The following is a 55543-nucleotide window of genomic DNA, read 5'->3' on the forward strand; positions in this document are numbered from 1 at the left end:
TCTGGCGCGACGCCCTCACCAGCCTGGGCATCACACACAAACGCACCCGCCCCTACCGGCCCCAGACCAACGGCAAAGTCGAACGCTTCCACCGCGCCCTGGCCGACGAATGGGCCTACAACCGGCCCTACACCTCCGAGACCGAACGCCGCCAAGCGTTCGACCCCTGGCTCCACGCCTACAATCACCACCGAGCACACACCGCACTCGGCGGCCACCCACCCGCCAGCCGCGTACCTAACCTCTCAGGTCAGTACATCTAGGGCTTGTCCTGGAACGGCGGCAGGCGGGCAGGCTTCCACCGCAACCACCCACCACCGCAGGCCGCGATCTTGGCCTGCCCGGAGCTGGAGCGCCCCCGCCGGAGGCATGCCCTGAGGCCGGCCCCGTACCCGGCTCCGGTTGCGCTGATGAGCTGAACTCCGTGAGCAGAGCAGTGCGCCCCAATAGCGGCCCTGACTTCATCCGCGCCAGCCGACCGGCGTTTGGCGGGTCGGGCACGAGCCCGAGCGGGAATGCCCGGCCCGTGCCGCGTCGGCGGCGCGTGCGGCCTGTCAGGGCCGCTTTAAGTATGTGAAGAAAGTTCTGACAGGTCGCATTGGCTAGCGGCTGCTTGGCATACCAACAGAGGTGGCCAACTCTGCGAATTCGGGAAGTTCGACTATCTCGATGCCTTGCTGTTGGAGGAGCTCGACACCTTGACAGTCAGCGACGAATATGTCGGGTTCTCGCCACGCGATTACAACCCGCGATATGCCGGATGCCACGATGAGTTCTGTGCAGGTTCTTGGGCGTGATTGCCGGAACGAGCAGGGTTCCAAGGTGCTGTAGATGGTTGCTCCGCGGAGGCAGGTCTGTCCGACTCTCGTTAGAGCAGACTCCTCCGCGTGCATATGTGGGTCAATGTCTCGCGAGTATCCGCTGGCGATCTCGGTGCAGTGCCGGCCCACGATGATTGCGCCAACGGAATAGGCCGTTGATGACGGCGGGCACTTCTTGGCGAGTTCGATCGCTTTCATGAGCCATTGACGGTCGACGTCGGTTGCCTCTGACGGGTTCATGAGATGGCGTCTTCGAAGGACTGTTTAGGCAGGTAACGAATCAAGATGACGTCACCTATGTTCTGAACCTCGGCGATCTTCATTCGATGGGCCGTTCCGCCAGGGAATATTCCATTCCCGACGAATCGGGGTGCTTTCGAATCGCCAACGAAGATCGGTGCGATTGCCAAGTGGATCTCATCAGCTAGGCCTTCGGTGAGGAACTGGGTATGGATGGTGCTGCCACCCTCGACCATGAGGCGGCGTACACCTCGTGATCCCAGATCGTCGAGCATCGTGGGCAGGTCGAGATCGGGGCCGGTTCCTGTTACCTCGGCGAGATCCTCCAAGGCCTTTTCGACCTTCGACACAGTAGAGTCGGGGCAGTAGACGACCTTGTCGCCGCCGTGGTGCCAGAACTTGAGGTTTGGGCTCAAGTCCCCAGTCCCAGTGACTGTGACCTTTAGCGGGTAAGCCGGAAGCCCTCGAGCCACTCGCCGAGCACGGCGCTCTTCGGAGTTGACCAAGAGGCGCGGGTTGTCTTTACGCATCGTGGTCGCACCGATGAGGATCGCGTCGCTCTCTGCCCGGGCCTCGTCGACGCGGTCGAAGTCAGCAGCGTTGGACAACAGCAGTCGCTCGGGTGTCGTGTCGTCGATGTAGCCATCGACGGACATGGCACAGCTCAGGAGCACGTACGGGCGTTGTGACATAGCCTAAAATCCTTTGTTTGATGGGTAAATTCATGCTTGATGGGCGATGAATCCGTCGAAGCCTTCGCGGAACTCAGCGACGGCGGGCACCGACTGCCATCGCTCCAATTGTCCATCGAGTTTGGTCAGGTCCGTGATGATCCGGGCTGATCCGGTGGCCTGGGCGATGCCGAGAGCCTGCAAGCCAATTGAAGCCGCTTGCTCTGGGTCGCGGGCGCCCGCGTATGCAAGCGATTCGCGTGCGAGGTGGACGCCCCGGTCACGGTGATACATGGCCGGAAGGTTCTCGATCGCCCTGCGGAATCCCTCTGCCGCTTCGGTGTACTTGCCGAGCGTGAAGAGGCCTCGTGCGCGATGGACGCTGATGTAGGCGTCATCCATCCACGAGCCCCAGGAGAATGCCGGGTCCATGTCCCGATTGGAGATGAGGTCGTGTGCGAGATCGAGCATCTGGTCAGCGTTCCGGCTGTCGCCAGTCAGGGCGTAGCCGTAGGCGCCGTTGGTTGCTGCGATGGCCCCGAGGCGGGTGTCGGGACGAGCTTGCCTTGCAGCCGCGGTCGCCAAGTCGATCGCGGTCAGCCCATCACGCATGTCGCCCGCGAGCTGGCTCTTGCGCGCGAGGATGAAGGTCGTGAGGTCAGAGACCCCTGCGACATACGACCATTCCAGCGCTCTGTCCGTCCAGAACTGCGCGGAACGGAAGTCTCCGGCGTCCTGGTAGAGCCACCCGCACAGTTCGGCGTACTGCGTCTGGATGTAGAGCAGTTCGCTGGCATCGGAGCCCTTGTAACTGAGGCGAAGCTGGTGAATAACGTTGATCTGGCTCTCGACGGTGGGGATGGTCCGGATGGTCCGGAGAGGCCCGAACAGGTTGTCGTTGGTGATGAGAGCGCGGCGTAGCTGGCGGAAATGCTCGGCTGGCTTGAGGTCTACAGCCGCGAAGGCCTGCGGCGAGCTGAGAACCCCAGCCTGTGCAGGGTGTGATGGGCTGGCTACTGATGCCATAGTGCCCAGGCCCAGGCCGCTGAGGAACGTACGGCGAGGCAGAGTCACGAAGATGATTCCTCCGTCCTGTTTGCGGCAGGGGATCGTAACCCCCGCCTCGTCTGACTCTGCGGGGTACTGAGGTGTTGGGGCCACAACCTGACGCGTGTTGGCCACATGGTCAGGCTGATTGGCCACATGGTGTGAGTCACGAACTCCATTCGGATTGGAATCGATGCGTTCCCAAAGGCGGAGAAGAGCTCCGCTGGTGTTGAGCTCGCGATCTACTGCCTCGGCGAGTTCATGCGACGGCTTTCGCTCTCCGCGTTCAATTCGGGCCACATAACTGGGGTTATAGCGGATTGATTCACCCACCGTGGCGAGCGAGAGACCTCGACGATCACGACAGGCACGCAGCTCAGAGCCCCACAGTTGTAATGGAGAACGATCAGGCGTTAGCTCTCTCCTCGGCTGCCCCATACCGCCTCCATGAGGTCAATGTGGTTATCCGCCTGGGCCACTCAGAAAGTATCGCCGAATTCGGATGGACACGCCAACCTCGAGACATGGGAGTTCGCACCGCAGGGGTGCGGCCCTCGATTGGAGATGAGCTCTATGAAGCTCTTCGTCGACGTCACCGGCAAGTCATTCATGGTGACGAAGGTCATCTGAAGTCGAAGGATTCGGTGCAGAAGATCGAAGTTCGTCCACAACGAGATCACCGATCAGTCCGGAGAGTTGCTGCCACGCTCTCCCGTTGATCATCCCACCTGTCGGGGCCGGCGCCCACGCATCATCCAGCCTGGTCCCGGCACCGGGGCCAGCAGTCGATCGGAGAGACTGCATGAACACCAACACCACGACTCGGTACATGTACATCCTGACCGTGGCCGATGAGTGCGTAGGTAAGGCCACCGCAACCGGCACTGTCGATGCAGGGCCAGGTGCCAGTCGCGCAGACATTTTCACGCACCTGATTAACAACAGCATCAAGGGCGAACTCTGCTACACCAACTTTGCCGTGCTGTATTTCAGTCTGGAACGCGACGCCCTTTAGGCGTCTGCTCTCTCACGAGCCACATCTTGACCTCGCTCACACGAACGGGACCGTATCGGCTGCCACGCGTCACGGTCCCGCCTTCAACCCCCGCCCTCGGCACGAGGAGGAGAGTCATGTCCAAGCGTACCTTCGGCACGCGCAACAACAAGCACGGCTTCGGCCATCGCGGTAGCTCCGTCACGGTGATCCAGAACAACGTGCAGTACAGCTACCTGCGCACCGCGAAGATCACCTTCTATGTCGTGCTGGCCGTTGTCGGCCTGTTCGCCGCAGTGATCTCCACCTACTACCTGCCGCCGCTCGCCGCGGTCCCGGTCGGCCTGGTGGCCGACACCCTCGTCGGTGGCCCGGTCGCCTGCGTCATCGCCGCCTGGCCCGTCCTACGCGCCATCTGGTGGTGGCTGCCGGAAATCACCCTCGTCCTGCTACTGCTTGGCGGCTGGGTGTACCTGCAAGACCGGACCGACCCGATTATCACGGGTGTGGCCTACGGGAGCGTCATCGCCGCTGTTGGGCTCTCCCCCGTGCTCCGCCGCCTGGCGGTGGCCCTGATCTGGTGCCTGATCGTCCGGCACCGCCTGCGTACCTGCTTCAACTCGTTCCTGCCCACCGACCGACACGGCCACTTGCCGTTCATCGGGTGGGCCAAGCCCATCCCGGTCGGCGAACGCGTGTGGGTCTGGCTCCGTCCCGGCCGGTCCCTGGAGCAGATCGAAATCCAGCTCGGCAGAATCGCCGTTGCCTGCCGGGCCGCCTCGGTCACAGTGACCAAGGCCCGCACATCCAACTCCGCCGCCATCTACCTGGACATCAAACGCCGTGATGTCCTCGGCGGCCTGGTCGGCTCGCCCCTCACCGACGACCTGCCGACCGACGTCCCGGCACTACCTCGGCCGGTCAGCGCTGTCCCGGCTCAACTTGATCTGGCTGACGTGCCGGAAACCGACGACACCGAACCCACCGAGCGTCCGGCCAAGAACAACGGCCGACCCCCGGCCGTCAACGGCCCCTTCGCCAAGACGGCTACCGCCAACCCTGACCTCGACCGGATCTGACGCGTCGTCAGCTACCGGGAGGACATCTGACTCTGGTCCTCCCGGCGGCACCTCTCACTTCGTCCTGAACACGTAAGAGGTGACGCTGCCATGCATGCGGCTCTTCCCGCTCTCCCGTACACGATCCCGGTGGCGCCGTCGATGTCCATGTTCGACCCGGTGTTCATCGGGATCAACGAATTCGGCAACCCGGTCTATCTCGACCTGGTGTATCACAACCTGCTCGACGCCGGTGAGCCCGGCGGCGGCAAGTCCGTCCTGATCCAAAACCTCGTCGGACACGCCTTCCTGTGCCACGACTTCACCCCGGTCCTCCTGGACCCCAAGTGGGTCGAACTGGGGATGTGGATGGAAGCCGCCGAAGCCAAAAGCGGCGTCTTCATCGGCCCTGACATCGACAAGGGCCTACGTGTCCTGCGACGCCTGCAGAAGGTGATGGACCGGCGCTACGCCTGGCTGGTGGCACATGGCCGCCGCAAGTTTCTGCCGAGCGACCTGATCAAAGTCATCGGCATCTTCATCGACGAACTCGCCTACTACACCGCCACCACCGGCACCCCCGAACAGCAAAAGGAGTTCGTCGCCCTGGTCCGCGACCTGGTCGCGCGCGGCCGTGCCTGCGCCATGCCAGTCATCGCCGCCACACAACGCCCCAGCGTGGACATCATCCCCACGTCATTGCGCGACCTGTTCGGCTACCGGGCAGCCTTCCGCTGCACCACCCCGAACAGCTCGGACATCATCCTGGGCCACGGCTGGGCCTCCGCCGGATTCAACGCCCAAACCATCAGCCCCCAAGCCCCCGGCGTCTTCTACCTCATCGCCGAAGGCGGCATCCCCCACTTGGTCAAAGCCGCCTACCTCACCGACGAGCAGATCCACCAGCTCGTCGACTACGTCACCTGGACTCACCGCAACGGCCAGCGGGACTCAGTCCCCCTCGCCGCCTGAACGGAGACCCACCATGACCCACGATCACCACGCGGTCCCGGCACTGGTCGACGTGCCGTGGCCCGACTTTCCCTCCGCCGACGTGCACGGCGAGGCCGTCGCCCTGTGTTGCCCCGACTGCGGCAACAACGAGCTCGTCGCCGTCTACATCCCTACCGACCAGGGATCGAAACGCGCCCTGGAATGCAGCAACTGCCGGGAGGTGTACCCCGATGTCCGCTGACCTCAACCCCGACGTTGCCTGGCTGGAAAGCCCGCACATCATCGAGCACACCCGCTGGTACGACGAACTCAGCCGCCCCTACACCTGGTCCCTGCCCATGTTCTGGCTCAAAGGCGACACCAGCGAGGCAATGGCGATGACCGTCCCGGCCTCCGCCTACGATGACCCCGAGTGGAGGCCCCTGTGATCCACAAGGCCTACCACCCCAACGGCAGCCCCGACCTCCGCAACTGGACGGTCCAATGCGACAACGGCTGCCCCAACACCATCCCCGTCCTCAACGCAACACCTTCCGGCTGGTTCATCGGCAGACGCGAAAACTCCCACTGCTACTGCCCCGCCTGCGCCGACATGCTCGCCATGTGCCTGATCTCCTGGGCGCTGGTCTGCCCGGTCTGCGGCTCTCCGCAGCTCACCCTCGGCACCGACATCTACGGCACCGTTGAGTTCGTCCTGTGCGACGGAGAGTGCCGTTCCACCTACTTGGCCGCCGACGGCTGGCTCTGCGCCTGCTGCGGCGACCCCATCGCCCTGCCCGACGGCACTGACTGAACACGCACGCGAGGGCCGGACCTCTCGCCAAAGATCTCCGGCCCCCGCCTCACCAAATTCCACTCCGCCTAGTGAAGAGGAGCAGAACCCACCATGCACACTAGCGGCACGTCGGCTACCCGGATACCGCAGCTCGACCAGCTCAACGCCCCCCCGGTACTCGTGTCGTCTTCTACGACCCCACCGGCAGTCAGTACGGACTGCCCACCTACCCCTGGAAGTGGGCCCCCAAGAACTTGAAGACCCGACGCCAGCTCGCCGCCCTCGGCCTGCGCCCCGGCGGCCAAGCCCCCGTCGCCCAGATCCTGTGGCGCAAAGGCGGCCGCGTCGCTTACCTCTACGACATCGCTCTCGCGCTGCCCAAGCGCAAGCCCACCGCCAAGCAGCTTGATGCCCTAGCCAAAGCCCTGCGCGCGCGTCGCACCAAGCGGAGCGCATCATGAGCCGCTCGATCGAAAACACCGACTACGGCGCTTTCCTCAAGCGGATCATCCGCGCTTACAGCAAGCGCATCGCCGATGGCGACATCGAAGCCCTCGCCGACCTGTCTGGCGTCGTTGCCGAACTCGACCATGCCATCGCTCAAGCCGTCACCAAGCTCCGTGCAGAGTACGGCTACTCCTGGGCCGACATCGCCCGCCCCCTCGGCATCACCCGCCAGGCCGCGCAACAGCGCTGGGGCGGTGACACCTGATGATCGGCCCCCGTATCCCCCAACTCGACCACGTCATCCGCACCAAGCGCGTCTACCTGGAGCACTACGACCCTGACGGTATCCGCCACGGAGGACTCCCCACCTACCCCTACCGGTGGGCTCCCCCAGGTCTGCTCACCGTACGGCAGCTGCGCGCCAAGCAGCTGCGCCCCGGCGGCCAGGACATCGCCGCACAGATCATCTGGCGGAAAGGCCGGCGCGTGGCCTACCTCTACCGCGAAGACCTCGCCAAGCCCAAGCGCACCGCCACCCCGGCACAGCTGGCCGCCATCGCCAAAGCCTTACGCGCCCGGCGCATCTGCTCCACCTGCCACACAGAAAAGCCCTACTACATCGCCCGCTCCCTGGGCGAATGCAACGACTGCGCCCGAAGGTGGGTCTACACATGCAGCTGAATCCGCCACGCCCATCGCGCAGTGAACAGACCGAGTCACGCGTCCAGCTCGTCATCCTGCTCCTGGTCGGCCTGATGGCCGGAGCCGCCTCCTTCACCCACGTTCATGACTGGACCATGGCCAACAGCCCGCAAGGAACCGGCGAATGGTTCGGCTGGGCCAACGCCGTCATCTCCGAACTCACTCCTACCGCCTCGGCCCTGGAGGTTCGACGCCGCAAGCGCACCGGCCAATCTACCGTCTACCCGATGCTCGTCCTGATCGCCTCCGCCGTTCCGTCCATCGCGGCACAGATTGCGGTCGCCAATCCCCACCCGACTGGCTGGCTGATCGCGGCCATCCCCGCACTGGCCTTCCTCGCCCTCACCAAGCTGGTGCTCTCACGTATCGCCACCACCGAACCGGCGACACCCCAAGAGGTCATCGCACCCGAACCTGACCCGGAAACCACGCCTCAACCTGCGGTAACGACCCCCGGTCACGAGGACCAGGAGCACACGCACACCGACCACCGCACCATCCAGGAGCGGCCCCCGGCCCTACCGGTCCTGCAGCTGCCCACTCTCGCCCTGGAAGGACACCACTAGCCCATGCCCACCCAGCTCGACATCACTTCGGCGCTGGCTCTCACCCCCGGGACTGCTTCTCCGGCCCCGGGCGTGGGGGCGAACACCGAAACCCACCTGTCCAGCCCGTTCGCGTACGAACCCCGCCAGCACATCCGCACCGCCATGGAACGCGCCGCACGCCCCCACTATGCCGCCTGGCTCCACCACGTCGAATCTGCCGCCGCCTGCACGAACCCGATCCGCCTGCACGGCAACCTCGCCACCGTCGACACCCGCACCGGCGAGATCCTCGCCAACCGGCACACCTCCGCCCTACCGGACGGCGTCATCTACAAAGCCTGCGGCAACCGCCGCCACACCGTCTGCCCCGCCTGCGCCACCACCTACCAACACGACGCCTACCACCTCGTGCGCGCCGGACTCGTCGGCGGCAAGACCATCCCCGACACTGTCCGTACCCACCCGGCCGTCTTCGCCACCCTCACCGCCCCCTCCTTCGGCCCCGTCCACTCCCGCGACGTGCGCCACTGCACCTGCCGCGACAAGGCCCGCTGCACCTGCCGCCCGGTCCCCTGCCACGCCCGCCGCGACGCCACCACCTGTCCGCACGGAACCCCGCTGGTCTGCTGGCAACGTCACACCGCCGGTGACGAGCAGCTCGGCCGGCCCCTGTGCGCCGACTGCTACGACCACGCCCACAACGTGGTCTGGAACCATCACGCCGGAGAGCTCTGGCGCCGCACCAAACAACACGCCGAACGCCACCTCAACCAGCTCGCTCGACACCGCGGCCTACCCAAAGTCCGCCTCTCTCACGGCAAGGCCGCCGAATACCAAGCACGCGGCGCCGTCCACTTCCACATCCTGCTCCGCCTCGACGGCATCGACCCTGACAACCCCGACGCCATCACCGCACCCCCCGACGGCATCACCGCCGACGACGTCATCGCCGCTGTCACCCTGGCTGCCACCGCCATCGCCTACACCACCGACCCCCACCCCGCTCACCTCGACGGCTGGACCATCGCCTGGGGCGAGCAACACGAGATCCGGCCCATCACCCTGTCGGCCTCCGGCGATGCCCTCGACGACCAGGCCGTCGCGGCCTACCTGGCCAAGTACTCCACCAAGGGCACCGAAGCCACCGGCCACACCTCCCGGCGGCTCACCCCCGACACCATTGACTTGTACGCCAACCATCAAGGCACCCACCCCGAACGCCTCATCGCCGCCGCCTGGACCCTTGGCCACGCACCCGGATGGACCGGTTTGCGCAGGTGGGCCCACATGCTCGGCTTTGGCGGACACTTCCTCACCAAAGCCCGCCGCTACTCGATCACGTTCGGCTCCATTCGCGAAGAACGAGCCGCCTACAAGCGCGCACGAGCCCTCAACGGCCACGATCCAATGGCAGAGGGACGCCCCGAAACAACGCCATTTCAGCGTCAATCAGACCTTGACACCAAAATCGAGGAAACCACCCTCGTCATCGGATTCCTCACCTACGCAGGTACCGGCTGGCACACCACCGGTGACCAGCTCCTCGCCAACACGGCAGCGGCCCAAGCCCGCGAACGCACCCGAGCAGGACGCGAAGAGCTCGCCCACCACGCCTGGGAACAGAGCTCGTCCACACCGCTCGCAGCCTGACCCATCCTCAGTACGCGAACGGAGTCCAAGCATGACAAGCCCCCGCACAATATCCAGCCAGCCAGCGGCCGTACCGCTGCTGTACAAACCCGAGGAGGCCGCAGTTCAGCTCCGGATCAGTCGCACCAAGGTGTATGCCTTGCTCCGCTCTGGACAGATCCGATCTGTGAAGATCGACGGGTCTCGCCGCATCCCGGTGGCCGCACTCGTCGAGTACATCGAGGGTCTTGAGAGGGCGGCGGCATGAGCGACTTCTCCGTCTACTTCGACGCGAGCAAGAACGCGTGGATCGCTGCGGTCTCGCTTGGTTTCGACGGCGCCGGCCGCCGCGTCCGCCGCAAGGTGTCGGTAGTGCTGCCCCGCAAGTGGCAGGATCGCCCGGTCGACGAACAGCGCCAGCAGGCGGCCAAACTGCTCGGTCCGAAGGTCAAAAGGCTCCGAGAGGAGGCCGACAAGGGCATCAAGACCCAGGCCAACTACCGTGTGAGTGACGCCGTCGAAGACTTCCTCATTCACGGTCTCAAAGGCCGCAGCATCGGCACCATCACCCACGCTCGATCGATGGCCGAGAACCAGATCAAACCGAAGATCGGCAACTATCGGCTCAAGGATCTCCGCGCCGAACACGTCGACCTCTGGCTTGACGAACTCGCCGAAAGTCTTGCCACCAAGACGATCGTCCAGATCCACGGACTGCTGACCCGCGCGATCCGCATGGCCGAGAAGCGTGAACTCGTCGGCCGCAACGTCTCGGCCCTGTGCGAGACCCCGTCAGGGCAAGAGGGACGGCCAAGCAGGTCCCTCACGCTGGACCAGGCCGTCGCGGTCCTCAGAGCTTGCGAGGGCGAGAAGTTCGGCGCGTACGTCATCACGTCGCTCCTGACCGGTATCCGGCCTGAGGAGGCCCGCAAGCTCCTCTGGAGCGCCGTCGACCTCAGTGGCCGGCCGAACGCAGACCCGGCAGTTCCACCGTCGGTCTCGGTCCTCCGCGCCGATCGCGTCGGCGGCGACACCAAGACCAAGAAGTCGCGACGAGCACTCGCCCTTCCCGCTCTCGTGGTCGACGAACTCAAACGACACCGGACGCGCCAGGGCGCGCAACGGCTGGCCGCCGGTGAGGCATGGCAGGACCAGGGTCTTGTCTTCACTCGCGACGACGGAACCCGGCTCAACCCCATGCGCGTGCTGCGCGGCCTACGAGTGATCACGAAGAAGGCGGGCATCGGGAACCGCTGGAAGGTGCGGGAGCTCCGGCACTCCTTCGTCTCGATCCTGAGCGACGGGGACGTGTCCGTGGAACGCATCGCCGATCTCGTCGGCCACTCGACGCCCACCACCACGCAAACCGTCTACCGGCACCAGATCAGACCGGTCATCGTCCACGGAGCCGAAACCATGGACGCAGTCTTCGGGACTGGCGAGTCAACCGGATAGTGGCTCCCCTACTGGCTCCCGGAACCACTCAGGCCCCCTAACCTGTCACCAGGTAGAGGGCCTGAATCGTATGTTCCTTGGCTGAGCCAAGCTCCCGCGATAGGACTCGAACCTATAACCTGCCGGTTAACAGCCGGCTGCTCTGCCGATTGAGCTACACGGGATCGGACTTTCGCGCTTCCCGGCCGGGGCTTGGGGCCCTTCCGTTCGGCGCAGGAATAGATTAGCGCACATCTGGAGTGCGTGTCGCATCGTGAGCGGGGTAGGCCCGGAGACAGCGGAGGTGGAAAATGCGATATCGGATGATGTTCGCTGTCGGATTGGCCGTTGGCTACGTGCTCGGCACCAGAGCGGGGCGGGAACGCTACGAGCAGATCAAGCGCGCGGCCCGGCGTGTCGCCGACAGTCCGAGGGTTCAGGAGGCGGCCGGGCTGATGGGGGCCCAGGTCTCCAAGGTGGCCGGCGTGGCGCGGGCGAAGGTCGGCGACAAGGTGCCGTTCCTGGGGAAGGGCCGCGAGGCCGACCATCTGGACACCGGGACGGGCTGGCCCGAGTCCGAGAAGCCGGAGTCCAAGACGCAGGCCGACGACAGCGGCGTGCCGTACTAGACGCACGAGGGGGCCCGGGGGGGACAGCCGGGCTCCCTTCAGACGCCCATGCTGCGCCTGATGCCCTCCAGCGCCTGCTCGGCGTGGGCACGCAGCCCGGGGTCGTCCGGGTCGAGACCCTCGTCGAAGTGCAGCTTCCAGGTGAAGTCGTTCGAGCCGGGCGCCCTGCGGGCCACCAGGCGCACCCCTCCCCTGCTGGGCAGCGGCACGTACTTGTTGACGACGATCGTGGAGTTGACCCGTTCGCGTACGGCCTCGGGCAGCCGGTTCGGTTCGGTGACGGGCGCCGACAGGCGGCGGCCGTCGGACGTGGTCAGGTTGAGCCCTTCGTCGTCCCATGCCGCCCGCTCGACCTGCTCCCACGGCACCCGTTCGCCGTCGGGCAGGAACAGCGCCAGGTCGGTGGCGACCACGTAGCCCTCGCCGGACCGGGCGAAGGTCAGCACGCGCTCCCCGCTCGTGGTGGCCAGGTTCTTGCGCACGTCGGACGGCAGGCGGCGGAAGATGCTCATGAGGCCAAGGTATCGGCGAGCAGATCCAGGGTGAGCGCCGCACTCCAGGAGAAGTCCCTGCACCCCCTGCCGCTGCCGTCGAAGGGGTCGAAGCACTCGCGGAAGCCCGCCTGCCGTACCAGCCGGAGGGTGCCGGTGGTGAGCAGTTGGGCCAGGTGGGGCAGGTCGTGGAGGATGGCGGCGCGGCGCAGCAACCAGTTGGTGTTGACCCAGGACGGGCCGCGCCAGTAGCGGGTCCGGTCGAACTGGTGCGCGCGGATCTCGCAGCTCGGCACGGGGTAGCCGGCGGCGCCCATGAAGCGGGCCGACTCCAGGATCTCGACCAGCGCGGTGACGGTGTCGCGGGGCAGTTCGGGGTCGAGGAGGGGGCCGAAGGCGCCGATGGTGGTGACCGGGATGAGGCGGTTCGCGCGCAGGTCACGGGCGTAGAAGCAGCCGTTCCAGAGGCGCTCGGCGAGGGCCGTCCTGATCCTGGCGGCCTGGTCGGCGTGGGGCGCGGGGTCGCGGCCCGCGACGGTGGCCAACTCGGCCAGGGCGTGGCAGGAGGCCAGCCAGACGCCGTTGAACATCGGGTCCTCGACGGCGAACGGGTGGTCGTCGCGCAGGTACTCGTGGCGGTAGCCCGCGTCGCGGTAGCGGAGGGCGAGCCAGACGTAGCGGTCGTGGTCGCTGTCGGGGTGGCGCTCGTCCAGGCTGGGGGTGCGGTAGCCGTACCTGATCTCGGGGAGGGCGGCCAGCGGCTCGTCCCAGGTGGGGCTGTCGTCCATGCCGGACTCCCACGGGTGGACGATCGCGGCCAGCCCGCCGCCGCCGAGGTCGCGGGCGGTGGCCAGGTAGGCGTGCTGGGCGGCGAGCGCGGGGAAGACGCGCCTGACGTAGGCCGTGTCGGCGGTGTGCCGCCACACCCACCAGACGGCCAGCGCGTGCAGCGGCGGGGTGGTCAGGCCCGAGGTGAGGATGCCGGAGGGGGCGTCGGGGTGCTCGGAGGAGCGCCAGACGGAAGGCCCGGGAAAGTACGCCTCGGGGGTGTGGAAGACGATGTGCGGGATCATTCCCGTCGCCCACTGGCCCTTCAGCAGGCCGTCCAGCTCGGCCGTCGCGCGCTCGGGCCGGTGCCTGGCCAGCCCGATCGCGACGAAGGCGGAGTCCCAGCTCCACTGGTGCGGGTAAAGGCCAGGGGCAGGCACGGTGGCCGACCCCATCCAGTTCGCCTCGAGCACGTGCAACGCCTCGCGCCCGAGCGCGGCGTCATCGACCGCCGGCCGCGCCTCCATCTGCCCACTATGCGCCGGTCTGTCCTAGCTGAACAGGGTCTCCCCCCAGAACCCGCCCGGCCGGACGCCCGGCGGGCACACCCACAGGCCCGAGCCGACGTGCTGGATGTACTCGTTGAGCTGGTCCGTCCTGGCCAGCGACCGCTGGATCGGGATGAACCCGCGCTCGGGGTCACGCTGGTAGGCGATGAAGAACAGGCCGGCGTCGAGGCGGCCGAGCCCGTCGCTGCCGTCGGTGAAGGAGTAGCCGCGGCGCAGGATCCTGACACCGCCGAGCGAGGCGGGGTTGGCCAGTCTCACGTGCGAGTCGGCGGGCAGCAGGGACAGGTCGACGGGGTCGTGCTCCCGGGTACGGCCGTAGGCGGCGCCCTCGCCCTTCGTGCGGCCGAAGATGTCCTCCTGCTCCTTGAGCGAGGTGCGGTCCCAGGTCTCGATGTGCATCCTGATCCGCCGCGCCACCAGGTAGGAGCCGCCCACCAGCGCCTGCGGCCCCTCCGAGCCGATCCAGACGTGCTGGTCGAGCAGCTTGGCGTCGGAGCCGGGGATGTTGTTGGTGCCGTCCTTGAAGCCCATCAGGTTGCGCGGGGTCTGCTCCTCGGGCGTGGTCGAGGAGGTCTTGCCGAAGCCGAGCTGCGACCAGCGCACGCCGGCCGTGCCGAACCCGAGCCGCACCAGGTTCCGTACGGCGTGCACCGCCACCTGCGGGTCGTCGGCGCACGCCTGGACGCACAGGTCGCCGTCGCTGCGGGCCGGGTCGAGCTTGTCGCCGGGGAAGCGCGGCAGCGGCTTCAGCGCGGCGGGCCGTTCCAGGCCGAGCTTGTCGAAGAACGACGCGCCGAAGCCGATGGTGAGCGTGAGCCTGGAGGCGGGCAGGCCGAGCGCCTCGCCGGTGTCGTCGGGCGGGGCGAGCGGCACGCCGAGCGCCCCCTTGCCGACCTCGCGCCCGGCCGTCATCTGCTCGGCCGCCGCGGTCCACTGCCTGAGCATGGCCACGACCTTGTCGCGTTCGGTGGTGGTGAGGTCGAACGCGGCGAAGTGCAGGCGGTCCTGGACAGGGGTGGCGATGCCCGCCTGGTGGGCGCCGTGGAAGGGGATGGGGGCGTGACCCGCGGCGGCGGCGGGGGCGGGCGTGGCCTGCTGGGCCAGGCCGTAGACGGCGCCTCCCGTCACGCCCGCGCCGGCCACGAGCCCGGCGCCGGTCAGCAGCCTGCGTCGCGTCACCATGGCTCAGCCCGCCACGGCGGCCGCGAGGCCGGACAGGGGCTCGGCGAGGGCGTTGACCGCGTCGGCCAGCTCCTTGACCTGCTCCTTCGACAGCTCGGTGTAGGAGACGAAGCCGTCGCCCTTCCGGTAGGCGGCCAGAAGCTTGTCGAGGTCGGCGAACCGGGTGTCGAGCGTGGTGACCAGGGCGGGGTTGCGTTCCATCAGGATGGGCGTGAGCAGCTCGTAGACCTTCTTGGCGCCGTCGACGTTGGCGTCGAAGTCCCACAGGTCGGTGTGGGAGAAGGCCTCCTCCTCGCCGGTGACCTTGCCGGTGGCGACCTCGTCGAGCAGTTCCTTGGCGCCGCTGGCCATGGAGGCGGGGGTGATCTCCGCCTCGGGCAGCCGCTTCTTGAGGTCGTCGAGGTCGGCCAGCAGCTGGTCGGCGTACTTCTTCTCCTTGTCGAGGCTGTCGGGCTGCTTCCACAGCGCCTTCTCCAGGCGGTGCCAGCCCGTCCACTTTTGACCCTGTTCGAGGTCGGCCTCGCGCAGGTCGACCTTGGGGTCGATGTCGCCGAACGCCTCGGCCACCGGCTCGATGCTCTCCCAGCCGACCCGGCTGGGCGCGTAGAGCGCCTTGGCCCGCTTGACGTCGCCCTTCCTGACCGCCGCGGCGAGCTCCTCGGTCTTGGCGATCGTGTCGTCGACCTGGGCGGTGATGTAGGCGCGGTAGTCGGTGACCGCCCTGGTCGCGCGCGGGTCGGCGGCGGCCTTCAGCTCGCCGGTGACGGTGAAGGGCGCCTTGATGCCGTCGCCCTTGTGGCCGGGCTTGCAGGCGAGCTCGTAGCTGCCGCCGCCGATCTCCACGACGAGGTCGGCGGTGGTGCCGGGCTGGATGTTGTTGCGCTCGCTCACCACGGTCCTGTCGGCGCGGTAGACGTAGACCGCGGTGAACTGGCCGCCGTCGTTCTTGATCGCGAACTTGACAACGCCGGCCTTGAGGACGGTCTTGCCGACGACGCAGGTGGTGTCGGTGGCGGTGACGGGCACGTTCTCCTGGACCGCCCCGGTCGGGGCGGGCCGCGGAGCCGAGGCGGCGCTGCCGCTGCCGCTGGCGCTGCCGCCGTCGGCGCCGTCGTCGGCGGCGGTGCCGCAGGCGGCGAGCGTGACGGCGAGTACTCCACACAGGGCTAGGGAACGCATGGTCGACTCCTTGAGCGCGTTAGGTCGTCCTAACTTAGCTTTCCCTAACCTAAACCGCCTACGTGGGGTCCGTCACCTACCGCGTCTTGGCCCAACGGGAGACGAACATCACGGCCACCGCGATGCCGCCGATGATCAGCGCCCACTTCAGGAGCGTGAGAGCGAAGCCCAGGATCGGGCCGACGAGCATGAGGCCGACGATGACCAGGGCGATGATGAGCAGGATGCGTGCCATGGGAGCAACGCTAGGCCGCCGGAGCCCGACATGGACCGGTTCGGCAGTCGAATCAGGGACAAGTCAGGGAGACCCCTCAGGGTCAGGAACCCCCCTGGACACGACCGTCGTTGACCCGGTAAATGGGTGCGGGGTCCTCACTTCGACGGGGGAACGTTGATGCAACCGACCGGGCCGCCGATGAGCCGGGAAGGCGCCGACCACGCGCTGCGACAGCGCGGCGAAGAACGTGACCGCATCTCGGGCGATCTGCTCGACCTGGAGTCCCACACCACCTTCCAGCTGCTCAAGAGCACCGCCTTACGCGGCCGGACGCTGACCGTGTGGACCGCGGCCCAGCAGGCCGTGACCACGCTCTGGGCGTTATATGACGCCTATCGCGGGGTGCTGCGGCAGGCCGAGGAGGTCAGGGCCCGCCGCGCCCGCCCCGGGCCCGCCGAACTGGAGGAGCTGACCGCCCTGCTCGCCGGTCCCTCCGTACGGCCGGCGCCGGAGAACCTGCCGGTCGAGCGGAGGTCGTTACGCCCTCCCCCGACCCAGGGCCTCACCCTCGACGAGACCGTCGCCCGGATGGACGAGGCGTTCCGCGCGACCGCCGACGCGCTGCGCGAGATCGACGCGGCGTGGACCGCGTTCCTGCCGCCGCTGGAGTCGGCGGCCACCCGCCTCGGCGAGATCACCCGCCTGACCGCCGAACTCGGCGAGCCGCCCCTCGCGCCAGGGCACGAAGAAGAACTCGCCCGCCTGCGCTCCACCGCCGCCGCCGACCCGCTCGGCCTCTCCCCCGCCGACCTCGACCGGCTCGGCGCCACGCTCGACTCCCGCCTCGCCGAACTCTCCCGCGCCGACGCCCTCCGGCAGTCGTACGGCCCGCGGCATGCCACCCTGATCCAGCTGGTCGAGCAGGTCAGGACCGCGGAGGCGGAGGCGCGCAGGACCCACGCCGCGGTGTCGGTCAAGATCCTCCTTCCTCCCTCGACCAGGCCCAGGACCGTCGCCGACCGCCTCGCCGCCGACGCCGCCGCCCTTCCCGGGGCGGACGCGCCCGCCGGCGGCTGGGTGGAGCGCGCCAGGCGCCTGTCCGGCGTGGAGCGCGCGGCCCGCGAGGCGCTGACACGGGCGCGGACGACCACGGCGGCGCTGCTGGGGCTGATGGCCCGCAGGGACGAGTTACGCGGGCGCCTGCTGGCCGTCCAGTCCAAGGCCGTCCGCGTCGGGCTGGCCGAGGACCCCGAGACCGCCCGCCGTTTCACGCGGGCCCGCGAGCTGCTGTGGACCGCCCCGTGCGATCTCAACCAGGCGGCGGAGGCCGTGGAGAACTACCAGGACGCGATCCAGGGAGGGCGCCGATGACCAGGTGCGGGCAGCCAGGCTGCACGGGCACGATCCAGGAGGGCTTCTGCGACGTGTGCGGGCATCCCGAGAGCCCGCCGGCGACCGTCTCGGGCGATGCCACCGCGCCGTCGGGCGGCGGGCCGTCGGGCAGCGTGCCGTCGATCAGCGGGCCCTCGGGCAGCAGGCCGTCGGGCAGCAGGTCGAGCTCTGCCAGGCGATCGGCGGGCGTGCTGGGTCACGGCCTGGTGGACGTGCCGCCAACGCCGTACCGGGATCCGGCCGAGGCCGTCATGGACAACCCCGAGGTGCCGGAGGACAAGCGGTACTGCTCGGCGTGCGGCAGGCCGGTGGGGCGCAGCCGCGAGGGAGTGGCGGGCCGTACCGAGGGGTTCTGCCCGCACGACGGCACGCCCTACAGCTTCACCCCCAAGCTGGCGCCGGGCGCGCTGGTGGCGGGCCAGTACCGCGTGCTGGGCTGCCTGGCGCACGGCGGGCTGGGCTGGATCTACCTGGCCGCCGACGAGAACCTCGACGGCCGGTGGGTGGTGCTGAAGGGCCTGCTGAACGCCGCCGACGCCGAGGCGCTCGCGGCGGCCGAGGCGGAGCGCAGGTTCCTGACGACGGTCGACCACCCCAACATCGTCAAGATCTTCAACTTCCAGCGGCACGAGGGCGCCGGCTACATCGTCATGGAGTACGTCGGCGGGCCCTCCCTGCAGGAACTGCTCAAGCAGCGGCTGCGCCAGGGCGAGGCGCTGCCGGCGCGCCAGACGATCCCCTACGCGCTGGAGATCCTCAGGGCCTTCGAGTACCTGCACGACAACGACCTCGTCTACTGCGACCTGAAACCCGCCAACGTCATCCAGGTGGGACAGCAGCTCAAGGTCATCGACCTGGGCGCCGTCCAGCGCGTCGGCGCGCGCACCGGCAGCTCGTACGTCACGGCCGGCTACCACGCCCCCGAGATCGCCACGTCCGGGCCGTCGATCACCGCCGACCTGTACACGGTGGCGCGCACGCTGGCCGTGCTGAGCCATCCCTTCAGCCCCGCGAAGGACAACGTGGAGGTGCCGCTGCCGGGGCTGGAGGCGTGGGGGAACGAGTCCTTCCACCGCTTCCTCGTCCGGGCGACCCACCCCGAACCCGGCCGGCGCTTCCCCGACGCCGCCGAGATGGCCGAGCAGCTCACCGGGGTGCTGAGAGAGATCCGGGCGGCGGAGGACGGCGTGCCGTACCCGAGCCAGTCGGCGGTCTTCGGGCCCGAGCGGGTCGCGGAGGGAGTGACAGGGGTCTTCGAGCCGCTGGATCCCAAGGCGGCGGTGGCGGCGCTGCCGGTGCCGCTGGCCGACCCCGCCGATCCGGCGGCGGGCCTGCTGCCGGGGCTGCTCGCGCGCGACCCGCGCGAGCTGCTCAGCCGGGTCTCGGCGCTGCCCGCCACCACCGAGACGCTGCTGACCAAGGCCAGAGTGGTGGCCGAGCACGATCTGTCCGACGACTTCCTCGACGAGGCGGCGCGGACCCTCGGCGACGACTGGCGGGTGACCTGGTACCAGGCGGTGCGCGCGCTCGCGTCGGGCAAGCCGGACCTCCAGCTGTTCGACCGCTGCTTCGGCCTGCTGCCCGGCGAGCCCGCCGTGAAGCTGGCCCTGGGGTTCGCGCACGAGCAGGCGGGCGACCACCGGGCCGCCGCCCGCTGGTACGGCACGGTGTGGCGCACCGACCGCGGCTACGTGAGCGCCGCCTTCGGCCTGGCCAGGGCCGAGCTCGCGGACGGGAACGGCAAGGCCGCCGCGGCGGCGCTCGACCAGGTGCCCGCCTCGTCGAGCCAGTACGTGGCCGCGCAGAGCGCGCTGGTCACGATCGCCGCCCGGCGCCCTGCCGCCCAGCTCGCCCCCGCCGAGCTGATCGCCGCCGGCGAGCGCCTCGACCGGCTCACCCAGCTGGAGGGGCGGCGCCGCGGCGAGCTGGCGGCCGAGCTGCTCGAGGCCGCGCTCACCTGGGTGACGGCCGCCGCCCCGCCGCCCTCCCACACCACCACGCTGCTCGGCGCGCCCCTCACCCAGAGCGGCGTGCGGCGCAGGCTGGAGGGCGTCTACCGGGAGCTGGCCAGAGCCGCCCCGACCAGGCGGGAACGGTACGAGCTGGTCGACCGTGCCAACGCGGTCCGTCCGAGGACCTGGCTGTGAGCTGCCCGGCGTGCGGCGCCCCCGTGCTCCCCGACCACGCCTTCTGCGAGCAGTGCGGCTCCCCGCTCGGCCCCGCCCCCTCCTGTACGGCATGCGGCGGCGAGATCGCCGACGGCTACTGCCTCCAGTGCGGCCTGCGCGCACCGGCCGCGACCGACCACGTCGAACTCGTCCTCGACTCGGGGGCGGCGGGCGCCAGCGACAAGGGTCTACGGCACAGCCGCAACCAGGACGCGATGGCGCTGGGCGAGGCCGAACGGCACGTCATCGCCGTGGTCTGCGACGGGGTGTCCCAGTCGCCGCGCCCCGAGACCGCCTCGACGCTGGCCGCGCAGACCGGGGTCGCCGTCCTGGCCGAGGAGCTCAAGGCGGGTTCGAGCCAGGAGGCGGCCACCAGGGCGGCGTGCGCGCGGGCCGCCCGCGCCGTCGCCGCGCTCGGCACCTCCGCCGACGACGCGCCCGCCTGCACCTACGTGTCGGCGGTGGCCGGCCCCGACCTGGTCACCGTCGGCTGGGTCGGCGACAGCCGCGCCTACTGGCTGCCGGACGAGGGCGCCGCCGTCCTGCTGACCGACGACGACGTCGCCTCGGCGGGCGTGCTGACGGCGTGGCTGGGCGCCGACGCCAGGAACGCCGGGTGCCGGGCGCTCGGCTTCGTGCCCGACTCCCCCGGCCTGCTCATGATGTGCACCGACGGGCTGTGGGGTTACCTCGACGATCCCGTCTCCTTCCGCGCCGCCGTACCGATCGACGGGGCGCGCGCGCTCGTGCACCACGCGCTGGCCTCGGGCGGGCGCGACAACGTCACCGTCGTTCTGATACCGGTCAGGAGAGCCTGTTGAGCGAGTTCACGCTGCACGTCGACCAGAACAAGTACCTGCCGATCGGCGGCAGGGAGGTGCACGCCGTCCTCACCGTGACGGGCGCGGCGGCGGCTCCCACGCCCGCCCAGGCCGCCGAGGTGATCATCATCGACACCTCGGGGTCGATGAGCGGCGGCAAGATCAGAGAGGCGCGGCAGGCGGCGAAGGCCGCCGTCGACACGCTGCGCGACGGGGTGGAGTTCGCGGTGATCGCGGGAGACACCTCGGCCCGCATGGTCTATCCCCGCGGCCGCAAGCTCGCCACGGCGAACTTCAGCACGCGGGGCAACGCCAAGAGCGCCATCGACGCCCTGGACGCCGACGGCGGCACCTCGATCGGGCAGTGGCTACGCCTGGCCGCCGACCTGCTGGAGAGCAGGCCCGGCGCGATCAGGCACGCGCTGCTGATGACCGACGGGCAGAACAACGAGGGCGACGCGGCGTTCGCCGGTGCGCTGAAGCACTGCGAGGGCAGGTTCGTCTGCGACAGCCTCGGCGTGGGCGCCGACTGGGTGCCCGCCGAGCTGCGCAAGGTCTCCGAGGCGCTGCTGGGCACCTTCGACTTCGTGCGCGATCAGCGCGACCTGGCGGCCTTCTTCACCAGGATCACCGAGGCGTCGATGGGCAAGACGGTCGCCGAGCTGGCGCTGCGCGTGTGGATCCCCAAGGACGCCACGCTGAAGTACGTCAAGCAGGTCTCGCCCTCGCTGCTCGACCTGACCGGGAAGGCGGCCGCGGTCAACCCGCTGACCGGCGACTACCCGACCGGCTCGTGGGGCGAGGACGAACGGGAGTACCACCTGTGCGTGGAGGTGCCGCCGTCCGCGCCGGGACAGGAGATCAGGGCGGCGTGGGTCAAGCTGGTCCGCCCCGACACCGGCGACGTGCTGGCCAGCGGCAACGTCCTGGCGCACTGGACGGACGACCTGGCCGCCTCGACCCGGATCAATCCGAAGGTGGCGCACTACACGGGCCAGGCGGAGCTGCACGAGCTGATCCAGGAGGGGCTGAGCGCCCGGGCGGCGGGCGACACGGCGACCGCGACGGCCCGGCTGGCGAAGGCGCGGCAGCTGGCCGGCTCCTCGGGGCGGGAGGACACCGCCAGGCTACTGGACAAGATGGTGGAGGTCGACCCCGGCACCGGGACGGCCCGGCTGCGCAGCCGGGTGGACAAGGCCGACGAGATCGAGCTCGACACGGGGTCGACGCGGACCAGCCAGCTTCGGCAGGAGGGCTGAGATGGCGCTGACGTGCCCTCAGGGGCACACGTCCCAGGACGCGGACTACTGCGACGTGTGCGGCGCGCGGATGGCCCCTGCCGACGCGGCGACTCCCGGCGCGACTCCCGGGGAGGCCGCTCCCGGCGCGGCGGGCGGGTCCGCTCCTTCGGGGGCCGCGGTCTTTCCCGGCGCCCCCGGAGCAGTCGATGCTCCGCGGGGCACGGGCGGGTCCGGCGACCCGGGGGGCTCCGGTGGTGCGGCGGGCGGGTCCGGGGCTCCGGCGGCGTCCGGCGGCACCGAGCCGGGTCCGGGCGACGGCGGGTTCGGCGGGCAGGAGTGCCCGATCTGCCGGACGCCGCGGACCGGGCGGTTCTGCGAGGTGGACGGGCACGACTTCGAGTCGCCGCTGCCCGACCCCGTCGCCCCCGCGCTGTGGCAGGTCGTGGTCGGCGCCGACCACGCCTACTTCGACGAGGTCATCGCCCTGAACGGGCCCGACGCCGGCGCCATGGTCTTCCCTCCCTACCGCCCCGAACGCGTCTACCCGCTGACCGGCACTCAGGTCCGCATCGGCCGCCGCAGTGTCACCCGCGGCACCAGGCCCGAGATCGACCTGGGCGAGCCGCCCGCCGACCCGGGGATCTCGCACCTGCACGCCGTTCTCATGGCCCAGCCGGGCGGCACGTGGGCGCTGGTGGACCCGGGGTCGGCCAACGGCACCCGCGTCAACGGCAAACCGCTCCAGGTCAACGTGGCGGTGCCGGTCGCCGAGGGCGACCGGATCCACCTCGGCGCGTGGACGGTCATCACGCTGCGCGGAGGCACGCCGTGATGTTCCTGGCGCGCCGTACCGTCCCCGGGCGCATCAAGGTGATCTCCGCGGTCACCGTCGCCGCCCTCGCGCTGCTGTTCGCCACCCTCGCGTACGGCACCGCCGCCGCCCGCGAGGGGCTGCAGGTGATCGGGAACGACGCGGGGCCGCAGGTGGTGGCGACGGCGGGGCTCTACATGGGCCTGAGCGACATGGACGCCCAGGTGGCCGACGCCCTGCTGCTCGGCGACCGGCGCGAGGACGCGCTGGCGCGCTACGACCGGCGCAGGACCGAGGTCGGGGACGCGCTCCTCCAGGCGCACCGCCTGGCCGGCGCCGACCCGGCCGAACGGCGCACGATCGCCGCGGTGCTCGACGGTCTCGGCCGCTACGAACGCCTGGCCGCCGAGGCCCTGCTCCTGAGCTCCCTGCCCGCGACCGGCGACACAGCCCGGTCCGGCGGCACCGCGCAGGCAGACGGCACAACGCATGCAGACGACACAGCGCAGACCGGCGGCGCAGCCCAGTCCAGCGGCACGGCGCAGACCGGTGGCACAGCGCAGACCGGTGGCACAGCCCAGTCCGGCGGCACCGCGCGGGCAGGTGACCGGGCGTTGGAGATCTACCGGCGGGCGACCGACCTCATGACGCGCGAGCTGCTCCCCCAGGCCTACAACCTCACCCTGGAGAGCGGCACGATCGTGCGGCACGCCTACGAGGACGGCCGCGCCACGGTGGTCACCGTCCGGGTGATCGCCCTGCTCAGCGGGGCGCTCGCGCTGGGCTGCCTGGTCTGGTTGCAGGTCTATCTGGCCCGCAGGTTCCGCCGGGTGCTCGGTCCGGCGCTGCTGGCCGCCACCCTGGCCACGGCGGCCTGCGCCATCGCGGGCGCGGTGGTGCTGGAGCAGGAGGCCGCCGCGCTGACCGCGGCCAAGCGCGACGGCTTCGATTCGGTATTGACCCTGGCCAGGGCCCGCGCGATCAGCAACAGCCTGCACGCCGACCAGAGCCGCTACCTGCTCGACGGCGTGCGCGCCGACACCTACCAGCACACCTTCTTCGACAAGTCGCAGTCGCTGGTCTACGTCGCCGCCGCCAACCTGCCCGCCTACCAGGGCGCGCTCGGCTCCCTCCACGACGGCCGCTTCCTCGGCATGTTGCGCGGCCACGACGTCACCGCCGCCTGGCAGCGCTTCCAGCAGGCGGACAGGGACCTGCGCGCCCGGTCCGGCGCGGCGGCGACGGCCGAGCTGACCGGACCCGTGCGCGCCGCCTTCGACGCCTACGACGCCACGCTGGTACGGCTGGCCGACCGACACAAGACCATCTTCGCCGAGGCGGTCGCGGACGGCGGGAACGGGGTGCGTGGACTCCAGGCGCTCGTACCAGCCGGGATCCTGGTCATCGCGGCGGGCGTGTTCGCAGGGGTGCGGCCGAGGCTGAAGGAGTACCGGTGAAGAAGGTGCGCATGCTGACCACCCGGATGCGAGCCGCCCGGATGCGGGCCACCCGGATGCTGACCACCCGGATGCGGGCCACCCGGATGCTGACCACCCGGATGCGGGCCAGGCGGATGCTGGCCGTTCTGGCGGGGGTCGCGGTGCTGGGCGCGGCGGGCGGGTGCGGCGCGGGCGCCGCGTCGTCCGTCGTCGGGAAGGAGCGCCTGGTCATCGGCGTCCGGCCCGACCTGCCGGCGATCGGATTCAGGAAGGGGGACGGCCGGTTCGAGGGGTTCGACGTCGACGTGGCGGCCTACGTGGCGCGCAAGCTCGGCGCCACCCCCACGTTCGTGCCCGCGCTGGCCGCCGACAGGGAGCGACTGCTGCTCGAGGGGAAGGCCGACCTGGTGGTCGCCACCTTCTCCATCACCCAGGAGCGGAAGACGAGGGTGTCCTTCGCCGGCCCCTACCACCTCTCGTTCCAGGACATCCTGGTACGCGACGGGACCACGGGCATCGCGAACGTACGTGACCTGGCCGGGCGGAAGATCTGCGAGGTGCAGGGGTCGAACGCGGCCCAGCGGGTGATCGACGAGCGGCAGATCCCGGCCTCGGTGGTGCCCGCGTCGACCTACGACCAGTGCATGGCCATGCTGAAGTCCGGCCGGATCGACGCGATCACCACCAACGACGTGATCCTGGCAGGGCTGGCCGGACGTGAGGGCCGCGGCGTCCGGCTGGTGAACACGCAGTTCAACGAGCAGCGCACCGGCGTGGGCCTGCGCAAGGGCGACGTGGACGGCTGCGAGGCGGTCAACCGCGCGATCACCGACATGTACCAGGACGGCACGGCCGGGATGCTGCTGCGCAAGTGGTTCGGGACCTCGGGGCTGACGATCGGCACGGTGTCGGTGCCGCAGTTCGAGGGCTGTTCCTGACCGCCTGCCGTACCGGACGGGCGCGCGGCGGAGCCCCGGGAGACGGCTCCCGGGGCTCGGCGACCAGGTGATTGCTAGTCGAGGTAGTCGCGCAGCATCTGGGCGCGGGTGGGGTGGCGCAGCTTGGCGAGCGTCTTGGACTCGATCTGGCGGATGCGCTCCCGCGTGACGCCGAACTCCCTGCCGACCTCCTCCAGCGTGCGCGGGTGCCCGTCGGCCAGCCCGAAGCGCAGCTGGATGATGCGCTGCTCCCGCTCGGACAGCGTGGCGAGGATGTCGTCGAGCTGGTCCTGCAGCATGATGAACGCGGCCGCCTCCATGGGCACCACCGCGTCGGCGTCCTCGATGAAGTCACCGAGGTCGGAGTCCTCCTCGCCGATCGGCGACTGCAGCGACACCGGCTCCTGCGCGATCCGCTGGATCTCCACCACTCGGTCGACCGGCAGGTCCATCTCCAGCGCGATCTCCTCGGGCGCGGGCTCCCGCCCCAGGTCCTGGTGGAGCTGGCGCTGCACCCTGACCAGTTTGTTGATCGTTTCCACCATGTGCACGGGAATTCGAATCGTGCGCGCCTGATCGGCAATGGCTCGGGTGATCGCCTGGCGAATCCACCACGTGGCATAGGTGGAGAACTTGTAGCCCTTGGTGTAGTCGAATTTCTCGACCGCGCGGATGAGTCCGAGATTGCCCTCCTGGATCAGGTCGAGGAAGAGCATGCCGCGCCCGACATACCGTTTCGCTATGGAGACCACCAACCTGAGGTTGGCCTCGATCAGCCGCTGCTTGGCCCGCGTGCCCTGCCAGACCAGCTCCCTGAACTCGGGGTGGGCCAGGCGGGCGAGCCCGCTGGCGAGCTTGTCCTCGGCGAACAGCCCTGCCTCGATGGATTTGGCGAGTTCGACCTCCTCTTCGGCGGTGAGCAGCGGGACCCGGCCGATCTCGCGCAGGTAGATGCGGACCAGATCACTGGTCGGCGCCCGCTTGCCTACGTCTTCCTCATCAGGACGGACGGTCTCCTCGTCGCCCTGCGGCTCGAGGACCTCCACCCCGTTCTCCGCGAGCATCCGCACGACGCGTTCCAGCGCGTCGGACGGCAGCTCGGAGCGGTCGAGCGCGGCGGCTACGTCATCGACGGTAACGCTTCCGCGCTCTCTTCCTTTCGCGACGAGGTCCGCCACCTGGTCTACCGATGGCGGCCCACTTGGCAGCACCGATGCACCCACGGGACACAGTCTGCAGTATTGCTTCCATAAAATGGCAGACCCATTTTTGTCACTCGAGGTAAGATCTGCATCATTACCAAATCGAGATCTTATTAATGTTTGGCCTGAGTTTGATCAGGAAAGAAAAGCCAATTACGCGATCAGGTTCGCAATGGAGGCGGCCGGCCGCGTCTGAATGCTGCCTCCTGCCCGCGTCGCGCCCCTGAGGGGCGACGCGGCCTCCCCGGCTTCTCCGCGAGACGGTGCGGCGTCCACGGCTCCACCGCGAGGCGGTCACCCGAGAAGCCGCCTCTCCCTCACCCGAGGACGGTCACCCGAGAAGCCGCCTCTCCCTCACCCGAGGACGGTCACCCGAGAAGCCGCCTCTCCCTCACCCGAGGACGGTCACCCGACGAGCCGCCTCTCCCTCACCCGAGGATCCGGTCGAGGACGGCACCGCGCAGGCCGGCTCAGAACGGCGTTGAGTTCGCCGTCGCGCGTGTCTTCGTGCGATCACACCGTCGGCGGCGCCATCTTCATCTCCACGGACGAAGCACGCCCGGGCCACCTGATGGAGGGTGGCGGAACCATTGGCCGAGTGCCCGGGAGGTTCGCACATGGGACTCTCCGAAATCACCCCCCAGCTTGTCGTGCCCGCACCGGTCCGAAGGACCGCGATCGTCACCGTCGGCCTGCTCATGGGCGTCTGGGTGATCGACTACGTCGACCGGGTGATGATGGCCGTCGCGTTGCCGTTCATCGGTGAGGAGTTCGCGCTCACCAGGACCGAGCAGGGCTGGCTGATCACCGTCTTCTCTCTGGTGTACCTGTTGTGCCAGCTGCCGGGCGGCATCCTGGCCGACCGGTTCGGCGCCCGCCGCCAGCTCATGGTGGCCCTGCTGCTCTGGTCGGTCTTCACCGCCCTCACCGGCGTCGCCTGGGGCCTGGCGTCGCTCCTGGTGATCCGCGCCCTCTTCGGCGTCAGCCAGGGGCTGTTCCCCAGCGCCTCCTTCAAGGCCGTCGCGGAACGCACCACGCCCGCCGTACGCGCCACGGCCGCCGGGGCCATGCTGGCCGCCAACCCGCTCGGCGCCGGCATCGCCCCGCTCATCGTCGCGCCGCTCATCCTCGTCATGGGCTGGCGGCACACCTTCTGGGTCACGGCCGCCGCTGGCGTCGTCATCGGGATGCTGCTCTGGACGCTGCTGCCCAAGCCGCTGCCCGCCCACCTCAACGGCTCCGACGCCGTCCAGGACAGGGGGCTCGGCCTCGGCGCCGTCGTCCGGTCGGCCTCCGTCTGGAAGTTCGCCGCCCTCTTCTGCGCCACCAACATGCTGGGCTACGGCATGATCACCTGGGTGCCCAGCTACCTGCTGGAGGAACGCGGCATCTCCCTCGTCAGCACCGGCGTCATGGCGGCCATCCCCGCCCTGGTCTCGTGCGCGACCACCTTCCTCGGCGGCTGGCTGTTCGACCGCTTCTTCCACGACCGGGCCAGGCTCTACGTCATCCCCCTGCTGCTGGTCACCGCCGTCCTCCTGGTGCTCATGCTGATGGCCGACTCCGCCGTCGGGTTCACCGTCTACCAGGCCCTCGCCATGGGTGTGGCGGGCCTTTCCTCGATGGGCATCCTCGGCATGCCCGTCCGGGTCCTGCCGCCCGCCGTCATCGGATCCGGCCTGGCCGTCGTCAACGTCGGCGGCCAGATCGCCGGCGTCATCGCCCCGGTCCTCATGGGCTTCCTGGCCGACGCGTTCTCCTACACCGCGGCGTTCGGCCTGCTCATCGCCACCACCGTGCTCGGCGCGCTGATCGCCTTCATCGTGCCCCAGCGCCCCGAGCAGTTCACCCTCGGCACGAAGGAGCCCGCATGACGACATACGATCTGGTCCTCGCCCGCGGCCGGGTCATCGACCCCGAGAGCGGCCTGGACGCCGTACGCGACGTCGGCGTCACCGGCGGCGTCATCAGGGCGGTCTCCGGGGAGCCGCTCCACGGCGCCACCGTCGTCGACGCGACCGGCCTGGTGGTCAGCCCTGGCTTCATCGACCTGCACAGCCACAGCACCGACATCGCCGGCCACCGCCTGCAGGCCCTCGACGGCGTCACCACCGTCCTGGAACTCGAAGCCGGCGCCTACCCCGTGGCCGCCGCCTACCGCAGGGCCGAGGCCGAGGGCAGGCCGCTCAACTACGGCTTCGCCACCTCCTGGGCCGTGGCCCGCATGGCCGTCCTGCTCGACCTGGAAACCGGCGGCGACCTGGACGACTTCGTCGCCAACATCGGCCGGGAGGAATGGCAGCGGGCCGCGCCGCGGCAGGCCGTCGACCGCGTCATCGGCATGCTGGAGCGCGACCTCGGCGACGGAGCGCTCGGCATCGGCATCCTCGTCGGCTACGCGCCCCGCGTCGACCCCGCCGAATACCTCGCCGTGGCCGCGCTCGCCGCCCGCGCCGGGCTGCCCACCTACACCCACGCCCGCGAGCTGGTCGAGATGGACCCCACCACCCCCGTCGACGGGGCCGAGGAGGTCGTCCGCGCCGCCGCCACGACCGGCGCGCACATGCACTACTGCCACGTCAACAGCACCTCCATCCGCCACGTCGACCGCGTGCTGGGCCTGGTGGAGAAGGTCCGCGCCGAAGGCTCGCGCGTCACCACCGAGGCCTACCCGTACGGCGCGGGCATGACCGGCATCGGGGCGGCCTTCCTCGCCCCCGAACTCCTCCACCGGCGCGGCCTCACACCGCACTCGATCGGCCTGCTCGGCGCCGAGGGCCGCATCCCCGACGCCGACACCCTGCGCCGGATCCGCGAGAGCCGGCCCGGCTCGGCCGCCTTCGTCCACCTGCTCGACGAGGACGACCCCGCCCAGTTCGACTACATCCAGCGCGCCCTCACCTTCACCGACGCCGCCGTCGCCACCGACGCCGTCCCCCTGCTGTGGCGCTCGGGCGTGCCCGACCCCCTGTCCTGGCCGCTGGCGCGCGATGCCGTCACCCACCCGCGCACGGCCGGCACCTACGGCAGGACGCTGCGCAGACTCGTCCGGGAGAGCGGCGTCCTGTCGCTGCCCGAGGCCGTGCGCAGGTGCACCCTCGTCCCCGCCGACGTCGTCGGCTCGGGCGTGCCCGCCATGCGGCGCAAGGGCCGCGTCCAGGTGGGTTGCGACGCCGACCTGACGGTCTTCGACCCTGCCGCCGTAACCGACCACGCCACCTACACCGCCACGACCGCGACCTCGACCGGGTTCGCCCATGTCATCGTGGGCGGAAGGTTCGTGGTCCTGGACGGCCACCTGCTGCCGACCGCCCTGCCCGGACGCCCGGTCAGAGCCTGACACCCGCTCAGCCGGACCCGGTCGCGGCGCCCGCCCCAGCCGGGCGCGTTCAGCCGGGCCGGTCGCCGGACCCCGGTCAGCCGGACGCTGCCGCGTCGCCATGGGGGCGAACAGGTTCGGCGGCCGGTCTAGCCGCCTACCGGGTTCTCCCTGAGGGCCTTGCGCTGCCGTTCGAGCCCCAGCAGCTCGCCGAACAGCCGCCGGTGCTCCTCGGGCTCCTCGACCGGGTTGAGCCGCTGCAGGCGCGACTTCACCTGGGCGATGGCCCGGTCGACCGCGATGCCCTCGACGGCGGCCAGCAGCTCGGTGCCGTAGCGCTGCTCGACCTCGGCGTCGGCCCTGATGGCCTCGACGGCGAACCTGGTGATCAGCCCGCGCACCGCCTCGTCCGGCGCGTGCTCCAGCAGCCGGTCAACCCATTCCCTGCCGCCGGCGCCTCCGGCCGCCGCGCCACCGGCCGCCGCGACGACGGCGTGGAGCGCGACGTGGTCGGGCGTGGTGAACGCCTCGGCGCCGAGCGCGTCGAAGCGCGGCCCGACCAGGGCGGGCCGCTGCACGGCCAGCTTGAGCAGCTCGCCCTCGACCCGCACGTGCGGCTCGACGACGGCGATCTTGGGGGCGCGCTGCTGTCTGGCCACCTGCGCCCCGCCGACCTCGGCGATGCGCTCGATGACGAAGCGCTCGTCCATGAAGCCGAGCCACCTGTCGAGGTCGATGGCGTAGCGCTTGCGCAGCCCTGTGTCCTTGATGCCCGCCACGATCGGCGCGGCCGCGTCGAGCGCGGCGATCTTGCCCTCGTTGGTGCGCAGGTCGTAGCGGGAGATCGTGCTGCGGATCGCGAACTGGAACAGCGGCTCCCTGCTGGCCACCAGGTCGCGCACGGCCGCGTCGCCCTGCTTGACCCGCAGGTCGCACGGGTCGAGCCCGTCGGCCTGCACGGCGACGTAGGTCTGGGTGACGAACTTCTGCTCGTCGGCGAAGGCCCGCAGCGCCGCCTTCTGGCCCGCCGCGTCGCCGTCGAAGGTGAAGATCACCTCACCGGTGGCCGAGGACTGGTCGAGCAGGAACCGGCGCAGGATCTTGATGTGCTCCTCGCCGAAGGAGGTGCCGCAGGTCGCCACCGCGGTCGGCACCCCGGCCAGGTGGCAGGCCATCACGTCGGTGTAGCCCTCGACGATCACCGCCTGGGAGCGCTTGGAGATCTCCCGCTTGGCCAGGTCGATGCCGTAGAGGACCTGCGACTTCTTGTAGAGGGGCGACTCGGGGGTGTTGAGGTACTTGGGGCCGTCGTCGCTGTCGAGGAGCTTGCGCGCGCCGAACCCGATGACGTCGCCCGTGGCCTCGCGGATGGGCCAGATGAGCCGCCCGCGGAAGCGGTCCATCGGACCGCGCCTGCCCTCCTTGGCCAGGCCGCCCTTGACGATCTCCGCCGCGGTGAACCCCCTGCCGAGCAGGTGACGGGTCAGCGCCTCCCACTCGTTGGGCGCGTAGCCGACGCCGAACAGCTCGGCGTCGGCCCGCTCGAAGCCCCGCTCGGACAGGAACCGGCGCCCGGGCGCCGCCTCCGGCGAGAAGAGCCGCTCGACGTAGAACTCGGCGGCGGCCTTGTGCGCCTCGATCAGCCGGGCCCGCTCCCCCTGGTCGCGCTTGGGGACGTAGCCGCCCTGCTCGTACTGCAGCTGCACGCCGGCCCGCTGCGCCAGCCGCTCGACCGCCTCGTGGAAGGACAGGTGCTCGATCTTCTCGACGAACGTGATGACGTCGCCGCCCTCGCCGCAGCCGAAGCAGAAGTACATCCCCCGCTCGGGGGTGACGTTGAAGGACGGGCTCTTCTCGTCGTGGAAGGGGCACAGGCCCTTGAGATTGCCGCCGCCCGCGTTGCGGAGCTGGATGTGCTCCCCGATCACGTCGGCGATCGGGGAACGCTCGCGCACCAGCGCGATGTCGACGTCACGGATCCGGCCTGCCACGCGGCGAGTCTAATGGCGCGCTCCGACACTTTCGGCCCCGGCGCGGATGCTCGTCCCGTCCGGCACGGGAGCCCGTGGCGGAGATCCTGCGCGGCGTTGCCTGCCGTACGGGGCCGCTGGACGGATAACGGCAAACCGGTCGTGGTCACGGGCCGGGTCCGTTACAAAGGTAAAGGTTGTCGTTCGATACTGTGACACAGGTGGAGATCATGCGTTCGGGGCCTCTCAGTGCGGTGGTGGTCGGCGTCCTGCTGACCGGAGGATGCGCGCACGCCACCGGCGTCGCGGGCGTCAGCATGAAGGCCCCCGCCGAGGCCGTGGCGGCGACGCCGGTCCCCTCGGCCGGCCCCGGCACCGACGAGCAGGCCGGCGTCCAGCGGCCCGCGGCCGAGGCTCCGGTGCAGGTGCCGCCGCCGCAGGTGTCGAAGTACACCTACGCCTTCCCGGTCAAGGGCTGCAAGACCAGCTACCAGCGCAAGCTGCTCATCCTGCCCAAGACGACGATCTGGGCGGCCAAGGGCTGCGCGTTCGTCGCGCCCGTCGACGGCGTGGTCGACGAGATCAACACCGGCAACCGCTGGTCGCCCTCCACCGACCGCGGCCCCGACCGCGAGGGCAGGTTCGTCTCGATCATCGGCGAGGACGGCGTCCGCTACCTCGGCGGCCACCTCGACGCCGTCGTCCCGGACCTCAAGCCGGGCTCGAAGGTGAAGGCCGGGCAGAAGGTCGGCACGATCGGCAACTCGGGCAACGCCCGCGACACCGCCCCCAACCTCTACTTCGCGATCTCGTGGAAGGCCGGCCCGGCCTACTGGTGGGTGCGCCGCGGCATGGTCGAGCCGTGGGACTACCTGGACGCCTGGGACAAGGGCAACCGCACGCTCTCCCCGAAGGAGGAGACCTTCAGGCTGCGCGGCGAGGTCGGCGAGACGCCCGCCTGCACGACGCTGTGCGCCGGCAGGTCGACGCCCCAGCAGGAGCCGGAGAAGGAGGAGCAGAAGCGGCCGCGCAAGAAGAAGCCGGCCACGCCGACGCCCACTCCGACGCCGTCGCTCAACGACACCTCGACGCTCTGACGGTTCCCCCTGCCTGGCGGGCGTCAGGGCGTCGGCCCGCGCTCCGGCAGCGGGCCGCCGGAGCGGATGAGGTTCTGGATGTCGCCGACGACGTCCCAGATGTTGACGTTCATCCCCGCGATGACCGTGCCCTGGCGCAGCCAGTAGGCGATGAACTCCAGGTCCTTGCCCTTGATGAACACCTCGTCGTAGCCCCGGGTGTCGCCGGAGAACTCCATGCCGATCTCGAACTGGTCGGTGTAGAAGTACGGCACGCGGTCGTAGACGACGTCCTGGCCGAGCATCGACCTGGCCGCGGCGGGCCCGCCGTTGAGCGCGTTGGCCCAGTGCTCCACCCGGATCCACCTGTCGTAGAGCGGGTTGTAGGACTCGGCGACGTCCCCCGCCGCGTGGACGTCGGGGTGCGAGGTCCGCAGGGCGGCATCGGTGACGATGCCCTCGCGCACCTCGAGCCCCGCCCGGCGGGCCAGCTCGACGTCGGGCGCGGCGCCGATGCCGGCGAGCACCAGGTCGGCGGTCAGCACCTCGCCCGTGCCGAGCCGTACACCGTCGTCGGTCACCTCCTCGGCGGCGACGCCGAGGCGCAGGTCGACGCCGTGGCGGCGATGGACGTCGGCGAAGACCTTGCCGACCTCGGGCCCCACCACCCTGAACAGCGGGGTGGGTTCCGGCTCGACGACGGTGACCTCGCAGCCCGCCGCGCGGGCCGCCGCCGCGGTCTCCAGCCCGATCCAGCCGGCGCCGATGATCAGGACCTTGCCGGCGCGGGCGAAACGCTCCTTGAGCGCCTCGCTGTCGCCGACGGTCCGCAGGTAGCGCACGGGTCCCGCGCCCGGCAGGCGGCGCGGGCGGGCGCCGGTGGCGATGAGCAGCTTGTCGTACGGCCGGCGGGCGCCGTCGGCGAGCGTGACCTGGTGGCCGTCGAGGTCGATCTCCGTGACGGCGGTGCCCAGCAGCAGGTCGACCGCGTTGTCGGCGTACCACTCCGGCGGGTGGACGAAGATCTTCTCTCGCTCGCTCTTGTCTTGGAGGTAGCTCTTGGACAGCGGCGGCCGCTCGTAGGGTCGCTCGTTCTCGGCTCCGATGAGCACGACCTCGCCGTCGAAGCCCTCTTCCCGCAGCGTCTGCGCCGCCTTGGCCCCTGCGAGCCCGGCGCCGACGATCACAAAGGTTGCCATGTTCTGGAGTATCGTCCTTCGGCGCCGTCATCGCAGGTCCGACGCTCGCACCCGGCCCCGGCGAATCGCGCGGGGCGGGTCAGCCGGACAGGCGGCGGTGCCAGGCGACGGCGGAGGTGTCGGTGAGGGAGGCGATCTGGTCGATCACCACGCGCACCCGTGCCGCGTCGTCCTTCGCCTCGACGAACGCGGGCCGGAACGCCGGTTCGAGCGTGTGCGGCGCGCCCAGCGTGATCAGGGAGGCCAGCTCGGAGATCAGCTCCCGCTGCCGCGCCTGGTTGGCGTGGTGGTCCTCCGTCGTCATCACGTAGTGCGCGGTCACTCCCTTGAGCAGCGCGCACTCCAGCCGCGTGGCCCGCGGCACCACCAGGTCGGCGCGGTGGCGGTAGCCGAAGGCCTCCTTGGTCGCCGCCTGCGCCGACCGGCAGAACCGTCCGATCAGGCCGCTGGTCAGCGCCTTGAGCCCGGCCAGGTCGGCCAGTGTGCCCGCGAAGCGGCGCGGCCACAGCGGGGCGGCCAGCAGCCGGTCGAAGGCCGCCTCCAGCTCGGCGCCGGTGGCGTCGGGGACGTACCAGAGGCGGGTCAGCTCGCAGACGGCCTCGCGCTCGGCCCGTGACCCGAGCGCCTCGGGGGTGGCGTGGCCCGAGTGGAGGGCGTCCTCCAGGTCGTGCACCGAGTAGGCGACGTCGTCGGCCCAATCCATGATCTGCGCCTCGAAGCTCACCCTCCGGGCGGGCGCGCCGTCCCTGATCCACTCGAAGACCGGCAGGTCGTCGTCGTAGACGCCGAACTTGCCGCCGCGGCCGCGCGGCCACGGGTACTTGACCGCGGCGTCCAGGGAGGCGCGGGTCAGGTTGAGCCCGGCGCTGCGGCCGTCCTCCGTCAGCACCTTGGGCTCGAGCCTGGTCAGCAGGCGCAGGCTCTGCGCGTTGCCCTCGAAGCCGCCGCAGGTGGCGGCCAGTTCGTCGAGCGCGGCCTCGCCGTTGTGGCCGAAGGGCGGATGACCGAGGTCGTGGGCCAGGCAGGCCGTCTCCACCAGGTCGGGGTCGACGCCGAGCGCGGCGCCCATCTCCCTGCCGACCTGGGCGCATTCGAGCGAGTGGGTGAGCCTGGTGCGCGGGATGTGCTGGCCGACGCCGAGCGTCTCACCGGGCCCCACCACCTGTGTCTTGGCCGCGAGCCTGCGCAGGGCCGAGCTGTGCAGGACCCTGGCCCGGTCGCGCGCGAACGCGCCCCGATCGGGGTCGCCGGGCGGCTCCGGTACCCATCGCTCCTGGTCGTGGTCGGTGTATTGGCCCATAAGTGCTGTGAGTTTACCCATCAGGGCCGGGTGGAGCCGTGGTGGACCGGGTCCGGCCTCGCCTCGTGGCGAGTCAGTTTTTCGGTAAGGTCCCGTCAGAATCCGGTTTATGGCCCTATAAGGTCATCCGCGTGACCACCGCGTTCCGTGCCGTGCTGGCCTTCACCCTGCTGGCCGGCTTCTACGTGCTCGTCGGCCTCGTCCTGGCCGCTGCCGTCTTCTTCGACGTCTACCTCTTCCTCGACTTCCACGCCGCCGGACTGAAGATCGCGATCGTGCTGACCCTGGCGGCGGGGGCGCTGGTGCGGGCGCTGTGGATGGTCAGCCGCAGGAAGCAGGGCGAGCAGCCGGGGGTGGCCGTCACCCGCGAGCAGGAGCCGGAGCTGTGGCGGACGGTCGAGGAGCTCGCGCAGCGGGTCAAGACGGCGCCGCCGGACGAGATCAGGCTGGTCGGCGAGGTCAACGCCGCCGTCGCCGAGGACACCCGGCTGCTCGGCCTGGTGGCCACCAGGCGGCGCATGTACATCGGGCTGCCGCTGCTGCAGTCCCTCACGGTCGACGAGACGCGGGCCGTGCTCGGGCACGAGCTCGGCCACTACAGCGGCGCGCACACCCGCCTCGGCGCGCCCGTCTACCGGGGCAGGGTCGCGCTGGTCGCCACCGTGCAGGGACTCGGCAACCACCCCTTCGTGCAGCGGCTCTTCGCCTACTACGCCAAGCTCTACCTGCGCGTCTCCCAGGCGGTCTCGCGGCGCCAGGAGCTCGAGGCCGACTCGTTCGCCGTGGCGATCGCGGGCAGGGCGGCCATGGCGGGCGCGCTGCGGAAGATCCACACCGCGGCGCAGGCGTGGGAGCTGTTCATGGAGCGCTACATGGGGATGGCCGGCCTGGCGGGCAACCGGCCCTCGTCGGTGTTCGGCGGCTTCCGCGCCCTCATGGGCGATCCGGTACGGCAGGCGGAGCTGGCCAGGCTCGCCGAGGAGCCGGAGAAGATCTCCCCCTACGACTCGCACCCAAGTCTCGCCGAGCGGCTGGCCGCGATCGAGCGGCTGCCCGAGCCCGCGCACGTCCCCGACCCGCGCCCGGCCACCACGCTGCTGCGGGACGCGACGGTGGCGGCCCAGGCGGTCGAGCAGTCGTTCTGGACCCAGGAGGCGCTGACCACCCTGCGCCCGGTCTCGTGGGAGGACCTGGTCGCCTCCGGCATGTACGCGGCGCGCAACGAGGAGGCACTGCGCGACCTGGCCGTGGCCGGGCAGCGGGTCATGGGGGCGGGCGTGCCGTACCTCGACGCGGCCTTCGAGGCGGTGGCGCGCGGGCAGCACGCGGCGCTGGAGGCCGAGCTGCGGCAGCTCGGCTGGAACGACTCCGGCTCGCTGCTCGCGGGTGTCCTCGGGCAGGCGCTGGAGGCGACGCTCATCCAGCACGGGCAGGCCCGCTGGACGCTGTCGTGGTCGGGCCCGGCCAGGCTGCTGTTCGAGGACGGCGAGGAGGTCCTGGTGGCGGAGTACGCCGCCCAGGTGGTCGCCGACCCTTCGGGTGTGCCCGGCATGCGGTCGTGGCTGGCGGGGCTGGGCGTGAAGCCCGACTTCGTCCCCGCCTGAGAAGGCGGCCGCCGGACCCTCGCGGTCCGGTCCCCGCGTGAAAGGGCGGGCCGCCGGACCCTCGCGGTCCGGCGGCCCGGTGACTCAGCGGGTGTCGGAGGTGTCGACCGTCAGGGCGGCGCGGCCCGCCTCCAGGCGCGCCACGGGGATGCGGAACGGCGAGCAGGACACGTAGTCGAGCCCTACCTCGTGGCAGAAGTGGACGGAGTCGGGGTCGCCGCCGTGCTCGCCGCAGATGCCGAGCTTGAGATCGGCCCTGGTCCTCCTGCCCTCCTCCGCCGCGATCCTGACGAGGCGGCCGACGCCGTCCCTGTCGAGGGTCTCGAACGGCGAGACGCCGAAGATGCCCATCTCCAGGTAGCGGGAGAAGAACGCGGCCTCGACGTCGTCGCGGGAGAAGCCCCACGTCATCTGGGTCAGGTCGTTGGTGCCGAAGGAGAAGAACTGCGCGGCCTCGGCGACCTGGCCCGCGGTGAGCGCGGCCCGCGGCGTCTCGATCATGGTGCCGATGAGCGCGTCGACGCCCGTCTCCCTCAGGATGGCGAGGGCCTCCTCGCGCACGGCCTCCAGCTCCTGCACCGCCGCCACCAGCGGAATCATGATCTCCGGCTTGGCGCCCGGCACCGCGCGAGCCGCCTCGGCGATCGCCCTGACCTGCATGGCGAACAGGCCGGGGATGACCAGGCCGAGCCGTACGCCGCGCAGGCCGAGCATCGGGTTCTGCTCGTGCAGGCGCTTCACCGCGGCCAGCAGCGTGCGCTCCTTGTCGCCGGCGTCGCCGGTGGCCACCTTGACCGACAGCTCCACGAGGTCGGGCAGGAACTCGTGCAGCGGCGGGTCGATGAGGCGGATGGTGACCGGCCGGCCGTCCATGGCCTCGAAGATGCCGGTGAAGTCGGCCCGCTGGAGCGGCTCGAGGGCGTCCAGCGCGGCCTGGCGCTCCTCGTCGGAGGTGGCCAGGACCAGGTCCTCGACCAGCTGCCTGCGGTCGCCGAGGAACATGTGCTCGGTACGGCACAGCCCGATCCCCTCGGCCCCGAACCGCACGGCCCGGGCGGAGTCCTCGGGGGTGTCGGCGTTGGCCCGCACGCCCAGCCGCCGTACCGAGTCGGCGTGCCGCATGATCCGGTCGACCGCGCGGACCAGCTCGTCGTCCGGCCGGCTGCCCTCGAAGTACTCCACCACGGCCGAGTCGACCACCGGCACCTCGCCGAGGAAGACCTCGCCCGTGCTGCCGTCGATGGAGATGACGTCGCCCTCGTCGACCGTGATGCCGCCGGGGGCGGTGAAGCGGCGCTCGCTCGTGGCGACCTCCAGCTCCTCGGCGCCGCACACGCAGGTCTTGCCCATGCCGCGGGCGACCACGGCGGCGTGCGAGGTCTTGCCGCCGCGCGAGGTGAGCACGCCCTGGGCGGCGATCATGCCGGCCAGGTCGTCGGGGTTGGTCTCGCGACGGACCAGGATCACCTGCTCGCCGGCGGCGGCCAGCTCGACGGCCCGCTCGGAGGAGAAGACGGCCTTGCCGACGGCCGCGCCGGGCGAGGCGTTCATGCCCTTGGTGATGAGCGCGCGCTCGCCGTCGGCGGCGAACCTGGGGAACATCAGCTGGGCGAGCTGGTCGCCGCTGACCCTGGTGACGGCCTCGTCGAGGGTGATGAGCCCCTGGTCGACGAGCTGCGTCGCGATGCGGAAGGCCGCGGCGGCGGTCCGCTTGCCCACGCGGGTCTGCAGCATCCAGAGCTTGCCGCGCTCGATGGTGAACTCGATGTCGCACAGGTCGCGGTAGTGGTTCTCGAGCTTCTCCATGATCTGCAGCAGCTCGTCGTAGGAGTGCTTGTCGATGCGCTCGAGCTCCTGCAGCGGGATGGTGTTGCGGATGCCGGCGACGACGTCCTCGCCCTGGGCGTTCTGCAGGTAGTCGCCGTAGATGCCCTGGTGTCCCGAGCCGGGGTCGCGGGTGAAGGCCACACCGGTGCCGGAGTCCTCGCCGAGGTTGCCGAAGACCATGGCCACGATGTTGACCGCGGTGCCGAGGTCGGCGGGGATGCGTTCCTGGCGGCGGTAGAGGATGGCGCGGGGAGCGTTCCACGAGTCGAAGACGGCCATGACGGCCAGCCGCATCTGCTCGCGCGGGTCGGCGGGGAAGTCCCTGTCCGTCTGCTCGCGCACGATGCCCTTGTACGTCTCGACCAGGCCCTGCAGCTCCTCGGCGGACAGGTCGGTGTCCTGGCGGGCGCCCTTGAGCGACTCCAGGGCGTGCTCGAACAGCTCACCGTCGATGCCCAGCACGGTCTTGCCGAACATCTGGATGAGCCTGCGGTAGGAGTCCCAGGCGAAGCGGTCGTTGCCGCCCGCCTGCTTGGCCAGGCCGTGGACGGATTCGTCGTTGAGCCCGATGTTGAGGACCGTCTCCATCATGCCCGGCATCGAGAACTTGGCCCCCGACCGCACGCTGATGAGCAGCGGGTCGTCGGCCTGCCCGAGCTTCTTGCTCATGGCCGACTCCAGCGCCTTCAGATGCTCGGCGACCTCAGCCTCGAGGCCGTCGGGTACCGCGCCCTCCGCCAGGTAGTGGCGGCACGCCTCAGAGGTGATCGTGAATCCGGGGGGAACGGGCAGCCCGAGATTCGTCATCTCGGCCAGATTGGCGCCCTTTCCGCCGAGAAGATCCTTGAGATCCTTGTTGCCCTCGGTGAAGTCGTAAACGTACTTGGCCACCACAACTCCTTTGCGAACGCCTCCGTTCCGGACTCTACCGATAAAGAACAGCACGAAACTGCACTCAACGGTTAAATCCCCGTTTCTCCAGCTCAGAAGGTATACACCGGTCTAATCCACTGGAAATTTATTGGTTTATACCAATTGGTGTAAACCAATTCTTTGAACGCACTTGGCAGACATGGCAACGGCGCCGGAGGGAACCTCCGGCGCCGTTCGTCCCTGCTAGCGGAGCCCGGCTTTCGCGATGTACTGCGTCAGCGGGCCGTCCTCCAGCTTGCCCTTGCGCTGGGCCTTGAACACGTCCTTGACCAGGTGGAAGACCTCCTCCCTCGCCTCGGCCTCCGCACCGCGCATCGCCGCCCTGGCGGCCTCCCGGACTCTCTCGTGAGCCTTGTCCGCGAGGCCCTGCTCGATCCCGCCCCCGGCCTGCTGCTTGTAGACCGCCTTGTCGAGGCCTTCGAGCCACCTGTTCCAGCCGCCCGGAGGGATGTACTCGGAGGCCTCGCTGGCGTAGGGCTCGTCGTCCTCGTCGTCGGAGTCCGTGTCGTCCGCACCGGGCGTCTCCGCCTCGACCAGGGACGACGGCTCCGGGCTCGCGGTGGCGACGGCGGACGGCGGCGCCGGGTCCGGATCCGCCGTCACCACGGCCGCGGGGGTGGGCGTGGGGCGGGGCTCCTCGCCTCCGCTGTTGAACATCGTCACCGCGAGCGCCCCCACCGCGATCAGCACCACCCCGGCCAGCGCCTGCAGCGCCAGCTTCTTGCCCTCCGAGGCGGGCCGGGCTTCCGTGCCGGTGCCGGCGAGCATCGTGCCCGTCACGGGGACCGCGGGGCCGCCGCGCAGATCCGTCGTCACGGCCGGGTCATGGGGCGGCAGGACGGCCGGGTCGTGGGCGGGCAGCACGGCCGTCGGGTTCGGCACGGCCCGCGGGGCGGGATTCGGTGCCGTCTGGGCCGCCTGGGGGAAGGCGAAGGCGGCGAAGGCCTGCCGTACCTGCTCGGCGGAGGCCGGCCGGTCGGCGGGGTTCTTGGCCAGCATGGACATCACCAGCCGGTCGAGGGGGGCGGGCACGTCGGGACGCACCTGGCCGGGCGGCACGGGCGCCTCGAAGACGTGCTTGCGCATGAGGTCGGCCGCGCCGCCGGAGAACGGCGGCTGGCCGCAGAGCAGCTCGTAGGCGACGCAACCGAGGGCGTACAGGTCGGAGGCGGCGGTACCGGCCTCGCCGTTGATCTGCTCGGGCGCGAGGTAGGCGGCCGTGCCGACCACGGTGCCCACCGTCGTCAGCCTGGAGGCCTCGCTGGCCACCTGCGCGATGCCGAAGTCAACGATCTTGAGGGTGCCGTCCGCCGTGCGGTGCAGGTTCGCCGGCTTGACGTCGCGGTGGACCACCCCCGCCTGGTGCGCCGCGTCCAGACCGGCGGCCGCCTGGCTCATCAGCCTGCACACCTCGGGGATGGTGTACCGGTGACCGTCCTCAAGCTCCTCTGCCAGGCTGCGGCCCGTCAGCAGCTCCATCACGAGGTAGGGGCGCCCGTCCTGCTCACCGGTGTCGAACACGGTGACCACGTTGGTGTGCACGATCTGGGCGGCGGCGCGAGCCTCGCGAGCGAACCGCTCGCGGGCCGCGGGCTGCGTCACCTGCGGCGCGAGGATCTTGACCGCGACGCCCCTGCCGGTCCGCGGGTCGAGTCCCCGCCAGACCTCGCCCATACCGCCGCGCCCGATCTGCTCGTCCAGCTGGTAGCGCCCGTCCAGCATTTCCGGCATATTTCCCGCCAATGGCTCAGATGTCTCGTATTCCGAGCCAACCTATATGGTGACGACCCCGGCGAGTGGGTTGATCGTCGGCGCCCGATTCCGCAGCCCACCCACCTGCGCGAGCTTTACCAGGTCTTTCGGTCGCGCGGCCTACGATCCCGGCATGATGTCACCCTTCAAGCGCTACCTCGCGGAAGAGATCGCACTCGATCACGCCGAAGGGCTCATCCCTCGCCGGGAGGCCCTGCGGCGGCTCGGCCTCCTCGGGATCGGCCTGCCGGCGGCCACCGCGCTGCTGGCCGCGTGCGGCGCGGGCGACCAGGTGGCCGCGACCGCCACGCCCGCGCCGAGCCCGCCCGCCGGCGCGTCCCCCTCCCCCGCCGGGCCTTCACCGCTGCCGGTGGAGGCCGTCACCTTCCCGGGACCCGAGGGCGTGACCCTGCAGGGCGCCTGGGCGCAGGCCCGGCAGCCCAAGGGCGCGGTGCTGGTCATCCACGAGAACCGCGGGCTCACCGACCACATCCGCTCGGTCGCGGGACGGCTGGCGGCCAGCGGCTACTCCGCGCTCGCGCTCGACCTGCTGTCGCGCGAAGGCGGCACGGCGTCGTTCAGCGACACCGCGCAGGTCACGGCCAAGCTGGGCGAGATCCCGCCCGAGCGGTTCGTCGCCGACATGAAGGCGGCGCTGACGGAGCTGTCCAAGCGGGAGGAGGCCGCCAAGCTCGGCATGGTGGGCTTCTGCTTCGGCGGCGGCATGACCTGGCTGCTGCTGGCCGGCAAGGAGCCGCGGCTGTCGGCGGCCGTGCCGTTCTACGGCCCGCTTCCCGAGGGCGCCGACTTCACCGGCGACCGGGCGGCCGTCCTCGCGATCTACGCCGAGCAGGACGCCCGGGTGAACGCCACCCGTGACGCCGCGCGGGCCGCGCTGGAGAAGGCGGGCCTCGAGTACGAGATCGTCACCTGCCCCGGCGTCGACCACGCCTTCTTCAACGACACAGGCCCGCGATACGACGCGCAGGCCGCGAACCAGGCCTACCAGCGGATGATCGGCTGGTTCGGCACCCACCTGGCCTGAGCTCAGCCGTTGTCGATCTTGACGGTTTCGCCACTCGGCCCATGCCCACGGCGCCCGATAGCCGCCCGTGGAGCAGGTCGTGGCGGATCCGGATCTGCTCGTCGCGGATCTCGAAGCGGCACGTCGTCGCGGAGGCGGGAGGGGCCGGAAGGGTCAGCACGGCGGCGGCCAGCAGGAGGGCGGCGGGGGCGGCAGGCGGATGGCGTCTCATGGCCCGAAAACCAGATCAGCGCCGCGGGGCCCTCATGAGTACAGGGGTACTCAGAGCCGGCGCCGCTCATGGACCTGGGTGCACACGTTCGGCGACGCGCGCTTCCGCGCGGTCGAACTGACGCCGACACGCGTCGCGCGCCGTGGTGACGACCACGGCGCGCGGCGAAAGCCCGAGCCGACCGCGCCCGGGGTCGGGCGCGGTCGGCACTGGGCGGCTCAGTCGTTGAGGTGCTGGCGCAGGTAGGACTCGACCTGGTCGAGCGCGATGCGCTGCTGCCCCATCGAGTCGCGCTCGCGGATGGTCACGGCCTGGTCCTCGAGGGTGTCGAAGTCGACCGTGATGCAGAACGGCGTGCCGATCTCGTCCTGGCGACGGTAGCGGCGGCCGATCGCGCCCGCGTCGTCGAACTCGACGTTCCAGCGCTTGCGCAGCTGGGCGGCCAGGTCCTTGGCCTTGGGCGACAGGTCGGCGTTGCGCGACAGCGGCAGCACCGCGACCTTGACGGGCGCCAGCCGGTGGTCGAGGCGCAGCACCGTGCGCTTCTCCAGCACGCCCTTGGCGTTGGGCGCCTCGTCCTCGGTGTAGGCGTCGAGCAGGAACGTCAGCGTGGCCCGGTCGACACCGGCGGCCGGCTCGATGACGTAGGGCACGTAGCGCTCGCCCGTGTCCTGCTCGAAGAACGACAGGTCGACGCCGGAGGCCTTGGAGTGGGCGTTGAGGTCGAAGTCGGTGCGGTTGGCGATGCCCTCGAGCTCACCCCACTCGGAGCCGGCGAAGTTGAAGCGGTACTCCACGTCGACGGTGCGCTTGGAGTAGTGCGACAGCTTCTCCCGCGGGTGCTCGTAGAGCCGCAGGTTGTCCTTGTTGATACCGAGGTCGGAGTACCAGCGGTAGCGCTCGTCGATCCAGTACTGGTGCCACTCCTCGTCGGTGCCCGGCTTGACGAAGAACTCCATCTCCATCTGCTCGAACTCGCGGGTGCGGAAGATGAAGTTGCCCGGCGTGATCTCGTTGCGGAACGACTTGCCGATCTGGCCGATGCCGAAGGGGATCTTCTTGCGCGCCGACTGCTGGACGTTGGCGTAGTTGATGAAGATGCCCTGGGCGGTCTCGGGGCGCAGGTAGGCCAGGCCCGACTCGTCCTCGACCGGGCCGAGGTAGGTCTTCAGCAGGCCGCTGAACTGGCGCGGCTCGGTGAAGGCGCCCTTGTTGCCGCAGTTGGGGCAGGTGATGTCGGCCAGGCCGTGCTCCGGCGACCTGCCGTGCTTGTCCTCGTAGGACTCGACGAGGTGGTCGGCGCGGAAGCGCTTGTGGCAGGACTGGCACTCCGTCAGCGGGTCGGTGAAGGTCTCGACGTGGCCGCTGGCCTGCCACACCTCGGGGGCCAGGATGACGCAGGAGTCGAGGCCGACCACGTCTTCGCGGGCCTGAACCATCGACAGCCACCACTGCCGCTTGACGTTGTTCTTCAGCTCCACGCCCAGCGGACCGTAGTCCCACGACGCGCGCAGGCCTCCGTAGATCTCGCTCGACGGGTAGACGAGCCCCCGTCGCTTGGCGAGGCTGACGATCGTATCCATGACGTCGGTCCGGCGTGCCATTGGCTGAATCTCTTTCCGGCTGGAGGTCGGCGAGTAGGAATGATGAGATCCCAGCTTAGGGGACATCCGGTCGCCTACGCGCGCGACTAATCGTCGCGGCCGGAAAGGTAGACGTCCTCGAAGGCGCTGGGCTCGTTGACCATGAGGATCATCAGGGGGTACATCGCCATTCTGGCCGCCGAGAGCGCGCGGCGGTAGAAGCCCGCGCCCTCCCACTCGCTGACCAGCGCCCACAGGTTGGGCTCGTCGACCGAACGGCACAGGCGGCCGCGCAGGTAGCCCGGCTGCTCGGCGAGCACGTCGATGATCTCCTGGCCTTGCTTGAGGAACTCTTGGGAGCGCGCCTCGGGGACGGAGTAGCGAATCAGAGCGAGCACGCGTTCCAGGATGTCAGACAAGAGGGGTGTCCCGATGTGCGCTCTTCAGGATCCGCCGTTCCGCTCGCGCCCGGCGGGGCGGACAGCAGGCGGTCAAGGGCCGGTACCGGAGAGGGGTCCTGTGGCGATCCTTCAGGCACGGGCGGGTCGCGCGCTAGGCTCGGGAGGTGGCCAGTCGAAAGCCTCTCCCGCCCGGCGAGCAGTTCTTCACGCCCGGCGCCACGGGCCTGCGCAAGGCGGTCGAGCAGCGCAGCGCCGTCCCCATCACCTTCCTGTTCACGCAGGTACCGCGGTGGGTGGCACCGGCCGTCCTGGTGATCCTGCTGCTGGCCGGCTTCGCGCTCGACAGCTGGCTCGGCGGGCTCGCGGTGCTGCCCGTGGTCGCCTTCGTCGGATGGCTGGCCTACCTGTCGTGGCCCTCGCTCGGCACCGGCGGCAAGCTGCTGCGCGTGACGATGCTGACCTTCCTCGTCCTGGTGGCGGCCGACAGGTTCGGTGCCTTCTAGTTCTTCCGGACGATCATCCGGATCCGCCTCTGGCGTGACGTGAGCTGTGGCCGGGGTGACATACGGTCCGGAGTCATGCGTCGTTTCCTGGTCGGTGCCGTGCTCGTCCTGTGCGCCACGGGCGCCGGGTGCCTGTCCGGCACCAGCGCGCTGGAGCTGCCCGCGCTGACCGCGGGCGCGCTGGCCGAGCGCTACACCGCCAACAGCGCGGTCGCCGGTCCGGGACGGCAGCTCATGGCTTACGACAAGGTGGGCGACGGGCGGGTGATCGAGGTGGTCGGGGATCTGGCCAAGGCCCGCACGGTGATCGTCTACGTGCCCGGCACCGGGTTCGGCCTGCGCGACTTCGACGGCTCCTCGGTCTCACCCGGCGGCGCGGCCAAGGCGCTGCACGCCAGGGCCGCCCAGCTGCGGCCGGGCCACGAGGTGGCCGTCATCGGCTGGCTCGGCTACGACGCGCCCGAGATGACCGACTGGGACGTGATCACCACGCTGCCGGCCGCCAAGGGCGCCAAGGCGCTGCGCGAGCTGGTCACCGCCCTGGAAGGCAAGGACCGGGTGAGCCTGGTCTGCCACAGCTACGGCACGGTCGTGTGCGGGCAGGCGGCGCCTGGGCTGCCGGTCGCCGACATCGTGGCGCTGGGCAGCCCGGGCATGGGCGTGTCGACCAGCGCCGAACTCCGCACGCCCGCCCGGGTGTGGGCGACCCTGTCCAGGAAGGACGACGTGTTCAGGGCAGGAGTACGGCTCGGCCCGGTCGGCTTCGGCGCCGACCCCGTCACCGGCGGCTTCGGCGCCCGGGTCTTCGACGGGGGCGACGGCGGCCACAACGACTACCTGCGTCCCGGCAGCGCCACCCTCGACACGGTCACCTCCATCGCCCTCACCGGGGCCCCTGGGTGATCAAGCGGGCAGGTCGAGCAGTTCGACCGGCTCGCCGTCCCATCCCGGCGGGATGACGGCCAGGGCGTCGGCGAGCGCGGCGCCCCAGAGCGAGCCGGGCCGGTCGTGCCCCACGGGCCTGGCACCCGCGCCGGACCTGCGCACCGGCACCAGCCGCGTGTCGCGGTGATGGGCCAGGCCGCGCGGGCCGCTTCGGCGATCCTTCACCGACGTCTCCGCCAGCGTCACGCGCTCGCCCGGCTCGTAGCTCTCGCCGCGGAGCAGGGGGACCAGCAACGTCAACGCCGCCGCCAGGGCCGCGAACGGGTTGCCCGGCAGGCCGACGACCAGCCGTCCGCCGGGCAGGCGCGCCAGGAGCTGCGGATGGCCCGGCCGTACGGCGACCCCGTCGACTGGCACCTCGGCGCCCAGCTCGGCCAGCACGCCGCGCAGGTGGTCGGCGGGCCCCTTCGAGGAGGCCCCGCACACCACGACCACCTCGGCCGACCGCACCCCTTCCTCCCCCGCCGAACGCGCATCTCCCTCCCCTGGAGGACACGCATCCCCCGCACCGGCCGACGGCACGTCCCCCTCACCCGGCAGGCGGGCACCCTCCACTCCGGCCGACGGCACGTCGTCCTCCCCCGGCCGACACGCGCCCCCCACACCGGCCGACGGCACGTCCCCCTCACCCGGCAGGCGGGCACCCTCCACTCCGGCCGATGACACGTCGTCCTCCCCCGGCCGACACGCGCCCCCCACACCGGCCGATGACACGTCTTCCTTCCCCGGCGGGCGGGCATCTCCGGCCTCACCTGGGCGTGTGCCTTCCGGCGTTCGGGCGCGGAGGGCGGCGTGGAGGGGGGCGGCGCCGTCCGGCAGCCTGAGGGTGGGCCCCGGCGTGCCGCCCGCCCACGCGACCAGCCCGGGCAGGAACGGCCCGATGGCGTCACGCACCCGCCCCGGCCCGGGCAGTCCCGCCTCGACCACCTCGTCCCCCGTCACCAGCACCGCCACCTGGGGCCGGCGGTGAACGGCGAGCACGTCGTGGCCGAGCGCGGCGGCCAGCCCGAGCACGGCGGGAGTCACCGTGGTTCCCGCGGCCAGCACGACCTCGCCCAGCCCGACGTCCTCCCCACGCCTGCGGATGTGCCGCCCTTCCTCGACGACCCCGCGGACCAGCCGCTCCCCACCCGGCAGCGCCCCGGCCGGCGGCCTCCCTTCCCGGTGCGCGTTGTCTCCGGACACCCCGCCGACACACACCTCCTCGGAGGCACCGCCGTCGGCCACCCCATCGGCCCGGCGGTCTCCGGGTATGTGGTCGCCGACCGTCGCGGCCTCGTACGGCAGGACCGCCGTCGCCCCCTCCGGCACCGGAGCGCCCGTGGCGATCTCCACCGCGTACCCCGGCTTCAGCACCTCGCCGTGCGCGTGCCCGCCGGCCAGCACCCGGCCGACGACCCGCCAGGGCCCTTCGCCCGCGACCGCGTAGCCGTCCATGGCCGACACGTCGGTCCCGGGCACCGCGACGAGCGCCCGCAGCGGACGGGCGAGCCGGCAGCCGTGCGCCGCGGACAGCGGCACCTCCGCCTCCGGCCAGGGTGGCGCGGCGCGCAGCGCAACGGCGCGGGCCTGCGACCAGTTCACGCTTCCACTGTGCCTATCGCGACCGGCCGGGTGGAGAGGTACGTACGTACTCACGAGACGAACCTTGCCATGGACCCGGGCCGGTCCCGCCCGCCGGGGAGTCCGGCCGCCTGGAAGAAGAAGCGACGCTCGCGGGTTTCCGCAGAGGCGCCCCGATGAACGTCCGCGCCACAGGGCCTGCGCCCTGGCCCGGCTCCGAGCCCGGCTCCGGCTCCGAGCCCGGCTCCGGCTCCGGCTCCGGCTCCGGCTCCATGGTCCAGGCCCGAGTCCAGACCCAGGCCCAGATCCAGGCGCGGGTCCAGGTCCGGGTCCAGGTCCAGGAGTGGGTTCAGGTCCAGGTCCAGGAGTAGGTCCGGGTCCGGGGGCCAGGGGTGGGAGGGAATGCCGGCCGGGGCGCACGGCCTCCTGCCGACGGCCGGCACCCTGAAGAGATTTTGACAACCATTTTCATTCTGGTTCATACTGGGTGGTGTGATGCCCCTTAAGACCCGTTTCCTCACCTTGATCTCCGGCGGGATGCTGCTGGCCGCCACCGCCGCCTGCGGAGCGGGCGCCGCCGAGCCCGAGCCCGTGGCCGCCGTCGAGGCCGGCGACAAGGCGAAGGTCGTGGCCAGCTTCTACCCCCTGCAGTGGCTGACCGAGCAGGTCGCCGGTCCGGACGCGACCGTCGCGACGCTGACCGCGCCCGGGGTCGAGCCGCACGACCTGGAGCTGACGCCGCAGCAGGTCGCCGAGATCGGCGGGGCCACGCTCACCGCCTACGTCAAGGGGCTGCAGCCCGCGGTGGACGAGGCGGTCGAGCAGAACGGGGCCGGCAAGGAGTTCGACGCGGCCGCCGCCGTACGGACCCTGCCGGCGAAGGAGGAGGCGGCCGAGGGCGCCGAGGGGCACGACCACGAGCACGAGATCTCCTACGACCCGCACCTGTGGCTCGACCCCAGCACGTTCGCGGGCGTGGCGACCAAGCTCGGCGAGCGGCTGGCCGCCGCCGACCCCGCGCACGCGCAGGCCTTCAAGGACCGCGCGGCCAAGACGGCCGCCGCCCTCACCGCGCTCGACCAGGAGTTCGCCAAGGGCCTGTCGACCTGCTCGGCCAGGTCGATCGTGACCGCGCACGAGGCCTTCGGCTACCTGGCCGACCGCTACCAGCTCAAGCAGGTCGGCCTGACCCTCGACCCCGAGTCCGAGCCGTCCCCCGCCCGCATCGCGGAGGTGGCCAAGGTGGCCAAGGCCGAGAAGGTCACTACCATCTTCACCGAGGCCCTCGTCAGCCCCAAGGTCGCCGAGGTCCTCGCTCATGAGGTGGGGGCGAAGACCGCGGTGCTCGACCCCCTGGAGAGCGCGCCGTCCAGCGGCGACTACCTGACGGCCATGCGCCAGAACCTCTCGACCCTGCGAACCGCACTGGGATGCACAGCGTGACAGCAGTCTTCGACATGACCGGCGGCCAGGTGACCCTGGACCGCCGGTCCGTGCTTCGCGGCGTCGATCTGACCATCGGCTCCGGCGAGGTCGTCGCCATCATGGGAGCCAACGGATCGGGCAAGTCCACCCTGGTCAAGGCCCTGCTCGGGCTCATCCCCCTGTCCGGGGGCCAGACCCTCCTGTACGGCAGGCCGCCCGCGCGCTTCCGCGAGTGGTGGCGCGTCGGCTACGTCCCGCAGCGGCTGCAGGTGGGCGGCGGCGTGCCGGCGACGGTCCGCGAGGTCGTCGCCTCGGGCAGGATCGCCCGCCAGCGTCGCCTGCGCCCCACCGACGCGTCCGACAGGCTCGCCGTCGAGCGGGCGCTGGAGTCGGTGTCGCTGGCCGACCGGGCGGGCGACTCGGTCCAGCAGCTGTCCGGCGGCCAGCAGCAGCGGGTGCTCATCGCCCGCGCCCTGGCCGGCGAGCCCGACCTGTACGTCATGGACGAGCCCAACGCCGGCGTCGACGCCGAGAGCCAGCGGCTGCTCGCCGGCACCCTCACCACGCTGGTGGCCCGCGGCAAGACGATCGTGCTGGTCATGCACGAGCTCGGCCCGCTCGAGCCGCTCATCACCCGCGGCGTGGTGGTCCGCGACGGCGTGATCGCCCACGACGGCGTGCCGCCGCGGCCGGAGGGCGACTGCGCCAAGCCGGGGCACGAGCACGTCCACCCGCACGCCGAGGAGCCCGTCACCGGGCCGCTGGCGGGATGGCGGGCAGAGGCATGATCGAGCTGCTCCAGCTTCCCTTCATGCAGCGGGCGGTGGCCGCCGCGCTGCTGGTCGGGCTCTGCGCGCCGCTGGTCGGCACCTTCATCGTGCAGCGCCGCCTGGCCCTGCTCGGCGACGGCATCGGCCACGTGGCGCTCACCGGCGTCGCGCTCGGCTTCCTCACCGGCACCGCGCCCGTGCTGACCGCCGTCGCGGTGTCGGTCGTCGGCGCGGTGGCCATCGAGCTGGTGCGGGCGCGCGGCCGTACCAGCGGTGACGTGGCGCTGGCGCTGCTGTTCTACGGCGGCATCGCGGGCGGGGTGATGCTGATCTCCATCGCGCCCGGCGGCAGCAACGCCAAGCTGACCTCGTACCTGTTCGGCGCCATCGCCAGCGTGACCGCCCAGGACCTGTGGGTGATCGGCGCGCTGGCCGTCGCCGTGATCGCGGTGGTGGCCGTCTTCGGCAGGGAGCTGTTCGTGCTCTGCCAGGACGAGGAGGTGGCCAAGGCCAGCGGGCTGCCGGTGCGGTTCCTGAGCCTGCTCATCGCCGTCACCGCCGCGCTCACCGTCGTGATCGCCATGCGCGTCGTGGGGCTGCTGCTGGTCAGCGCGCTCATGGTGATCCCCGTGGCCACGAGCCAGCAGTTCACCAGGGGCTTCCGGGCCACCATGCTGCTGTCGATGGCCTTCGGCGTCCTCGCGGCCGTCGGCGGGCTGCTGGGTTCCACCTTCTCCGCCAAGGTGCCGCCGGGCGCCGCCATCGTTCTTCTCGCTCTCGCCGGCTTCGTGCTGGCCCTGGTGGTCGGTAGATTCGTACGGCGAGGCCGAACCCAGGAGAGCAATCCATGACCACTCGTCGCGATGCCGTTCATGACACCCTTCGCAGGAGCGAAGGTTTCCGCAGCGCGCAGGACGTCTACGCCGAGATGCGCTCCGACGGCGCCAAGATCGGCCTGACCACGGTCTACCGGGCGCTCCAGGCCCTGGCCGACGGCGGCAAGGTCGACGTGCTGCGCACCGACGACGGTGAGTCGGTCTACCGCGCCTGCGCCAGCGGCGACCACCACCACCATCTGGTCTGCCGCCGCTGTGGCCGCACGGTCGAGGTGGCCGGGCCCGACGTCGAGCGCTGGGCCGAGTCCGTCGGCGCCGAACACGGGTTCACCGAGGTCACCCACACCGTCGAGGTCTTCGGCACCTGCGCCGCCTGCTCGGCCGCCGCGCGCGCCTCCTGACATCCGGACGTGCCAGAGGGCACGAAACGGGTATGTGCACCGCAGGAAGGCCCCCGGCACTCCGCGTGGGAGATACGCTGTGCCCCCACGCTGGAGTAGGCCACGACAGGAGCTGACATGCCGTTTGGCCATGACATGGTGTATTCGCTCGCCACGGCCGTCGACCTGGTGAACACCTCACCGTCGACGGGTGGCGACGAACGGCTCGGCGATCTCGACGACCTGGCCGAGTTCGTCAGGGTGCGCCAGGTCAGCGGCATCCAGACCCTCACCCCACGCGACCTGGGGCAGGTCAGGATGCTGCGCGAGGATCTTCACCGCGTCTTCACCGCACCCGATCAGGCCACCGCGCTGCGGCTGCTCAACACGCTGCTGACGGACACGCGCATCACCCCGAGGCTGACCGAGCACGACGGTCACCCGGTCCACATGCACTACTTCGCGCCCGACGCCTCGCTGGCCGAGCACCTGGCGGCCGACTGCGGGATCGCGCTCGCGCACCTGCTGGTCGAGGGCGAGTGGGAGCGGCTGCGCACCTGCTCGGCGCCCGACTGCGACCACGTCTTCGTGGACGAGTCGCGCAACAGGTCACGCGTCTACTGCGACAGCCGCACCTGTGGCAACCGCATGCATGTCGCCGCATACCGGGCGCGGCGGCGGGCATGATGATCCGGTGACCACCGACGAGGTCAGAGACCAGGTCCCGCTGACCAATCTCGACCAGCCGCTGTTCGACGACGCGGGCGTGACCAAGCGCGACCTGGTCGACTACCTCGACACGATGCGTGACCGCATCCTGCCGGCGCTGCGCGCGCGGCCCCTGTCGGTGGTGCGGGTACGCCAGGGCCAGGCGCCCTTCATGCAGAAGAACGTGCCGTCCTACGCGCCCTCCTGGATCCGTACGGTCACCCTGTGGGCCGAGACGTCCCGCAGGGAGGTCTCCTACGCCCTGTGCGACGACCGCAGGACCCTGCTGTGGTTCGCCAACCAGCGCGCGGTGGAGTACCACCCGACGCTGGTGACCGCCGCCGCCTGGGAGCATCCCACCCACCTGGTCCTCGACCTCGACCCGCCCGCCGGCGACGACTTCCCGATGGTGGTGCGCGCCGCCGGGCTGATCCGCCAGGCGCTGGCCGACGCGGGCCTGGCGGGCGCCGTCAAGACCAGCGGCGCGAAGGGGCTGCACGTCTTCGTCCCGCTGCGGGAGGGCCTGGCGATGGCCGACGTCGCCGCCGCCACCAGGGCCCTGGCCGCGCGGGCCGAGCGGATCGACCCCGGCCTCGCCACCACGGCCTTCATCAGGGAGGACCGGGAGGGCAAGGTGTTCCTCGACTCGACCAGGGCGGGCGGGGCGACGGTGGTGGCCGCCTACAGCCCGCGCGTGCGGCCCGGCGCGCCCGTGTCGTTCCCCGTGGCGTGGGACGACCTCGACCGGGTCGCACCCGCCGACTTCACCGTCCGCACCGCCGCCGGGCTGGTGGGCACCGGCGACCCCTGGGCCGAGCTCATGCCGCTGCCGCAGGACCTGCCCGCCGACCTCGTCGAGGAGGGGCACACCATCCCCGTCGCCAGGGTGCAGGCCATGCACGAGGGCAAGCGCAGGGCCCGCGCCCGCCGGGGCTGACGGGCACCGCCTCAGCCCGCCACGGTGTGCACGGGCGTGTCGATCGGGTCGTGCTCGGGCACCTCGACGACGCCGCGGAGCAGGCGCAGGTGCTCGACCCTAGCGCCTCGGCGGATCCACCTGGTTGGGGACGGCTCCGCCGTACCGCCGGTCGCGCTTGGCGTAGATCTCGCACGCCTCCCACAGGTCACGGCGATCGAAGTCGGGCCAGAGCCGGTTAAGGAAGACCATCTCGGCGTAGGCCGACTGCCACAGCAGGAAGTTGGAGAAGCGCTGCTCGCCCGAGGAGCGGACGAACAGGTCGACCTCGGGGATGTCCGGCTCGTCGAGGTAGCGGGCGAACACCTTCTCGCTCACCCGGCCCGGCTTGACCCGGCCCGCCGCGATGTCCTGGGCCAGCTTGACCGCGGCGTCGACGATCTCGGCCTGCCCGCCGTAGTTGACGCAGAACTGCAGCGTGAGCGTGCGGTTGTTCCTGGTCATCTCCTCGGCGTCCTGCAGTTCGGCGATGACGCTCTTCCACAGCCGGCCCGGCCGGCCGGCCCAGCGCACCCGCACGCCCATCGCGTGGAGCTCGTCGCGGCGGCGGCGGATCACGTCGCGGTTGAAGCCCATGAGGAAGCGGACCTCGTCGGGCGAGCGCTTCCAGTTCTCCGTGGAGAAGGCGTAGGCGCTGAGGTACGGGATGCCCAGCTCGAGCGCGCCCTCGATGACGTCGAACAGCGAGGCCTCGCCGGCCTTGTGCCCTTCCGTCCGCGGCAGGCCGCGCTGCTTGGCCCACCGGCCGTTGCCGTCCATGACGATGGCGACGTGCTTCGGCACCAGGTCCCGCGGGATCGGCGGGGGCACCGCACCCGACGGGTGCGGGGCAGGGGGACGGACGTTCACCGGGCTGGCTCCCTTTCTACGTGGCGGAGAGAACGAATGCCGTGTTCGAGATGCCACTGCAGGTAGGCGGCCACCAGCCCGCTGCACTCGGAGCGGTGGCGCGCCTCGGAGGCGTCGGCCGTGTCCCAGTCGCCGCGCAGCAGCGCCGTCATCAGGGTGAGGGTCTCTCCCGCGGGTACGGCGGCGCCGGCGGGACGGCACGACCCGCACACCGCGCCGCCGGCCACGATGGCGAACGCGCGCACCGACTCGCCGCCGCACCTGGCGCACTCCCGCAGCGCGGGCGCGTAACCGGCGACCGCGAGCGAGCGCAGGAAGTAGGCGTCGAGCACCAGCCTGGGCTCGTGGCTGCCGTCGGCCAGCGTGCGCAGCCCGCCGACCAGCAGCAGGAACTGCCTGAGCGCGGGCTCCTTCTCGCCCTGGGTGAGCCGGTCGGCCGTCTCCAGCATGGCGCTGCCGGCCGTGTAGCGGGGGTAGTCGTGGGCCAGCGCCTCGCCGTACGGATGGATGGTCTCCGCCTGCGTGATCACGTCGAGCGTGCGACCCACGTGCAGTTGGAGATCGACATGTGTGAAAGGCTCGAGGCGCGCGCCGAACCTGGAGGTGGTGCGGCGCACGCCCTTGGCGACGCCGCGCACCTTGCCCGTGCGCTTGGTGAGGAGGGTGACGATCCTGTCGGCTTCGCCCAGCTTCTGGGTCCGCAGGACGACGCCCTCGTCTCGGTAGAGACTCACTGGTCCAGTCTAGGGTGACCTTGGGGTGGACCGGCTTTACCCGAGTCTCACTAGACTTTGACACCTGCCCCTGTTTTACCTGTTGTTCTACCCCCCGCAACTGCCTCGAAAGGGTGACATGACCCGCGTGGTCCTGCTGGGCTCTTCGCCCGGCCCCGACACCGCTCCGACCGGCCTGAGGCTGGCCGCCCTCCCCGGCTCGCCCACCGTAGGCGAGCGACTGCGCGCCCAGGCGCTCTCGCTCGACCCGCAGCCGCTTCTCGTCCAGCGCGCCGATCTCGCCACCGCCCTGCGCGCCATCGCCCAGATCGCCGAGTCGGCCGAGGAGAACCTCCTCCTCCTGCCCGAGAACTCGGTCATCCACGACGAGCTGATCTACCAGATCACCAAGGCCAAGCGCGGCGCCATCACGCTCGTGGCCAAGGAGCCGCGCGCGGAGGACGAGAACGGCGAGCGGATCGCCTACGACGTGCCCATCGAGGAGGCGGCGCCCGAGATCGGCGGCAACAGCCTCGAAGGGCTCATGGTCCGCACCCGCGTGGGCAAGTCGCGCGTCATCTCGGTCGGCACCGCCCACCACGCCGTCACCCGGCCCAACGCGATCCTGCTCGGCCCGCTCCACCTCACCACGCGCAACCTGCCCGTGCTCGCCGAGGCCTGCCGCGAGCTGGCCGACCTGGCCCACCTGTTCGGCCCCGAGGACGACCTGGCCCAGCTGATCATCTTCGGCCTGGTCCGCAAGGGCGTCTCCGTCGGCATCCGTGGCCGCCGCGACCTGTTCTTCCGCCGCATCACCACCCAGGCCGAGGCCAACGAGGCCGCCACCGAGATGTCCGGCATGGACGAGGACCGTGCCAGGCTCAACAACGCGGTCAAGGGCGCCGACGGCTTCTTCACCACCTACTTCGTCAGCACCTACTCCCGCTTCATCGCCCGCTGGGCGGCGCGGCGCGGGCTGACGCCCAACCAGGTCACGCTGATCTCCATCTTCCTCGGCGTGGCCGCCGCTCTCTGCTTCGCCACCGGCCAGCGGCTCGGCATGGTCGCCGGCGGCGTGCTGATCTACTTCGCGTTCGTCTTCGACTGCGTCGACGGCCAGGTCGCCCGCTACGCCCGCAAGTTCGGCGTGCTCGGCGCCTGGCTCGACGCGACGTTCGACAGGTTCAAGGAGTACGTCGTCTTCGCCGGCCTGGCCGTCGGCTACGTCGTCGCCGGGCACGGCGACGACATCTGGATCCTGGCGCTGGCCGCGATCTCCCTGCAGTCG

At 70.6% G+C, this 55543-nt stretch carries 56 protein-coding genes and 1 tRNA gene (1 of these 57 cut by a window edge); 37 read left to right on the plus strand and 20 right to left on the minus strand.

Annotated elements, in window-relative coordinates:
* On the plus strand, window positions 1-263 hold a 263-nt coding region (locus tag ACWEVS_RS10850; RefSeq protein ID WP_452551059.1), incomplete at its 5' end, for an integrase core domain-containing protein.
* A gap of 339 nt (window positions 264-602) precedes the next feature.
* Here ACWEVS_RS10850 and ACWEVS_RS10855 read toward each other — a convergent pair.
* Genes ACWEVS_RS10855 through ACWEVS_RS10865 form a run of 3 tightly spaced genes read right to left on the minus strand, consistent with a single transcriptional unit; the run spans window position 603 to window position 3217 of the window.
* Entirely contained in the window at window positions 603-1061 is a 459-nt protein-coding gene (locus tag ACWEVS_RS10855) for a deaminase (RefSeq protein WP_452551061.1), read from the minus strand.
* Entirely contained in the window at window positions 1058-1753 is a 696-nt protein-coding gene (locus ACWEVS_RS10860; RefSeq protein WP_452551063.1) for a RibD family protein, read from the minus strand. Before ACWEVS_RS10860 ends, ACWEVS_RS10855 begins: the two co-directional genes overlap by 4 nt.
* 30 nt (window positions 1754-1783) lie before the next feature.
* Window positions 1784-3217, minus strand: a complete 1434-nt coding sequence (locus ACWEVS_RS10865) for a helix-turn-helix domain-containing protein (RefSeq protein WP_452551065.1) — start codon at window positions 3215-3217, stop codon at window positions 1784-1786.
* A gap of 364 nt (window positions 3218-3581) precedes the next feature.
* On the opposite strand from ACWEVS_RS10865, the gene ACWEVS_RS10870 reads away from it, so the two are divergent.
* From ACWEVS_RS10870 to ACWEVS_RS10930, 13 genes are all read left to right on the plus strand, one after another.
* On the plus strand, window positions 3582-3794 hold the full coding sequence (locus ACWEVS_RS10870) for a hypothetical protein (protein ID WP_452551067.1): 213 nt from the start codon (window positions 3582-3584) through the stop codon (window positions 3792-3794).
* A gap of 116 nt (window positions 3795-3910) precedes the next feature.
* Window positions 3911-4852 (plus strand): hypothetical protein, encoded by a 942-nt coding sequence (locus tag ACWEVS_RS10875; protein WP_452551069.1) that lies wholly within the window; start codon window positions 3911-3913, stop codon window positions 4850-4852.
* A 90-nt stretch (window positions 4853-4942) separates the two neighbouring features.
* Window positions 4943-5803 carry an FtsK/SpoIIIE domain-containing protein gene (locus tag ACWEVS_RS10880; protein ID WP_452551071.1) on the plus strand — a complete coding sequence of 287 codons (861 nt, stop codon included), beginning with the start codon at window positions 4943-4945 and terminating at the stop codon, window positions 5801-5803.
* A 13-nt stretch (window positions 5804-5816) separates the two neighbouring features.
* Window positions 5817-6026 carry a hypothetical protein gene (locus ACWEVS_RS10885; protein WP_452551073.1) on the plus strand — a complete coding sequence of 70 codons (210 nt, stop codon included), beginning with the start codon at window positions 5817-5819 and terminating at the stop codon, window positions 6024-6026.
* Window positions 6016-6213, plus strand: a complete 198-nt coding sequence (locus ACWEVS_RS10890; RefSeq protein ID WP_452551075.1) for a hypothetical protein — start codon at window positions 6016-6018, stop codon at window positions 6211-6213. The genes ACWEVS_RS10885 and ACWEVS_RS10890 overlap by 11 nt, the downstream gene beginning before the upstream one ends.
* Entirely contained in the window at window positions 6198-6578 is a 381-nt protein-coding gene (locus ACWEVS_RS10895; RefSeq protein ID WP_452551077.1) for a hypothetical protein, read from the plus strand. The genes ACWEVS_RS10890 and ACWEVS_RS10895 overlap by 16 nt, the downstream gene beginning before the upstream one ends.
* Window positions 6579-6778: 200 nt before the next feature.
* Window positions 6779-7021 (plus strand): RRQRL motif-containing zinc-binding protein, encoded by a 243-nt coding sequence (locus ACWEVS_RS10900; RefSeq protein ID WP_452551341.1) that lies wholly within the window; start codon window positions 6779-6781, stop codon window positions 7019-7021.
* On the plus strand, window positions 7018-7272 hold the full coding sequence (locus ACWEVS_RS10905; protein WP_452551079.1) for a hypothetical protein: 255 nt from the start codon (window positions 7018-7020) through the stop codon (window positions 7270-7272). Before ACWEVS_RS10900 ends, ACWEVS_RS10905 begins: the two co-directional genes overlap by 4 nt.
* Entirely contained in the window at window positions 7272-7688 is a 417-nt protein-coding gene (locus tag ACWEVS_RS10910) for an RRQRL motif-containing zinc-binding protein (RefSeq protein ID WP_452551081.1), read from the plus strand. The genes ACWEVS_RS10905 and ACWEVS_RS10910 overlap by 1 nt, the downstream gene beginning before the upstream one ends.
* On the plus strand, window positions 7646-8275 hold the full coding sequence (locus tag ACWEVS_RS10915) for a hypothetical protein (RefSeq protein ID WP_452551082.1): 630 nt from the start codon (window positions 7646-7648) through the stop codon (window positions 8273-8275). Before ACWEVS_RS10910 ends, ACWEVS_RS10915 begins: the two co-directional genes overlap by 43 nt.
* A gap of 3 nt (window positions 8276-8278) precedes the next feature.
* Entirely contained in the window at window positions 8279-9907 is a 1629-nt protein-coding gene (locus ACWEVS_RS10920; protein ID WP_452551084.1) for a replication initiator, read from the plus strand.
* Window positions 9908-9938: 31 nt separating this feature from the next.
* Window positions 9939-10154 (plus strand): helix-turn-helix domain-containing protein, encoded by a 216-nt coding sequence (locus tag ACWEVS_RS10925; protein ID WP_452551085.1) that lies wholly within the window; start codon window positions 9939-9941, stop codon window positions 10152-10154.
* Window positions 10151-11341, plus strand: a complete 1191-nt coding sequence (locus ACWEVS_RS10930) for a tyrosine-type recombinase/integrase (RefSeq protein WP_452551087.1) — start codon at window positions 10151-10153, stop codon at window positions 11339-11341. Before ACWEVS_RS10925 ends, ACWEVS_RS10930 begins: the two co-directional genes overlap by 4 nt.
* Before the next feature lie 91 nt (window positions 11342-11432).
* On the opposite strand, the gene ACWEVS_RS10935 is transcribed toward ACWEVS_RS10930, so the two are convergent.
* Window positions 11433-11505 (minus strand) — tRNA-Asn (locus tag ACWEVS_RS10935).
* Window positions 11506-11631: 126 nt separating this feature from the next.
* On the opposite strand from ACWEVS_RS10935, the gene ACWEVS_RS10940 reads away from it, so the two are divergent.
* Window positions 11632-11949 (plus strand): YtxH domain-containing protein, encoded by a 318-nt coding sequence (locus ACWEVS_RS10940; RefSeq protein ID WP_449916573.1) that lies wholly within the window; start codon window positions 11632-11634, stop codon window positions 11947-11949.
* Window positions 11950-11987: 38 nt separating this feature from the next.
* Here ACWEVS_RS10940 and ACWEVS_RS10945 read toward each other — a convergent pair whose 3' ends face one another.
* From ACWEVS_RS10945 to ACWEVS_RS10965, 5 genes are all read right to left on the minus strand, one after another.
* Window positions 11988-12461 (minus strand): hypothetical protein, encoded by a 474-nt coding sequence (locus ACWEVS_RS10945; protein ID WP_354906518.1) that lies wholly within the window; start codon window positions 12459-12461, stop codon window positions 11988-11990.
* Window positions 12458-13735, minus strand: coding sequence for an amylo-alpha-1,6-glucosidase (locus ACWEVS_RS10950; protein WP_449916576.1), 1278 nt, complete (start codon window positions 13733-13735; stop codon window positions 12458-12460). The genes ACWEVS_RS10945 and ACWEVS_RS10950 overlap by 4 nt, the downstream gene beginning before the upstream one ends.
* A gap of 24 nt (window positions 13736-13759) precedes the next feature.
* Entirely contained in the window at window positions 13760-14959 is a 1200-nt protein-coding gene (gene efeB / locus ACWEVS_RS10955) for an iron uptake transporter deferrochelatase/peroxidase subunit (RefSeq protein WP_354906520.1), read from the minus strand.
* A gap of 3 nt (window positions 14960-14962) precedes the next feature.
* A complete protein-coding gene (gene efeO, locus ACWEVS_RS10960) occupies window positions 14963-16138 on the minus strand; it encodes an iron uptake system protein EfeO (protein ID WP_452412788.1) in 1176 nt (391 codons plus the stop codon).
* A gap of 76 nt (window positions 16139-16214) precedes the next feature.
* A complete protein-coding gene (locus tag ACWEVS_RS10965) occupies window positions 16215-16373 on the minus strand; it encodes a hypothetical protein (protein ID WP_354906522.1) in 159 nt (52 codons plus the stop codon).
* 180 nt (window positions 16374-16553) lie between these two features.
* On the opposite strand from ACWEVS_RS10965, the gene ACWEVS_RS10970 reads away from it, so the two are divergent.
* Genes ACWEVS_RS10970 through ACWEVS_RS11000 form a run of 7 tightly spaced genes read left to right on the plus strand, consistent with a single transcriptional unit; the run spans window position 16554 to window position 25165 of the window.
* Window positions 16554-17726: a hypothetical protein gene (locus ACWEVS_RS10970; RefSeq protein WP_452551088.1), complete on the plus strand. Its 1173-nt coding sequence runs from the start codon at window positions 16554-16556 to the stop codon at window positions 17724-17726.
* Window positions 17723-19894, plus strand: a complete 2172-nt coding sequence (locus ACWEVS_RS10975) for a tetratricopeptide repeat protein (protein ID WP_452551090.1) — start codon at window positions 17723-17725, stop codon at window positions 19892-19894. The genes ACWEVS_RS10970 and ACWEVS_RS10975 overlap by 4 nt, the downstream gene beginning before the upstream one ends.
* Window positions 19891-20736, plus strand: coding sequence for a PP2C family serine/threonine-protein phosphatase (locus tag ACWEVS_RS10980; RefSeq protein ID WP_449916588.1), 846 nt, complete (start codon window positions 19891-19893; stop codon window positions 20734-20736). Before ACWEVS_RS10975 ends, ACWEVS_RS10980 begins: the two co-directional genes overlap by 4 nt.
* Window positions 20733-21995 (plus strand): vWA domain-containing protein, encoded by a 1263-nt coding sequence (locus ACWEVS_RS10985; protein ID WP_449916589.1) that lies wholly within the window; start codon window positions 20733-20735, stop codon window positions 21993-21995. The genes ACWEVS_RS10980 and ACWEVS_RS10985 overlap by 4 nt, the downstream gene beginning before the upstream one ends.
* 1 nt (window position 21996) lies before the next feature.
* Window positions 21997-22809: an FHA domain-containing protein gene (locus ACWEVS_RS10990; RefSeq protein WP_452551092.1), complete on the plus strand. Its 813-nt coding sequence runs from the start codon at window positions 21997-21999 to the stop codon at window positions 22807-22809.
* The gene (locus ACWEVS_RS10995; RefSeq protein WP_452551094.1) at window positions 22806-24245 is read left to right on the plus strand and encodes a hypothetical protein; all 1440 of its coding nucleotides are present in this window, start codon (window positions 22806-22808) and stop codon (window positions 24243-24245) included. The genes ACWEVS_RS10990 and ACWEVS_RS10995 overlap by 4 nt, the downstream gene beginning before the upstream one ends.
* Window positions 24242-25165: a transporter substrate-binding domain-containing protein gene (locus ACWEVS_RS11000; protein WP_452551095.1), complete on the plus strand. Its 924-nt coding sequence runs from the start codon at window positions 24242-24244 to the stop codon at window positions 25163-25165. The genes ACWEVS_RS10995 and ACWEVS_RS11000 overlap by 4 nt, the downstream gene beginning before the upstream one ends.
* A 74-nt stretch (window positions 25166-25239) precedes the next feature.
* On the opposite strand, the gene rpoD is transcribed toward ACWEVS_RS11000, so the two are convergent.
* Window positions 25240-26343: an RNA polymerase sigma factor RpoD gene (gene rpoD, locus ACWEVS_RS11005; RefSeq protein WP_452551097.1), complete on the minus strand. Its 1104-nt coding sequence runs from the start codon at window positions 26341-26343 to the stop codon at window positions 25240-25242.
* Window positions 26344-26984: 641 nt separating this feature from the next.
* On the opposite strand from rpoD, the gene ACWEVS_RS11010 reads away from it, so the two are divergent.
* Together ACWEVS_RS11010 and ACWEVS_RS11015 are read left to right on the plus strand one after the other, a co-directional pair.
* Window positions 26985-28241: an MFS transporter gene (locus ACWEVS_RS11010; RefSeq protein WP_452551099.1), complete on the plus strand. Its 1257-nt coding sequence runs from the start codon at window positions 26985-26987 to the stop codon at window positions 28239-28241.
* Entirely contained in the window at window positions 28238-29707 is a 1470-nt protein-coding gene (locus ACWEVS_RS11015; RefSeq protein WP_452551101.1) for an amidohydrolase family protein, read from the plus strand. The genes ACWEVS_RS11010 and ACWEVS_RS11015 overlap by 4 nt, the downstream gene beginning before the upstream one ends.
* Window positions 29708-29835: 128 nt before the next feature.
* On the opposite strand, the gene dnaG is transcribed toward ACWEVS_RS11015, so the two are convergent.
* Window positions 29836-31677 (minus strand): DNA primase, encoded by a 1842-nt coding sequence (gene dnaG / locus ACWEVS_RS11020; RefSeq protein WP_354906532.1) that lies wholly within the window; start codon window positions 31675-31677, stop codon window positions 29836-29838.
* Window positions 31678-31886: 209 nt separating this feature from the next.
* Between dnaG and ACWEVS_RS11025 the strand changes: the two genes are divergently transcribed.
* Window positions 31887-32753: a M23 family metallopeptidase gene (locus ACWEVS_RS11025; protein ID WP_449916608.1), complete on the plus strand. Its 867-nt coding sequence runs from the start codon at window positions 31887-31889 to the stop codon at window positions 32751-32753.
* 23 nt (window positions 32754-32776) lie between these two features.
* Here ACWEVS_RS11025 and ACWEVS_RS11030 read toward each other — a convergent pair whose 3' ends face one another.
* Window positions 32777-33931: an NAD(P)/FAD-dependent oxidoreductase gene (locus ACWEVS_RS11030; protein WP_452551103.1), complete on the minus strand. Its 1155-nt coding sequence runs from the start codon at window positions 33929-33931 to the stop codon at window positions 32777-32779.
* 79 nt (window positions 33932-34010) lie between these two features.
* Window positions 34011-35231 carry a deoxyguanosinetriphosphate triphosphohydrolase gene (locus ACWEVS_RS11035; protein ID WP_449916613.1) on the minus strand — a complete coding sequence of 407 codons (1221 nt, stop codon included), beginning with the start codon at window positions 35229-35231 and terminating at the stop codon, window positions 34011-34013.
* Between the two features lie 131 nt (window positions 35232-35362).
* On the opposite strand from ACWEVS_RS11035, the gene ACWEVS_RS11040 reads away from it, so the two are divergent.
* Window positions 35363-36835: a M48 family metallopeptidase gene (locus ACWEVS_RS11040; RefSeq protein ID WP_449916615.1), complete on the plus strand. Its 1473-nt coding sequence runs from the start codon at window positions 35363-35365 to the stop codon at window positions 36833-36835.
* An 84-nt stretch (window positions 36836-36919) separates the two neighbouring features.
* On the opposite strand, the gene ppdK is transcribed toward ACWEVS_RS11040, so the two are convergent.
* Window positions 36920-39553 (minus strand): pyruvate, phosphate dikinase, encoded by a 2634-nt coding sequence (ppdK, locus tag ACWEVS_RS11045; protein ID WP_452551105.1) that lies wholly within the window; start codon window positions 39551-39553, stop codon window positions 36920-36922.
* A 225-nt stretch (window positions 39554-39778) separates the two neighbouring features.
* Window positions 39779-41317, minus strand: coding sequence for a protein kinase domain-containing protein (locus ACWEVS_RS11050; RefSeq protein WP_452551107.1), 1539 nt, complete (start codon window positions 41315-41317; stop codon window positions 39779-39781).
* 163 nt (window positions 41318-41480) lie between these two features.
* Between ACWEVS_RS11050 and ACWEVS_RS11055 the strand changes: the two genes are divergently transcribed.
* The gene (locus ACWEVS_RS11055) at window positions 41481-42392 is read left to right on the plus strand and encodes a dienelactone hydrolase family protein (RefSeq protein ID WP_452551108.1); all 912 of its coding nucleotides are present in this window, start codon (window positions 41481-41483) and stop codon (window positions 42390-42392) included.
* Between the two features lie 429 nt (window positions 42393-42821).
* Here the strand turns inward: ACWEVS_RS11055 and ACWEVS_RS11060 are convergent, their stop codons facing one another.
* Entirely contained in the window at window positions 42822-44186 is a 1365-nt protein-coding gene (locus ACWEVS_RS11060; protein WP_449916625.1) for a glycine--tRNA ligase, read from the minus strand.
* A gap of 107 nt (window positions 44187-44293) precedes the next feature.
* Window positions 44294-44584, minus strand: coding sequence for an antibiotic biosynthesis monooxygenase family protein (locus tag ACWEVS_RS11065; protein ID WP_452412776.1), 291 nt, complete (start codon window positions 44582-44584; stop codon window positions 44294-44296).
* Between the two features lie 167 nt (window positions 44585-44751).
* Here ACWEVS_RS11065 and ACWEVS_RS11070 point away from each other — a divergent pair, with 167 nt between their 5' ends.
* Both ACWEVS_RS11070 and ACWEVS_RS11075 read left to right on the plus strand, forming a co-directional pair.
* Window positions 44752-45090 (plus strand): DUF6703 family protein, encoded by a 339-nt coding sequence (locus tag ACWEVS_RS11070; protein ID WP_354906542.1) that lies wholly within the window; start codon window positions 44752-44754, stop codon window positions 45088-45090.
* A 75-nt stretch (window positions 45091-45165) separates the two neighbouring features.
* Window positions 45166-45993: an alpha/beta hydrolase gene (locus ACWEVS_RS11075; RefSeq protein WP_354906543.1), complete on the plus strand. Its 828-nt coding sequence runs from the start codon at window positions 45166-45168 to the stop codon at window positions 45991-45993.
* On the opposite strand, the gene ACWEVS_RS11080 is transcribed toward ACWEVS_RS11075, so the two are convergent.
* The gene (locus ACWEVS_RS11080) at window positions 45994-47619 is read right to left on the minus strand and encodes a molybdopterin molybdotransferase MoeA (RefSeq protein ID WP_452551110.1); all 1626 of its coding nucleotides are present in this window, start codon (window positions 47617-47619) and stop codon (window positions 45994-45996) included. It abuts the gene before it with no gap.
* Between the two features lie 155 nt (window positions 47620-47774).
* On the opposite strand from ACWEVS_RS11080, the gene ACWEVS_RS11085 reads away from it, so the two are divergent.
* From ACWEVS_RS11085 to ligD, 7 genes are all read left to right on the plus strand, one after another.
* The gene (locus ACWEVS_RS11085) at window positions 47775-47969 is read left to right on the plus strand and encodes a hypothetical protein (RefSeq protein WP_452551112.1); all 195 of its coding nucleotides are present in this window, start codon (window positions 47775-47777) and stop codon (window positions 47967-47969) included.
* Between the two features lie 124 nt (window positions 47970-48093).
* Window positions 48094-49041, plus strand: coding sequence for a metal ABC transporter substrate-binding protein (locus ACWEVS_RS11090; protein WP_452551343.1), 948 nt, complete (start codon window positions 48094-48096; stop codon window positions 49039-49041).
* The gene (locus ACWEVS_RS11095) at window positions 49029-49811 is read left to right on the plus strand and encodes a metal ABC transporter ATP-binding protein (RefSeq protein WP_452551114.1); all 783 of its coding nucleotides are present in this window, start codon (window positions 49029-49031) and stop codon (window positions 49809-49811) included. The genes ACWEVS_RS11090 and ACWEVS_RS11095 overlap by 13 nt, the downstream gene beginning before the upstream one ends.
* Complete coding sequence (locus tag ACWEVS_RS11100) at window positions 49808-50644, plus strand: metal ABC transporter permease (protein ID WP_449916636.1); 837 nt, start codon at window positions 49808-49810, stop codon at window positions 50642-50644. Before ACWEVS_RS11095 ends, ACWEVS_RS11100 begins: the two co-directional genes overlap by 4 nt.
* Window positions 50641-51030 carry a Fur family transcriptional regulator gene (locus ACWEVS_RS11105; protein ID WP_354906547.1) on the plus strand — a complete coding sequence of 130 codons (390 nt, stop codon included), beginning with the start codon at window positions 50641-50643 and terminating at the stop codon, window positions 51028-51030. The genes ACWEVS_RS11100 and ACWEVS_RS11105 overlap by 4 nt, the downstream gene beginning before the upstream one ends.
* A gap of 117 nt (window positions 51031-51147) precedes the next feature.
* Window positions 51148-51696, plus strand: coding sequence for a CGNR zinc finger domain-containing protein (locus ACWEVS_RS11110; RefSeq protein ID WP_449916639.1), 549 nt, complete (start codon window positions 51148-51150; stop codon window positions 51694-51696).
* A 7-nt stretch (window positions 51697-51703) separates the two neighbouring features.
* The gene (gene ligD / locus ACWEVS_RS11115; protein ID WP_452551116.1) at window positions 51704-52654 is read left to right on the plus strand and encodes a non-homologous end-joining DNA ligase; all 951 of its coding nucleotides are present in this window, start codon (window positions 51704-51706) and stop codon (window positions 52652-52654) included.
* 99 nt (window positions 52655-52753) lie between these two features.
* On the opposite strand, the gene ACWEVS_RS11120 is transcribed toward ligD, so the two are convergent.
* Window positions 52754-53542 carry an isoprenyl transferase gene (locus ACWEVS_RS11120; protein ID WP_449916644.1) on the minus strand — a complete coding sequence of 263 codons (789 nt, stop codon included), beginning with the start codon at window positions 53540-53542 and terminating at the stop codon, window positions 52754-52756.
* On the minus strand, window positions 53539-54276 hold the full coding sequence (gene recO, locus ACWEVS_RS11125; protein WP_354906551.1) for a DNA repair protein RecO: 738 nt from the start codon (window positions 54274-54276) through the stop codon (window positions 53539-53541). The genes ACWEVS_RS11120 and recO overlap by 4 nt, the downstream gene beginning before the upstream one ends.
* Window positions 54277-54394: 118 nt before the next feature.
* Here recO and ACWEVS_RS11130 point away from each other — a divergent pair, with 118 nt between their 5' ends.
* Window positions 54395-55543, plus strand: partial view of a CDP-alcohol phosphatidyltransferase family protein gene (locus ACWEVS_RS11130; protein ID WP_452551118.1) — the 5' portion only. It continues 363 nt past the right edge of the window; 1149 of the gene's 1512 nt are visible here — the first part of the coding sequence; it begins with the start codon at window positions 54395-54397; the stop codon falls past the right edge of the window.

This window comes from Nonomuraea sp. NPDC003754 (assembly GCF_053605785.1).

Excerpts from the sequence above, each read along its gene's own strand:
- ACWEVS_RS10855 (WP_452551061.1), bottom strand. The coding sequence starts at position 1,061 with ATGAACCCGTCAGAGGCAACCGACGTCGACCGTCAATGGCTCATGAAA.
- ACWEVS_RS10860 (WP_452551063.1), bottom strand. The coding sequence starts at position 1,753 with ATGTCACAACGCCCGTACGTGCTCCTGAGCTGTGCCATGTCCGTCGAT.
- ACWEVS_RS10865 (WP_452551065.1), bottom strand. The coding sequence starts at position 3,217 with ATGGGGCAGCCGAGGAGAGAGCTAACGCCTGATCGTTCTCCATTACAA.
- ACWEVS_RS10870 (WP_452551067.1), top strand. The coding sequence starts at position 3,582 with ATGAACACCAACACCACGACTCGGTACATGTACATCCTGACCGTGGCC.
- ACWEVS_RS10875 (WP_452551069.1), top strand. The coding sequence starts at position 3,911 with ATGTCCAAGCGTACCTTCGGCACGCGCAACAACAAGCACGGCTTCGGC.
- ACWEVS_RS10880 (WP_452551071.1), top strand. The coding sequence starts at position 4,943 with ATGCATGCGGCTCTTCCCGCTCTCCCGTACACGATCCCGGTGGCGCCG.
- ACWEVS_RS10885 (WP_452551073.1), top strand. The coding sequence starts at position 5,817 with ATGACCCACGATCACCACGCGGTCCCGGCACTGGTCGACGTGCCGTGG.
- ACWEVS_RS10890 (WP_452551075.1), top strand. The coding sequence starts at position 6,016 with ATGTCCGCTGACCTCAACCCCGACGTTGCCTGGCTGGAAAGCCCGCAC.
- ACWEVS_RS10905 (WP_452551079.1), top strand. The coding sequence starts at position 7,018 with ATGAGCCGCTCGATCGAAAACACCGACTACGGCGCTTTCCTCAAGCGG.
- ACWEVS_RS10910 (WP_452551081.1), top strand. The coding sequence starts at position 7,272 with ATGATCGGCCCCCGTATCCCCCAACTCGACCACGTCATCCGCACCAAG.
- ACWEVS_RS10915 (WP_452551082.1), top strand. The coding sequence starts at position 7,646 with ATGCAACGACTGCGCCCGAAGGTGGGTCTACACATGCAGCTGAATCCG.
- ACWEVS_RS10920 (WP_452551084.1), top strand. The coding sequence starts at position 8,279 with ATGCCCACCCAGCTCGACATCACTTCGGCGCTGGCTCTCACCCCCGGG.
- ACWEVS_RS10925 (WP_452551085.1), top strand. The coding sequence starts at position 9,939 with ATGACAAGCCCCCGCACAATATCCAGCCAGCCAGCGGCCGTACCGCTG.
- ACWEVS_RS10930 (WP_452551087.1), top strand. The coding sequence starts at position 10,151 with ATGAGCGACTTCTCCGTCTACTTCGACGCGAGCAAGAACGCGTGGATC.
- ACWEVS_RS10940 (WP_449916573.1), top strand. The coding sequence starts at position 11,632 with ATGCGATATCGGATGATGTTCGCTGTCGGATTGGCCGTTGGCTACGTG.
- ACWEVS_RS10945 (WP_354906518.1), bottom strand. The coding sequence starts at position 12,461 with ATGAGCATCTTCCGCCGCCTGCCGTCCGACGTGCGCAAGAACCTGGCC.
- ACWEVS_RS10950 (WP_449916576.1), bottom strand. The coding sequence starts at position 13,735 with ATGGAGGCGCGGCCGGCGGTCGATGACGCCGCGCTCGGGCGCGAGGCG.
- efeB (WP_354906520.1), bottom strand. The coding sequence starts at position 14,959 with ATGGTGACGCGACGCAGGCTGCTGACCGGCGCCGGGCTCGTGGCCGGC.
- efeO (WP_452412788.1), bottom strand. The coding sequence starts at position 16,138 with ATGCGTTCCCTAGCCCTGTGTGGAGTACTCGCCGTCACGCTCGCCGCC.
- ACWEVS_RS10965 (WP_354906522.1), bottom strand. The coding sequence starts at position 16,373 with ATGGCACGCATCCTGCTCATCATCGCCCTGGTCATCGTCGGCCTCATG.
- ACWEVS_RS10970 (WP_452551088.1), top strand. The coding sequence starts at position 16,554 with ATGAGCCGGGAAGGCGCCGACCACGCGCTGCGACAGCGCGGCGAAGAA.
- ACWEVS_RS10975 (WP_452551090.1), top strand. The coding sequence starts at position 17,723 with ATGACCAGGTGCGGGCAGCCAGGCTGCACGGGCACGATCCAGGAGGGC.
- ACWEVS_RS10990 (WP_452551092.1), top strand. The coding sequence starts at position 21,997 with ATGGCGCTGACGTGCCCTCAGGGGCACACGTCCCAGGACGCGGACTAC.
- ACWEVS_RS11010 (WP_452551099.1), top strand. The coding sequence starts at position 26,985 with ATGGGACTCTCCGAAATCACCCCCCAGCTTGTCGTGCCCGCACCGGTC.
- ACWEVS_RS11015 (WP_452551101.1), top strand. The coding sequence starts at position 28,238 with ATGACGACATACGATCTGGTCCTCGCCCGCGGCCGGGTCATCGACCCC.
- ACWEVS_RS11025 (WP_449916608.1), top strand. The coding sequence starts at position 31,887 with ATGCGTTCGGGGCCTCTCAGTGCGGTGGTGGTCGGCGTCCTGCTGACC.
- ACWEVS_RS11030 (WP_452551103.1), bottom strand. The coding sequence starts at position 33,931 with ATGGCAACCTTTGTGATCGTCGGCGCCGGGCTCGCAGGGGCCAAGGCG.
- ACWEVS_RS11035 (WP_449916613.1), bottom strand. The coding sequence starts at position 35,231 with ATGGGCCAATACACCGACCACGACCAGGAGCGATGGGTACCGGAGCCG.
- ACWEVS_RS11050 (WP_452551107.1), bottom strand. The coding sequence starts at position 41,317 with ATGCTGGACGGGCGCTACCAGCTGGACGAGCAGATCGGGCGCGGCGGT.
- ACWEVS_RS11055 (WP_452551108.1), top strand. The coding sequence starts at position 41,481 with ATGATGTCACCCTTCAAGCGCTACCTCGCGGAAGAGATCGCACTCGAT.
- ACWEVS_RS11060 (WP_449916625.1), bottom strand. The coding sequence starts at position 44,186 with ATGGATACGATCGTCAGCCTCGCCAAGCGACGGGGGCTCGTCTACCCG.
- ACWEVS_RS11075 (WP_354906543.1), top strand. The coding sequence starts at position 45,166 with ATGCGTCGTTTCCTGGTCGGTGCCGTGCTCGTCCTGTGCGCCACGGGC.
- ACWEVS_RS11085 (WP_452551112.1), top strand. The coding sequence starts at position 47,775 with ATGAACGTCCGCGCCACAGGGCCTGCGCCCTGGCCCGGCTCCGAGCCC.
- ACWEVS_RS11090 (WP_452551343.1), top strand. The coding sequence starts at position 48,094 with ATGCCCCTTAAGACCCGTTTCCTCACCTTGATCTCCGGCGGGATGCTG.
- ACWEVS_RS11095 (WP_452551114.1), top strand. The coding sequence starts at position 49,029 with ATGCACAGCGTGACAGCAGTCTTCGACATGACCGGCGGCCAGGTGACC.
- ACWEVS_RS11100 (WP_449916636.1), top strand. The coding sequence starts at position 49,808 with ATGATCGAGCTGCTCCAGCTTCCCTTCATGCAGCGGGCGGTGGCCGCC.
- ACWEVS_RS11105 (WP_354906547.1), top strand. The coding sequence starts at position 50,641 with ATGACCACTCGTCGCGATGCCGTTCATGACACCCTTCGCAGGAGCGAA.
- ACWEVS_RS11110 (WP_449916639.1), top strand. The coding sequence starts at position 51,148 with ATGCCGTTTGGCCATGACATGGTGTATTCGCTCGCCACGGCCGTCGAC.